This window comes from Uliginosibacterium sangjuense (assembly GCF_059132465.1).
In genome coordinates this window covers 566,032-621,971 of sequence record NZ_CP101132.1, presented here as the reverse complement: position 1 = coordinate 621,971, position 55,940 = coordinate 566,032, and the positions used below count along the sequence as shown (strand labels likewise).

Sequence of the window (55,940 nt, the reverse complement as noted above, 5' to 3'; positions counted from 1 at the left end):
ACGACAGGCCGGATTGATCGCCCGCACACGCTCGGCCATGGCCGTCACCTTGGCCAGGCCGTAAGCGTCGCCCAGGGCATGAATCTGCCGGTTGGTGTTGGACTCCGCCACCATGTCCAGGTCGATCAGGCTCAGTGCGCCGACGCCGGAGCGCGCCAGCGCCTCGACCGCCCAGGAGCCGACCCCGCCGATGCCGATCACGCACACCCGCGAAGCGGCGAAGCGCATGGCGGCCGCCTCGCCGTAAAGCCGGCCCACGCCGCCAAAGCGCCGCGCCAGATCCGCCTCGTCCTGTCTGCCTGTCTGTTCCACCACCGCCGTCATTCCTCGCTCTCCCTCAGGACCCGGATTTTCGCAGACGGGCGAAGGCGTGGCGGAATTTCTCCAGCTTGGGCGCCACGACATAGGCGCAGTAAGGCTGCTGTGGGTGGCGCGCGTAGTAGTCCTGGTGATAGTCCTCGGCCGGGTAGAAATGCGAGGCCGCCACGCATTCGGTGACGACGGGCGCGGCGAAGGCGCCACTGGCGCGTAGCTCGGCCAGCACGGCCTCGGCGGTCGCGCGCTGCGTCTCGTCGCCGTAAAAGATGGCCGAGCGGTACTGGCTGCCCACGTCATTGCCCTGGCGATTGAGCTGGGTCGGGTCGTGGATCACGAAGAACACCTCCAGCAGCTCGCGGTAGCTCACCACATCCGCATCGAACACGATGCGCACCGCCTCGGCATGGCCTGTGTCGCCATCGCATACGGTCTCGTAGTCCGGATCTGCGAGATGACCGCCGATGTAGCCGGAGCGCACCTCCAGCACGCCACGCAGGTCCAGATACACCGCCTCCAGACACCAGAAACAGCCACCCGCCAGGATTGCTTCTTCACGCCTCATTGCCCACCCCCTTGCCGCTGGATGCATTGATCCACAAATCCGAACAAATATGACGAATTACGTAGTGGCATACCCGGATTGCATTTCCCTTCCAGGCGGCCAAAATGAGTCATACCACTCTTGACCGTTTGTCAGACAATTTCGTTGTGGCTGGAATCTTGCGGCACACTGCGTGCCGAAGCCCGATACGGTCGGAAACGCAAGATGCATCGTCAGAGATGGCTTTGACGCTGTCGCCGCCGGATGGTTCGTACCCGTTTTCCGTCGCCTGGTTGTACTGCATGGTGGTCGGACAGTTTGACGGAAGCTGTCTGACCAAGTGTCTCCTTTATCCTCCCTTGAGGCCGTCGATGCCACGCATCGACGGCTCTTTTTTTGCTGGTTTCCACAGTGCTGGGCGGCGATTCACATTCTTTTGCCTTTCCGGCGTTCCGCTCAAACAGGCTGGACACCCGGCCGGCCGTCCTCCACCGCGAACGCAGCCTGCAAGCTGACGGCGGAATCCGGCCGCCCCACCTCCTCCACGCCATACAGGCGCGTCTCCCAGCGCCGCGGCCCCAACTCGCACAGCACATAACCCCGCTTGTCGCTGGCGGCGAAGCGCGCATGCGGGTTGCGCGCCCGCATTTGGGTGATGCGGGCCGGGCTGGTGCCGTTCTGCGAGCTGATGCTGGTGCCAGTGAACTCGGCCGCGAGGACTGGCGTGTCCGGGCGTTCCGGCTGGGCATGCACGTCGGCCACCCAGTGCATGTGGATGTCACCGCCCAGGATCACCGGATTACGCGGGGCATGCCGTTGCAGGTCGGCCAGCAGGCGCGCACGGGCCGCCGGGTAGCCGTCCCAGGCGTCGCTGCCGACGGCAGGCACGCCTTCCGGCGCGAAGTCGCGCGGCGTGAAGGCAGTCTGCTGGGCGATCACGCACCAGTGCGCATTGCTCGCCCGGTCCTGCGCGAAGCCCTCTGCCAGCCAGGCCTCCTGGGCCGGCCCGAGCAGGCTGCGCGCCGAATCAGACAGCGCCGTGCACTGGTCGCTGCGCAACACACGCGAGCCACCGCGCCCTTCCTTCTGACAGGCCTGCGGGTCGCGGTACTGGCGGTCGTCCAGCAGATGGAAACTGGCCAGGCGCCCATAGCGCACGCGGTCGTGGATGCGCAGACCGCCAGGTGTCTGAGCGCCCGCCACCAGGGAACTGGCGCGCAGCGGCATGGCTTCGTAGTAGGCCTGGTAGGCGGCAGCACGACGCGCCGGAAAGTCTGACGAGAGGTTCTCGTCCTGCAGGCCGGCGTAGTCGTTGGCGACTTCGTGATCGTCCCAGGTCAGCAGCCAGGGGCAGTGCGCATGCATGGCCTGCAGCAAGGGATCGCTGCGGTAGAGGGCATAGCGCGCACGGTACTGCTCAAGGGTCTGGCACAGGGGCTGATCATGGGTGCGCACGCCTTTCCTGCCACCAGCGTACTCGTAGATGTAGTCGCCGACGAACACGACCAGATCAGGATCTTGCTCGCGCAGGTGGCGCCAGGCGGCATAGTGCCCATGTTCCCAGCGCTGGCAGGAGGCGAGCCCCAAGCGCAGCCGATCGGGCAGGCTGTCAGCCGCCGGCAGAGTGCGCGTGCGGCCAACCGGGCTGGTCGCCGCAGCGACCATGAAGCGATACCAGAAGGGGCGATCCGGCGACAGGCCCGTGACTTCCACATGCGCCGTATGCGCCAGCTGCGGCACAACCATCGTCTCGCCGCGCCGCACGATGCGGCGAAAGCCTTCGTCCGCCGCCAGCTCCCAGCGCAGCGTGACCTCCCCCACCCCGGCCAGAGCATGGCCATCCTCACCTAGCAGGCGGGTCCACAGCACCATGCCATCGGGTGTTGGCGAGCCGCTGGCCACTCCCATGCCGAAGGGGTTGCCGGGCAGGCGCGGATTGGCCCAGGCCCAGCGCGGCAGGCGGCCCGCCAATGCGGTGCCAAGCGCAAGACGCATCCAGTCGCGGCGTTGCATGCAGCCTCCTCTCGGTTCAGAAAGCGATGGCGATGGAAATGTGCGGGCGTACCGTGCGGTCGTCCAGCGCGTAGCCCAGGTCGAAGGCGATCGGGCCGGCCGGCGTGCGGAAGCGCACCCCCACGCCCACCGACTTCTTCAGCTTGAACTTGTCGAGATCGTTGCCGGCATTGCCGGCGTCGGCGAACACCGCCGAGGCCCAGTTGTCCGCAAACCAGTGATTGTGCTCGACCGACATCACCGCGAGGTAGCGCCCGCCCACCACGGCCGCGCCACTTTGCGCGCCGAGGCTCAGGTAATCGTAGCCGCGCACGGTCTGCGCGCCGCCGGTACGGAACAGGAACTCCTGGGGCACCTCGGTCGGGTTCTTGGTCTGGGTGTAGCCGCCCTCGGCGCGGGTGATCAGCACGTCACGCTGGGCCAGGGGCCAGTAATAGGTGAGGCGGCCATAGCTGCGCACAAAGTTGGCGTCCGACAGCAGGAGTTGCAGGCCGCCGCCGAACTGCACGTTGAGCACGTAACCGCGGCGCGGACTGATGAGGTTATTGACGTGCCGCCGTGTCCACGACCAGTTGAGCGCCAGCGCGGAGGCACGCGTCGGGTCGCCCTCGTCGGGTTTGTTGCGCTCGGCCTGCGCGGACAGGCCGATGCGCGTCTCGATGTCACCGCGCGGCTTGGTGCGCGCCACGCCAAACAGCACGCGACTGCTGTCGAGGCGTTCGATGTAGCTGTGCTCCACCAGACCGCCCACGCTGTATTGGAGCATGCCTTCCTCGGGCGGCAGGAAGACGTCGGCCGAGGCGGCCTGGCGCTTCTGCTCCAGGCTGAGCCCGCTGTTGAGCTGCAAGGCGCTGCCCCACCAGTTGGCATTGCGGTAGTCGATCTGCCCGCGGAACCCGGTGTTGGTGCTGTAACCCGTGCCCAGGGTCACGCCACGCGGCTTGGCCTCGACCACCAGCACGCGCACGGTGGCGTGCTCAGCATTGGCCGGGTCGGGGTCGATGCTGACGTCGGCGCCGGAGAAGTAAGGCGTGCCCTGCAGGGCCGACTGCAACTGCAACAGGCCTTCCTGGCTATAGGGATCGCCCTCCCGCAAGGTGTTGTAGCGTTCGACCAGGCTGGCCGGATAGTCGGACACGCCGCGAATCTCCAGCTTGCCCAGGCGGAAGGCCGGGCCACTGTCGATCACCACCTGCAGATGCACCTCGGCGGCGGCGGCGTCGACCTCGGCGCGCGAGTCGACCAGGCGTGCCAGCGGGAAGTCGCGCGCGCTCACCCGCCGCAAGGCCTCCTCCTTGGCTTCGGTCCAGTCGGCCTGGCGGAAGGGCTGCCCCTCGGGCAAGTCCCAGGCGCGTTGCCAGCGCGCCATGCGCTGGGCGAAACGAGGGTCTTCGTTGACCGCGCCGGTGAAGCTGAGCTGCACGCTCTTGATCACGGCGCGCGGCCCCGGCGTCACCACCACCTGCACCGGCTCACTGGCGGGGTCGATCTCGACCTGCGGACTGAAATAGCCCTCAACCGCCAGCAGCGCGGGAATGGCCTGGCGCAGGCGGCGCAGCAGACCCAGCCGCGCCACGTCGTCGTCCATCCCCTCGTGGCCAGCCATGTCGGTCGGCAGATGCTGTTGCAACAAGGGCAGTATCTCGGCCGGCGCCTCAAGCCGGAACGGTGCCTGCGCCTGCGCGGGCGCCCCCAGGCTGAAACACAGGACCAGCAGGAAGCGCAACGACGAACGCGGCATCGAGGCGGATCAGCCCTGCCATTCCTCGTGGTAGCGCACCACCCGCTCGACCTCGTTCTTCGAGCCCAGCACCACCGGGATGCGCTGGTGCAGCGAACGCGGCTGCACATCCATCACGCGCTGGCGCCCGGTGGAGGCTGCGCCGCCAGCCTGCTCGACGATGAAGGCCATCGGATTGGCCTCGTAGAGCAGGCGCAAATGGCCGCCGCGCACGCGGTTCTTGGAGTCCAGCGGATACATGAAGATGCCACCGCGCGACAGGATGCGATGCACGTCCGCCACCATGGAGGCCACCCAGCGCATATTGAAATCCTGCTCGCGCGGCCCCTCGGTCCCGGCCTGCAACTCCTCCACATAGCGCTTGATCGGCGGTTCCCAGAAGCGCGCACGCGAAGCATTGATGGCGAACTCCTTGGTGTCGGCGGGAATCCGGATGTCCGGATGGGTCAGGATCCAGGCGCCGAACTCGCGGTCCAGCGTGAAACCATGGCTGCCGCTGCCCACCGTCAGCACCAGCATGGTGGAGGGGCCGTAGATCGCGTAACCCGCCGCCACCTGCGCGGTGCCCGGTTGCAGGAAGGCCGCCACGTTCGGGTTGGGCTCGCCATCCGGACAGGCCAGCACCGAGAAGATGGTGCCGACCGAGACATTGACGTCAATGTTGGAAGAACCGTCCAGCGGGTCGAACACCAACAGGTACTCGCCCATCGGATAGCGGTTCGGGATGGGGAAGACCTCCTCCATCTCCTCCGAGGCCATGGCGGCCAGGTGCCCGCCCCATTCATTGGCCTGCAGCAGCAGTTCGTTGGAGATCACGTCCAGCTTCTTCTGCGCCTCGCCCTGCACGTTGTCGCTGCCGGCCATGCCCAGCACGCCGGCCACCGCGCCCTTGCCGACGTGCACGCTGATCGTCTTGACCGCGCGCGCGACCACCTCGATGAGCAAGCGCAGATTGGCCGGAATCTGCTGGTGCTGGCGTTGTTGTTCGATGAGGAACTGCGTGAGGGTGATGCGGCTCATGGGGAATCCTGTCTGTCATGTTGCTTTGAGGAAGATTATCCCCCGGATTGCAGTGCAGCAAAATCGCCCCGACCAAGGTACGGACAAACCCGTAAGCGGTTCGAGGGGTTAAGATCGCCCCCTCGGTGGGAACCTACGCGACGCCCCCAGGTCTTGAAGAGGCACGCGTTCATCCCGGCGCCCCGCCCGCGGGCCGCACAACCCAAGCAAGCAGCACAACCCATGCAGATAGTCATCGTCGGAGCCGGACTGCTCGGTGTCACCACCGCGTGGTACCTGCGCCAGGCCGGCCACCAAGTGCGCGTCATCGAGCGCCGCGAGGCCCCCGCCCTTGAAGCCAGTTTCGCCAATGGCGGCCAGATTTCCATCTCCCACCCCGAGCCCTGGGCCAACCCCGGCGCGCCTGCCCAGGTGCTGCGCTGGCTCGGGCGCAAAGACGCCCCCCTGCTGTTCCGCCTGCCGGCCGAAGCCGAACGCTGGCGCTGGGGCCTGTCCTTCCTGCGCGAATGCCTGCCCGGACGGAGCCGTCGCAACACCCTGGCGATCGCCCGCCTGGCCGCCTACAGCGCAGAGTCGCTGCGCGCCCTGCGGCACGAGACGGGCCTGCGCTACGACCAGCAGTCGCGTGGCGTGATCCATCTCTATTTCAGCCCGCGCGAACTCAAGCACGGGCGCGCCCAGCACCGCATCCTCAACCGTCTGGGCATCCCCGCCAGCCTGCTCAGCGCAGCCCAATGCGTGGACGCCGAGCCCGCCCTGACCTCACTCGCCGACCGCCTGGTGGGCGGCATGCAGGGGCATGACGATGAGAGCGGCGACGCCCATCGCTTCACCACCGAACTGGCCCGCCTGGCGGCCGAGGCGGGCGTGGAATTCATCTTCAACAGCGAGGTCGAGTCCTTCGAGACCCACGCGGGCCGCATCTCGGCCGTGCATCTGCTCGACAACCATGGCCGGCGCGGCGCATTGGGCGGCGATATCTTCGTGCTGACCGCCGGCGTGTGGTCGCGCGGCCTGGTGCAAGAACTGGGCGAGCGCCTGCCGATCTACCCGGTCAAGGGCTACTCGATCACCGCGCCGGTCCTCGACCCGCGGCGTGCGCCGACCGCCAGCATCACCGACGAGTCGCATCGCATCGTCTGCTCACGCCTGGGCGACCGCCTGCGCGTGGCGGGCACCGCCGAGCTCAATGGTTATGACCAGAGTCTCGACCCGGAGCGCTGCGATGCGCTGGTGCGCTGGCTGGCCGACGCCTTCCCCGGAGCCTGCGACCTGCACCAGGCCGAGCCCTGGGCCGGTCTGCGCCCCGCCACCCCCAGCAACGTGCCGTTGATCGGCCGCAGCCGCCTGCACAACCTGTACTACAACACCGGCCACGGCACCCTGGGCTGGACGCTCTCCTGCGGCTCGGCCCGCGCACTGGCCGACATCATCGACCGCCGCCCGCCGACGCCCCAGTTCCCCTTCCTGCGCGGCGGTCGTGCATGAGCTTCAGCGCGGAGTTCGGCGAATACGTCGCGGAACTCCTCGCCCCGCTGGGCACGGTGCGCCTCAAGCGCATGTTCGGCGGCGGCGGCGTGTATGTGGATGAAGTGTTCGTGGCGGTCATCGCCGACGACATCCTGTACCTCAAGGCCGACGAGCAGAACCGCCCCGAATTCATTACCGCCGGCAGCGAAGCCTTCGTCTACCAGGCCAAGGGCAAGACCGTCACCCTTGGCTTCTGGCGCGCGCCAGACGAAGCCATGGACTCCCCCGCCCTGATGCAGCCCTGGGCACGCAGCGCACTGGCGGCTGCCTTGCGCGCCAAGGCCCCCAAATCACCCAAACCAGCGGCACGGAAAACGGACCGGCGGAAATGAAAACGGGCTCCTCGCGGAGCCCGTTTCGCTTGCGACCTGACCGTCTTACTTCGGCAGATCGGCCAGGTACAACGCCGGTTCGCCTTCGAAGTCGGAGGTGAACAGCACGCGCTTGTCATCCGGCGTGAAGGAAGGGTGCGGGTGGGTGACCTGGCGATCCTCCTTGTACACCTTCCACGAGCTGCTGTGCTTGGCGATCTTCTTGGTGCTCTTGTCCTTGAGGTCAAAGAGGTACAGGAAGGGGTCGTTCTCGTGCTGGTGCGCCGCCGTGTTCGACACGTCCGGCGGCGTATCGCAACCGTCACCGACCAGCAGCGTGCCGTTGTAGTTGGAGTACAGGTGCGAACAGGCCGGCATGGTCAGCAGCGCCTCGTTCTTCAGCGTGATCGGGTCAGCAGAGCATATCCAGCGCTCGACGCTGCCTTCCTTGTAGGACACGTAGATCATCTTCGAGCCGTCCGGCGTGAAGAACTCGTGTGTGCAGCTCTCACCCTTCTCGTGCTCCTTCACGCAACGCACATTGGTCCCGTCTTCATTGACGAACCACATGCGCGCGTCGACCAGGTCGTGCGGGCCTTCGTGGCAGTAGGCCACGGTGTTGTCGTCGAAGGGGCGATACAGCGGGTGGCCCATCCACTTGGCCTGCTCGTAGATCACCGTGCTGGTGCCGGTCGCGATGTCGATCTTCACCAGGCGGCAGCGCGGCTTCTTGTGGAACTGGACGGCGAACTCTTCCCAGGTCTTGAGCGGCAGCAGATCGCCTTCGACCACTTCGATGCCGACCAGCTTGGTGCAGGCCGAGTTGGCCACCCAGGTACCGTAGCCCTTGTAGCCCTGCGGCACCGTGTAGAGGATCTCTTCTTCCAGCGAGTCGAGCGCCACGCGACGCAGCTCGCGCCCGCCCTTCACGTAGTAGAGGTACTTGTCGTCCGGCGACAGGAAGTTGCCAAAGGTGTTGTCGACCTTGCCCTTGCCGTCAGTGAGCTGACGCGCCTGCTGGGTCTCCAGGTCGAGCAGGTAGGCATTCCAGCTGCCGCCATCGAAGAGGCCTCCGAACAACAGCTTCTTGCCGTCGTTGGTGAAGCACTTCTGGTAGAAATAATTGCGGTGACAGGTGACGTCGGTGGGCGTCAGGCGGGTCACGCGCGCTCCGGTGTCGGAGTCTGTGAAATCTTGAAACTTGAGCTGGATGATGTCGCCCTTGGCCATTGTGTTTCTACCTCACGAGTAAGCACTGGAACTGGCGAAGCCCGCCGGGAGCGTTTTCGCCGAGTCCTGCATGTTAACCTAATGGCACTTGCCGGGCGCTTCCGCGACCCGGTTTTCTGCCTGTCATCAATGACTTCCTGTTGCCGCCGGCCCCCTTGGGCGCCGTCGGCTGCGTTTCTTGTGCCGTCTTGGCGCGGTGTTTTTCCGTTTACGGCAGGCGCCGGACCAACTTGATTCAGGGCAAGGCCGGGGTTTTCCCCAGCGCCTAAGCTTCGGAGCCGGTGATCACCCTTCCGATGCGACCCCCGACGGCCGCCCATCCGCCCCAATGAAGAAGCCACAACTGGTTTGCCCGGCAGGCAGCCTGCCTGCGCTGAAGACGGCCGTGGACCACGGTGCCGACGCGGTGTACATGGGCCTCAAGGACGCCACCAACGCGCGCAATTTCGCCGGCCTCAACTTCGACCTCGCGGCCGCCCGCGAAGGCATCCGCTACGCCCAGGCCAAGGGCCGCCAGGTGCTGATGGCCATCAACACCTATGCCCAGGCCGGTGAAGAAGCCCAGTGGCGGCGCGCCGTGGACAGCGCGGCCGATCTTGGGGTCGACGCGGTCATCATGGCCGACCCCGGCCTGCTCGACTACGCCAGCCGCACCCACCCGCAGATGCGCCGCCACCTGTCGGTACAGGGCTCCTGCACCAACTACGAAGCGGTGAATCTGGCTCGCGAGCTGTGGGGCATCGAACGCGCCGTGCTGCCGCGCGTGCTCACCATCGACCAGGTGCGCCACGTCATCGCGCATACCGAGGTCGAGATCGAGGTGTTCGGTTTCGGCAGCCTGTGCGTCATGGTGGAGGGGCGTTGCCTGCTGTCCAGCTATGCCACCGGCGAGTCGCCCAACACCGCCGGCGTGTGCTCGCCGGCCAAGGCGGTGCGCTGGAGCGAGACACCGCGTGGTACCGAGGCGCGTCTGTCCGGCATCCTGATCGACGAGTACGCGAAGGACGAGCCAGCCGGCTACCCGGTGCTGTGCAAGGGGCGCTTCGGCGTCAATGGCGAGACCTATTACGCGCTGGAGGAGCCAACCAGCCTCAACGTGATCGAGGCCCTGCCGCAGCTACTGGAGATCGGCGTGGCTGCCATCAAGGTCGAGGGCCGCCAGCGCAGCCCCGCCTACGTGGCCGAGGTCACCCGCGCGCTGCGCGCTGCCATCGACGCGGCCTGCGCCGACCCTCTGCGGTTCGCCGCCAAACCGGCCTGGATGCAGGCCCTGGGCAAGGTGTCGGAAGGACAGCACGTCACGCTCGGCGCCTACCTGCGTCCCTGGAAATAAGCATGAAACTCAGCCTCGGCCCCCTGCTCTACTTCTGGCCACGCGAACAAGCGCTGGCCTTCTATGAATCGGTCGCCGCCTGGCCGGTCGATACCGTCTATCTCGGCGAGGTCGTGTGCAGCCGCCGCCAGCAACTGCGCCTGGACGACTGGCTGGGCATCGCGCGCCGCCTCGCCGACACCGGCAAGGAGGTGGTGCTGTCCTGCCAGGCCCTGCTGGAGAGCGAGAGCGAGCTGAAGACGCTGCGCCGGGTGACCGGCAACGGCGAGTTCCTGGTCGAAGCAAACGACCTCGGCGCGGTGCACCTGCTGCGCGGCCAGCGCTGGGTCGCTGGCCCACACCTGAACACCTACAACGCGACGACACTGGGGCTGTACGCCTCGCTGGGCGCGGTGCGCTGGATTCCGCCGGTGGAGATGTCAGGCGAGCGCCTGGGTACGGTGCTGGCCGGTCTGTCCGAGATTTGCCCTCTCCCTCACCCCCTGTCCCGCGAGGCGGGCGAGGACTCCCCCCTCCCCCAGCCCCTCTCCCACAAGGCGGGCGAGGGGAGCATAGAGCGCTGCGATGCAGCGGATGTAAAGATGGAGACGGAGGTCTTCGCCTGGGGCCGCCTGCCGCTGGCCTTCTCCTCGCGCTGCTTCACCGCGCGCCACTTTCGCCTCAAGAAGGACGACTGCCAGTTCCGCTGCATGGAGCACCCGGATGGCATGCGCCTGGACGCCCGCGATGGGCAGGCCTTCCTCAACGTCAATGGCATCCAGACACAGTCGGCCGCCACCCACAACCTGTTGCCGCACCTGGGCGCCCTGCGCGCGCTGAAGGTGCAGGCCCTGCGCATCAGCCCACAAGCCAATTACACGGAAACCGTGCTGCGCAACTTCCGCGCCGCGCTGGACGGCCAGGCCGTCGCGGCCAGCGCGCACGCGGCGCTGGCGCCCAGCGGCACCTGCGATGGTTACTGGCTGGGCCAGCCCGGCATTCTAGAAACCGCAGGAGACGCACATGCACACGCCTGAGTTCAGTTTTCCCGCCCTGTTCGCCCGCCTCGGGCCACGCCTGCCGCAACGCCCCTGGAGCGACGCACTGATGCTGGCGCTGGAGGCGGCGCGGCGCAGCGGCAAGCTGGCCGGCGACCTCGCCTTCCTCGACGGACGCACCGTCGCCATCCATGTCAGCGACCTCGGCGCGACGGCCTGCGTCAGCTACCGCGAGGGGCGCTTCCACCGCGCGCGCGAATCGGCCACCACGCCAGCCGACGTGCGTTTCTCGGCGCGCGCCTGCGACTACCTGCGCATCCTGCGCCGCGAGGAAGACCCGGACACCCTGTTCTTCCAGCGCAAGCTGCGCATCGAAGGCGACACCGAACTGGGGCTCACGCTCAAGAACCTGCTCGACAGCATTGAGGTCCCGGCCTGGCTGATAAGCCATCCGGCCTGAGATTGGCCTGACAACTCACGATCGCCCGGCAGGCCTGTCCGCCCTGCCGGGCGCGGCTCCCAGGCTGCGCACCCGCCGAATTCGTCTAATTCGCCAAATTCGCCGCACCTCAGTCACCCAAGGGCGCGCGCGGCGGGACAGGCGGCGTTGAAGCCGGACGCCCCGCGCCGGATCATTCAGACAAGCGCGCAGGCACGCCCATTGCTCGCGTTCGCCTGACAAACGACTGATCCGGATCGCCCATGCACACCGCCGCCCACCATCGCAAACTCATCGGCCGCCTGCGCCTGGATGCCATGGACTCGCCTCGCCGCTACCGGCGCAATGCGCTCCTGGTTTCCCTCCTGCCCGTGCTGGCGATGCTGGCCTTCGTGGCCATATGCGCAGCTTTGGTGCTGGCTGGCCTGATGATCCTGGAAGATCGCCTGCTAGCCACCGTGGCGGTGGTCACCGGCCTGCTCCTGCCGCTGCTGGGACTGCATCTGCTGCAGATCGAACTGCCGGCGCCCGAAGGTTTTCCCGCGCCCCAGAATGCCGCGCCCAAACTGTGGGAACTGCTCAACAAGCTGCGCCTCAAGCTGAATGCGCCACGCATCGACGAAGTGCTGCTGGTGGAAGACTTCACCGTGCGCCTCGAACACTTTCCGCGCTGGGGCTGGTTCGGCCCCTCGCGCCATGTGCTGGTGCTGGGCCTGCCCTGGCTGATGGCCCTGTCGCCCAAGCAGGCAGCAGCCGGCATTGCGCACGAGTACGCACGCTACGGTTCGCGCGAAGACTGGCGCTACGCCTGGGTGCAGCGCTGCCGCAGCTTGTGGCCGCGCTACATGGAGGCCTTGCCGGGCGCCATGGACTCATTGCGCAATCGCCTGCTCGCCCGCTACGCCAATTACATGCACGCCTACACGCTGCCGCTGGCGGGCGATATGACGATCCGCGCCGATATCGCCGCGGCGCGTTGCGTGGGCCCGGAACGCGCCGCCCAGGCCATCGTGCGCAGCCGGGTCATGAGCAACTGGCTCAATGCCTTCTTCTGGCCCGAGTTCATGCGCCACGCCGACGACCAACCGGCGCCCGAGCGCATGCCCTTCCAGAGCCTCATCACCGCCTTGCGTGCGGCCGACCAGAGCATGGCGCAGCGCCGTTGCTACATGGAGGAAATGCAGCGCAAGCGCCAGGTCGACGAGGTGGACCCGCCGCTCAACGAACGCCTGCGCTGCCTCAGCCAGAAGCCTGAGCTGACCGGCATGCCGGAATGCACCGCCGCCGAACACCTGCTGGGCAAGCATCTGGCGCAAGCGATCCGCAATCTGGACGAAGCCTGGATGGCGCGCGAGCAACCCTATTGGCGCCAACGCCACGAGGCCGTGCAGGGCGCACGCCTGTGGCTGGACAACATGGGCAGCGTGCCGGATGTTGAGATCATGAACCTGGAGGCCCTGACCCAGTACGCGCGCGCCCTGCTGACCGTGGGCCGGCGTGCCGAGGCGATGGCCGCGCTGAGCCGTGCGGCCAATCATCCCCAGGGCACGGTGGAGACGGCCTGGTCGGTCGCCCAGATCGTGAGTGAGCACGACGAGGCCGAAGCCCTGCCCTACCTCGACCTGGTGATCGAGCGCGACGCCATGCATGCGGTGGCGGCGGCAGAGCTGGCGCTGTCGATCGCCGAGCGACATGGCCGGCGTGACCGCGTGGGCCACTACAAGCGCAGCATCGAGGCGCTGGTCGCTGCCTGATCTGGTGATCTGGCACGCCTGTCAGGCCGGTGTGCCAGCTCGCCTTGGGCGGCGGTCCCTCCATGAGGCAATCTTGACCTCGATCAAGCACGCGGCGCGCACCCCCTAGCCTCCCATATCTAGTAGCCATAGCATCCCCCGGCACAACATCTAGTAGGGGGAGACGACGATGGCGGAACTCACCGGGGTCATCAAGCGCGATGGCCGCCTGCTGCCCTTCGACGCGGCCAAGATCGAGGCCGCGATTGCCCGTGCCGGCCAGGCCAGCGGCGAGTTCCAACCCCACGAGGCCGAGCGGCTCACCCGCCTGGTGGTTGACCGCTTGGTCGCCCAGGGCGAGCTGGTGCCCACCATAGAACGCATCCAGGACACGGTGGAAGTCTCGCTGATGGCCGCTGGCTGGTATCGCACTGCACGCGCCTACATCGTCTACCGCGAGCAGCGTGCGCGCCTGCGCCGCGACCACAAGACCGTCGTCGATGTCGAGAACGCCATCAACGAATACCTCGACCGCCGTGACTGGCGGGTCAATGCCAACGCCAACCAGGGCTACTCGCTGGGCGGCCTGATCCTCAACGTCTCCGGCAAGGTGGTGGCCAACTACTGGCTCAACCATGTGTACGCGACCGAGATCGGCGAGGCGCACCGCGCCGGCGATGTGCATATCCACGACCTGGACATGCTGGCCGGCTACTGCGCTGGCTGGTCATTGAGAACCCTGCTGACCGAAGGCTTCAACGGCGTGCCGGGCAAGGTGGAATCGTCGCCGCCCAAGCACCTCAGTGCGGCCGTGGGGCAGATCGTAAACTTCCTCGGCACGCTGCAGAACGAGTGGGCCGGCGCCCAGGCCTTCAGCTCCTTCGATACCTACCTGGCGCCCTTCGTGCGCAAGGACGCCATGTCCTATGCCCAGGTCCGCCAGTGCATCCAGGAGCTGATCTACAACCTCAACGTGCCCAGCCGCTGGGGCACCCAGACCCCCTTCACCAATCTCACCTTCGACTGGGTGTGCCCGGAAGACCTGCGCGAGCAGATCCCCTACATCGGCGGGAAGGAAATGCCCTTCGCCTACGGCGAGCTGCAGGCCGAGATGGACATGATCAACCGCGCCTACATCGATGTGATGACGGCCGGTGATCGCCACGGCCGTGTATTCACCTTCCCCATCCCGACCTACAACATCACGCCGGATTTCGACTGGGACACCGAGAACGCCAACCGCCTGTTCGAGATGACGGCCAAGTACGGCCTGCCCTACTTCCAGAACTTCCTGAACTCGGAGCTCTCGCCGAACATGGTGCGCAGCATGTGCTGCCGCCTGCAGCTCGACCTGCGCGAGCTGCTCAAGCGTGGCAACGGCCTCTTCGGCTCGGCCGAGCAGACCGGCTCGCTGGGCGTGGTGACGCTCAACTGCGCGCGCATCGGCTACCTGTTCAAGGGTGACGAGGCGGGCCTGTTCGCCCGCGTAGACCGCCTGCTGGAACTGGGCCGCGACAGCCTGGAGGTGAAGCGCCAGGTGATCCAGCAACTCATCAATGCCGGCCTGTTCCCTTACACCAAGCGCTACCTCGGCACCCTGCGCAACCACTTCAGCACCCTGGGGGTGAACGGCATCAACGAGATGATCCGCAACTTCACCGAGGGCCGCGAAGACATCACCACGCCCTGGGGCGAAGCCTTCGCGCTCCGCCTGCTGAACCACATCCGCGCCCGCATGAGCGAGTTCCAGGAGGCCACCGGCCACCTCTACAACCTGGAGGCCACGCCGGCCGAGGGCACGACTTATCGCTTCGCCAAGGAAGACCGCAAGCGCTGGCCCGACATCCTGCAGGCCGGCACACGCGAACAGCCCTATTACACCAACTCCTCGCAGTTGCCGGTCGGCTTCACCGACGACCCCTTCGAGGCGCTGCGCCGGCAGGAGCCGCTGCAGACGCGCTACACCGGCGGCACCGTGCTGCACCTCTACATGGCCGAGCAGGTATCCAGCGTGGCGGCCTGCAAGAAACTGGTGCGGCGCGCGCTGGAGAACTTCCGCCTGCCCTACATCACGGTCACGCCGACTTTCTCGATCTGCCCCAAGCACGGCTATCTGAAAGGCGAGCACAAGTTCTGCCCGAAGTGCGACGAGGAACTGATCGCCAAGAAGCTGGCCTGCTGCGACTGACCTATTTGTCATCCCGCCGGCGCGGGATGACCTCGTCTGTTAATTGACCACCGGAGAACGCGCCCATGAATGACTTCGCCCTGCCCATCGTGACCGAGATCGAACTGAAGGACGAGGAACGCACCCTGTGCGAGGTGTGGACGCGCGTGATGGGCTACCACCGCCCGGTCGCGTCCTTCAACGTGGGCAAGCAGGGCGAGCATGCCGAGCGCCTGAGCTTCCAGGAAGATCGCTGCGGACTGTGCTGAGCAGGCTGAGGCAGCGACAGGCTTAGGACGCCACAGGGAACAATGAGCGCCCCCCGACCTGCTACACGCCACCCCAAGGCCGCGTCATTCCTGCGCAGGCAGGAATCCAGCGTCTGTCGATGGCAGCAGTGCGGGAGGGAAATGAAGTCACTGGGTCCCTGCCTGCGCAGGGACGACGAAGCGAAGTACCGGCCCCGAAAATCACCATGACAGACGCACTCTGCATCGGCGGTTTCGTGCCCTGCTCGACCCAGGACTGGCCCGACCAGCTCGCCGCCGTGGTCTTCGTGCGCGGCTGCCCCTGGCGCTGCCGCTACTGCCACAACCCGCATCTGCAGACCCGCGAGTGGGCCGACGACCGCGCCTGGGACGAGGTGCTGCTGCGCCTGTCCGACCGCCAGGGCCTGCTCGACGGGGTGGTCTTCTCGGGCGGCGAGCCGACCGCAGACGCGGCGCTGCCGGCGGCCATGCTCAGCGTGCGCCGGCTGGGCCTGGGCGTCGCCCTGCACACCGCCGGCTGCTACCCGCAGCGCCTGGCGCCGCTGCTGCCGCAGCTCGACTGGATCGGCCTCGACATCAAGGCCGATGCAGCCGACTACGCATCCATCACCGGTGTGGCGGGTAGCGGCGACAAGGCCTGGCAGAGCCTGCGCCTGATCCGCGCCGCCGGCGTGCCCTTCGAGGTGCGCCTCACGGTGCACCCGGACTGGTTGCCGCAAGCCCAAGTCCACGCCTTGCTGGCGCGACTGGCCGACGAGGGCGTCACCCATCCCGTGCTGCAGGCCGCGCGCGGCACGGCCCAACTGGCCTGCGACACACCGCCTGGCTACCTGGAGACGGTACGCGCCGGGGCCCCGCCGGGCAGCCATCCGCGGCTGCGCTGAGCGGGTCGCCGACGCCCCGCCTCACCAGTTGGCGAACACCTCTCCGTCGGAGATGCGCGACATGTCGCGCAAGGTGGTCGCCGTCGGCGGCGCGGCCAACTCGGCCAGCGGCAGGGTCAGCACCACCTCGGTGCTGTCGGCCGCATCGTTGAAGATGGCTTCGATCGTGCCGCCCTGCGCCTCCACCAGGCGCCGTGCCGAATAGGTGCCCAGGCCGGTGCCGCCGCGCTTGCCGGCGGTGACGTACTTGTCGAAGAAGCACGCGCGCACGGCCACCGGCGCCACGCCACGATTGCGGATCGACACGCAGGCATGCTCGCCCTGCATGCCCACCGCGAGGTCGATGGTGGTACCCGGCGGCGCCGCCTCCAGCGCATTGCGCAGCAGGTTGTGGAACAGCGAGTTGCACAGCAGGCGGTCGCCGGCCACGCCCAGCGCCAGGCAGGCATCGCCCGGGGTGCGCAGGTTCAGCGCGCAGCGGCGCCGACGCGCCTCGCCGCGCAGCGCGTCCATCATGCCGTGCATGATGTCGATGAGGTCCAGCGCTTCCGGCTCGAAGCGGAATTCACCGGTCTCGATCTTGTACAGGCTGGACGACAGGCTCAGCATGTCCATGACCTGGTGGGTGCAACTGTCGATGCTGCGCAGGTAGGAGGCCTGCGATTCGGAGAAGCGCCCCTGCTCCAGCAGCAGACCGGTCAGGCCGGCGATGCCGCTGAGCGGCCCCTTGAGGTCGTGGCGCACGATCTTGTCGGCCTCGTCGCGCGCCCGGCTCAGCGCGCGCAGGCGCTGGCACTCGGCCTCGGCCTCGCGCCGGCGGGCGAGTTGCCGCAGCAGGTTGCCCACACGCAGGCTCAGGGCTTGCGACGGCATGGTCTTGCTGAAGACATCCACGGCGCCCAGGTTCAAGCCGGTCATCACGCAGGTGTCATCGTGGCGTTCCGCGAGGAGGATCATCGGCAGCTCGGCCGTCGCCGCATGGGCACGCAGCGCGCGCGCCACCTCGAAGCCGTCGCAACCCGGCATCTCGATGTCGAGCAGCAACAGGGCCGGCGGGTCCTCGCCCTGGCACACCTGCAGGGCATGCTTGGCATCCGCCGCCGCGCGCACGCGATGGTGGCGCGCCAGCAGGCTGCCGAGCGCCATGCGCTGCTCCGGTGAATCGTCGACGATCAGCACGCCGCCGTCGCGCGGTGCAGGCGCCGCCGCGTCGGAATCCGCCTGGCCGGCACCGGCGGCCGGATCGGACGCTTCTTCCGCCGGCGGCTGCCAGCCCAGCGCGCGCGCCAGGCCGTCGATGAAGCGCGAAGCGGTATAGGGCTTGATCAGCACGCTGCTGGCACCGGCCCCGATCACCTCCTTCAGCGCCTCGCGCCCGGCCTCCGCCGTCACCAGCATGAACGGCAGGGCATGCAGGCGTGCCTCGCCACGCATGGCGCGCAGCAGCCCCAGGCCATCCAGCACGGGCATGTCGAGATCGGAAATGACCAGGTCCACCGCATGCAGTTCGAGCAGGCGCAGCGCCTCGGCGCCGTCGCGTGCGGCAAGGATCCGCTTCACGCCACAATTGCGCAGCAACTGCGTGGTGACCTTGCGCATGGCTTCCAGGTCGTCCACCACCAGTACGCACTTGGTTCTCAGTTCTTCGAGGATCATACGGCCTCCTGTTCGGTCTTTGCGCGCGCCTCGGCCTGGTCGTCGGCAAAGCGCGCCGCGATGCACTGGAAGGTGGCGAGGCAGCGGTCGAAGGCGTCCACCACCTCCGGGTCGAAATGCGTGCCGCGCCCCTCGTGGATGAGCTGCACCGCGGCTTCGTGCGGCATCGGCGGCTTGTAGGGGCGACGGCTGATGAGTGCGTCATACACGTCGGCCAGCGCCATCAGGCGGGCCGACAGCGGGATGTCCTGGCCGCTGAGGCCATTCGGATAGCCACTGCCGTCCCACTTCTCGTGATGACTGGCGGCGATCTCCTTGGCGATGCGCAGGAACTCGATCGGCATGCCCAGGTCTTCCTCGGCCTTCTCGATGGCCTGGCGGCCGATGTCGGGATGGCGCTTCATGATCGCGAACTCTTCCGCCGTCAGCTTGCCAGGCTTGAGCAGGATGTGGTCGGGCACGCCGACCTTGCCGATGTCATGCAAGGGCGCGGACTTCTGCAGCAGTTCGATATAGGCCGGGCTGAGCAGCGCCGCGTAGTGCGGCAGGCGGGCCATCTCCTCGGCCAGTGCCTTGACGTAGCACTGGGTGCGCTTGATGTGATTGCCGGTCTCGTTGTCGCGCGCCTCGGCCAGCGAGGCGATGGCCAGGATGGCGGCATCGCGCGTGGCAACCAGCTCGCGCGTACGCTGGGCGACGGTCTCCTCCAGCTCGTCGCCACGCTGGCGCAGCAGGTCGGCCGCCTGCTTGAGGAGCAGGTGGTTGCGGATGCGCGCCTGCAGCAGCGCCGGGTTGAAGGGCTTGGTGATGTAGTCCACCGCGCCGCAGGCCAGCCCGGTCTGCTGGTTGCTCTCCAGTGCGTTGGCTGTGACGAAGATCACCGGCACGGCCGCCGTGCGGGCATCGGCCTTGAGGGCGCGGCACACTGCGTAGCCATCCATGCCGGGCATGGCCACGTCGAGCAGCACCAGGTCGGGCGGGGCATCGCGCCAGGCGATGTCGAGCGCGCGGTGGCCCGAGCTGGCCATCTTCACGCGGTAGTGGTCGGCAAGGACGTGGTACATCACTTCCAGGTTCTCTGCCGTGTCGTCCACGATCAGGATTGTCGGGGGCGGGGTGCTGCTGCCTGTGTCGGGTGTGCTCATGATGGCTTCCTCTTTCTGGCTCGGCGCTGCGGGCGCCCGGGATGGCTATGTCGATGCCATGCAGTGTGGCGATCTGCCGCAGCGCCCACTTTCCCGTCCGCGCCAGTGCTTTGCCCGCGCGCGACAATCTCAGTCGGCGGCCCGCAGGGCCGGCGGCAGCAGGGGCCGGCAGCGTTCGCGCAGAATCTGCAGCGCTTCGTCGAGCCGGAAGCCGCGGATCGCCCGCAGCAGCGCTTCGCCATGGCGGCCGCAGGCGGCCACCAACAGGCCCGCATGTTCCTCGGCGACGCCACGGACAGCCGCCTCGCCGGCGCACAGTCGGGCCTCCAGCGTCCGCATCAGCTCGGCTACGGTGGCGTCGGCCGGCCGGCCTGCGGTCGCGGCCGCCTCCGCCGGCGGCGGTGGCAGCACCCGGTCGAGTGCCGCCAGGAGCGCCGCCAGCCCTTGCGCCAGCCTGCCCAGGGCGGGCGTGAGGGCAGCCTCGTCGTCGTCGCGCAGCGCCTCCTCCACCAAGCGGCTCTGCGCCGCCAGCGCCGGCGCGCCAATGGTGGCGGCCAGACCCTTGAGGGTGTGCGCCAGGCGCTGTGCCCGCTCGGCATCGCCACCGGCCCGTGCCTCGCGGATGGCCCCCACGACTTCGCGCTGCGTGCTGGCGAAGCGGCGCAGGATGTTCTCGTAGGCAGCACGGTCGTCCAGCAGGTAGGACAGGCCTTGGCGGGCATCCAGGCCGGGGATGGCGAGCAGGGCGTCGACACGCGGCGAGCAGGCGGCGGCGATCCCGCCGTACAGCACGGCCGGTTCGACCGGCTTGGCGATGAAGCCGGCCATGCCGGCAGCCAGGCAGGCGCTGCGCTGCGCGGCATCGGCATTGGCGCTCAGGGCGAGGATGGGCGTGACGCCCCAGCCAGGCAGCGCGCGCAAGGCCCGGGTCGCCGCGATGCCATCCATGCGCGGCATCTGCAGGTCCATCAGCACGCAATCGAAGCCGTGCGCCGCGCCGCGCGCCCGCGCCAGCTCCACCGCCTGCTGACCGTCGTCGGTGCTCTCAACGAACACGCCCCGCGCCTGCAACAGCTCGCGGGCAATGGTCTGGTTGAGCGGGTTGTCCTCGACCAGCAGCACGCGCCGGCCGAGCAGGGCGTCCTCGGCCGGCGGTGGCGGCACGTCCGTCTCGTCGAGGTAGGCGACCGCCGCGTCATTTTGCCGGGCGACCCCGAAGCAGGCGGTGAACCAGAAGCGGCTGCCCTTGCCCGGCGTGCTGCTGACGCCGGTCTCCCCCTGCATCTGCTGCGCCAGGCGCTGGCTGATGGCCAGCCCTAGGCCCGTGCCACCGAAGCGGCGCGTGGTCGAGCCGTCGGCCTGCTCGAAGGAGCGGAACAGGCGGCCCTGCTGCTCGGCCGTGAGGCCGATGCCGCTGTCGCTGACCTCGAAATGCAGGCGCAGCGGCTCCGTCGCCTCCCGCCGGACCTGCACATGCACGCCACCGCGCTCGGTGAACTTCACCGCGTTGCTGACGTAGTTGATGAGGATCTGGCCCAACTGCACCGCGTCGCCGCACAACCAGGCCGGCACGTTCTCGGCGACCTCCAGACGCAGGCTCAGGTTCTTCTCCAGGCAGCGCGGCAGGAACATGTCGTGCACGCTGTCGAGTACCTCGCGCAGGCGGAAGTCGCTGGCCTCCAGGCGCAAGGCGCCGGCCTCCAGCTTGGAGAAGTCGAGGATGTTGTTGAGCACGCCCAGCAGGTGGCGGCTGGCACGCAGCAGCTTCTCCAGGTAGGCGCGGCGCGCGGCCTCGTCGGCCTGCCCCAGCGCCAGGTGGGCCATGCCGATGATGGCATTCATGGGAGTGCGGATCTCGTGGCTCATGTTGGCCAGGAACTCGGCCTTGCTGCGCGCAGCCGCCTCGGCCGCGTCGCGCGCGCCCAGCAGCTCCTCACCCTTGGCCACGAGGTCCTGGTTGAGCTGCACCAGTTCGCCCTGGCGCTGTTCAAGCTGCTCACGGTGCTCCTTCAGCACCGCCGCCTGCTGCATGCTCAGTTCAAGCAACTGGTGAGTCTCGACGTTCTGCTCCAGCAGTTCCAGCATCAGGCCCAGCGGCTCAGCCAGCATGTCCAGCAAGGCCCGTGCATCCGCCGTCAGCGGCTGCACGCTGGCCACCTCCAGCACGGCGGAGACTTCGCCACGCTTGAGGATGGGCAGGGCGCGCACATGCGCCAGGGGCAGCTCGCCGGCAAGCGAAGCCAGCAGGCGGGCCTGCCCAGCGTCCACGCTGCGCCCGATGGTCCGGCGCTGCTGCGCGGCGAGGCCGGCGATCCCCTGCCCCCAGGGGGTGTAGTACGTCTGTTGTTCGTCCTGCGCGGCATGGCCACCATAGCTGCCGATGCGCATCAGGCGGTCCTGCCGAGCGTTGCTGAGGTAGAGGGCGGCGTGGTCGGCCTCCAGGGCCTGCACCAGCGCCGGCAGCAGCGCATCGGTGAAGCCGGCGAAATCGTGCTTGCCATGCAGGCCTTCGGTGATGCGCGCCACCTCGTCCTTGTTGCGCTCGCGCGTCTCGCTGAGGGCCAGTGCGCTGCGCAGGGCCTCCAGCGCGCGCGCCGCCTGGCCGACCTCATCCACGCGCGTGGCGCCGGGAACGGCGGAGCGCAGGTCGCCCCGCCCCATGGCCAGCACGCGGTCGCGGATCTGCGCCAGCGGACGCAGGACGGAGCGCGACAGCACCAGCATCATCAGGCACAGCAAGGCCACCAGGGCGCCGGCGAGCACCGCGCCGCGCACCACCAGGCCGCGCTGCATGCCCTGCAGCTCGGCGAAGGCCTGGCGCGCGAGGTCGTAGTTGAACTGGATATGCCGGGTGACTGCCGGCAGGACACCCATCACGGTGGCGGACTGCGCGTCCAGCATCTGCCGTGCCTCGGCGCGCCGCCCTTGCCGGGCCAGCGCGAGGCCGCCGTCCACCACCTGGCCGGCGGCCGTCAGGCTGGCGCGCAGCTCGCTGAGCATCAGGCCGTCCTGCGGGTTGACGATGTAGTTGCTCTGATAGGTCAGCAGGAGTTCGTCGATCCGCCGCCGGTGGTCAACGATGCGCGCATCCTCCGGTTCGCCGCCGGTCTCGACACGGCTGCGCACCTCGCCCAGCAAGGCGACATACTCACTATGCACACGATTGAGCAGCGCGTAGCTGGGCAGGATGTTCTCGGACAACTCGTTCTGGCGCTCGGCCAGCCGGTCGACCTGCGCCACCGCCAGCGCGCCGATGCCAGCGAGCACCAGCACGCACACTGCTGCCAGCGCCACCAGCTTGCGCCACAGGATGGGGTGATGCGGCTGTTCGCCATGCAATTCGAATCCGGTCATGCCACGCTCCTACAGAATGATGGACGCCGCGGCATGAGCTTGAAGAATGGTCGGCGCCGGACGATACTGAACCCGGGCCCGCGCAGCTTGGCGGCCTCAGGCATTCTCCTCGGCCATGCGCGGCAGGCTTTCCCCGCCGCGTCAGTCACTGTGCAGCACGCGCCAAGTGGTGAGTCATGCATACCTTCATGTCATCCTCCCTGCCCCTGCTGGAGCGCCTGGCCCAGAGCTGCGGGCAGTCGCTGGACATGCCGCCGGCGCGCGGCAGGACACGCCTGCCCAGCGAGCTGTTCGACGAGGTCTGCGGACGCCTCGCCACGCAGGCCGCCGACCCTGCGTTCGGCCTGCGCGCGGCCACCCTGTGGCACCCCTCGGATTTCGGCGTGCTGGGCTACGCTTGGTTCGCCTCCGCCACGCTGCGCTCTGCCCTGCAGCGCCTGGTGCGCTACCGCCGCATCATCGGCGAGCGTGGCGAGCTGAGCCTGCGCGACACCCCGGAGGGGCTGTGGGTATGCTATGAGCATCGTCGCGCGGAGGCCGTGCTGGACCAGATCGGCACCGACATCCTGCTGTCCATCCTGCTCGCCCTGTGCCGCCACAACTACGGCCCCGAGCTGACCCCGCTGGCGGCGCAACTGCGGCGCGCGGAACCCTCGCCGCGCGCCCCCTACGATGCCTTGCTGGGCTGCCCGATCCACTTTGGCGCGGATGCCAACGCCCTGCTGTTCGCACATGCCGCGGTCGACCGCGAGCTGGACACGGCCAACCAGGAAGTGGTCAATGCGCTGGACCACATCCTGGCCCAGCAACAGGCAGCGCTGGATGAGGTGGACACGGTGGCGCGCTGCAAGGCGATCCTGCTGCGCACGCTGGCCGGCGGCCTCCCCAGCACGCACGACATCGCGCGCCAGTTGTGCGTCAGCGAGCGCACGCTGCAGCGCCGCCTGGCCGAGCGCGGCAGCAGCTTCCTCGCGCTGATCGACGAGACGCGGCGCGACCTGGCCATGGGCTACCTGGAAGACACCCGCAATTCGGTGACGGAAGTGGCGTTCCTGGTCGGCTTCTCGACCCCCAGCGCCTTCACGCGCGCCTTCGTGCGCTGGACCGGGCAGTCGCCAACGCACTGGCGTCACGTGCTCCAGCCAGGCGGGCGCCAGGCCGCCTGATCGCACAGCGGGGGTGGGCCAGGCTGCGTGCTATGCTGCCCCAAGCCCTCGCCAGCCCGACCTGCCATGCGTCTTGACGCGACCTGCCTCGTCCTGCTTGCCCTCCTGTCGCCCTGCGCTGCGCGCGCGGCCGCCGAGCCGATCCGCTTTTCCGTGAGCCCGGCCTGGGGCATGCCCATGGCCCTGTTCGACGGCGACCGCCTGATCGGGGGCGTGATGCACGACTTCTCGCAGGCGCTGGGCCGCCAACTGGGTCGCCCGGTGGTCCACGTAGTGCTGCCACGCAAGCGCCTGGACGCCGCCACCCTGGCGGGCGAGATCGACCTGCGCTGCAACACCAACCCGAAGTGGACCGAGATTCCGCAGCACATGAGCTGGAGCCCGCCGATCCAGGCGCTGCAGCAGCTCGACGTGGTGTTCGGCGGGGTGACGGCGCCGGCCCCTGCGACGCTGGATGCACTGCCGCATGGCGCGGTGGTCGGCAGCGTGGCTGGCTATTCCTACCCGGGGCTGGAGCACCTGCTGGACAGCGGTCGCCTGCGCCGCGACGACAGCGCGGACCAGGAGAAGGTGCTGCTCAAGGTCAGCGCGGGACGCAACCCCTACGGCGTGTCCAACCAGATGGCGCTGAACTGGTACCTGCGCAACACGCCACGCCACAACATCGCGGACTGGCGCCTGGTGGTGGAGCGGACGGACTTCCACTGCGCGGTGCCGCACAAGGGGGCGCTGCCGGCGGCTAGGCTGCTGGACGCCATCGAGCAGTTGCGCAAGACCGGGCGGCTGGAGCAGATCCTGCGTCAGTACCGCTGAGCGCGCACTAGCGGCTCAGGCCTTGAGCCACTGTGCCAGCTCGACCGCGCTGCGCACCTTGAGCTTGGCGAAGATGTTGGAGCGGTGCAGCTCCACCGTGCGCATGCTGATGCCCAGCTCGTCGGCGATGACCTTGTTGAGCTTGCCGGCGAGGATCAGGTCCATGACCTCGCGCTCGCGCGGCGTGATCTGGTCGAGCAGACGCTGGCGCCCGGCATCCTGCGCGCTGGCCGCGACCTGTTGCTGCGCGTGGTCCAACCCCTCGATCACGCGGTCGACGAGGCGGTTGTTGTTGAAGGGCTTCTCGAAGAAATCGAAGGCGCCAGCCTTGACCGCCTCGACCGCCATCGGCACGTCGCCGTGGCCGGTGAGGAAGATCACCGGCAGGCTGTGGGTCTGGCCCTGCTGACGCAAGCGCTCGAACACCTCCAGCCCGGAGATGCCCCCCATGCGCACGTCCAGCACCACGCACCCGGCCGTACCGGGCGCCGGCAGCTCGGCCAGGAACTGTTCGCCACTGGCATATTCGCGCGTCGCCAGACCACGGCTGGCGAGCAGCCAGACCAGGGCTTCGCGCACGGCCTGCTCGTCCTCGACGACGTGTACGGTGCGGCTCATCTCACTCATGCCTGCAGTGTAAACCGGAAGGTGGCGCCACCGCCTGGCGTGTGCTCGAACCACAGGTGGCCGCGATGCAGCTCGACCGCCGTGCGGCAGATCGACAGGCCGATGCCCATGCCCTCGGTCTTGGTGGTGTAGAAGGCGGTAAACAGTTTCTCGGCGGCTGCGGCCTCGATGCCGCTGCCATGGTCGACCACGCCGACCTCGACCCCCGCCTCGTGCGGGCGCGCCTCGATGCGCAGCACGCGCCGTTCGGCCGGCTGCTGGGCCATGGCCTCGATGGCGTTGCGGGTCAGGTTCAGCAGCACTTGTTCGAGCATCGTGGGGTCACCCGGGATGCGCGGCAGGCCCGGCGCGATGTTGGTCTCGACGTGGACGCGCAGCTTGCGCGCCTGCAGTTGCACCAGGGGCATCACCGCCGCCACCAGTTCGCCGACGTCGCACATGGCCTTGGCCGCGTCGCGCCGCCGCACGAAGTCGTGCACCGAACGGATGATGTGCCCGGCACGGTCGGCCTGCTCCTGCACACGCTCCAGCGCGGTACGCAGCATGGCCTGCTCGGGCCCCACCAGGTTGAGGCAGCCGGTGGCGTAGCTGGTGATCGCCGACAAGGGCTGGTTCAGCTCGTGCGACAAGGCGGTGGCCACCTCGCCCATGGTGACCAGGCGGGCGGTGGACTGCAGCTTCTCCTGCTGCTGGCGGTTGAGGTCTTCGGCGCGCTTGAGGCCGGTGATGTCGAGGATGGAGCTCATCCAGCCGGTCTGCTTGCCATGCGCATCGAGCAGCGGGGCTTCATGGATCAGCACATGCAGGCGCGTGCCGTCGCGACGGATGAAGTCGGTCTCGTAGCCGTCCGGCGTGATGGTGCCGGCCAGCATCTGCTCGTGTCGCTCGCGCAGTTGCGCCTCCTTGCTCTGATCGTAGAAGGGCATGGGCCAGCCGCGCCCCAGCAATTCCTCGGCGGAATAGCCGACCATGTCACAGAAGGCCGGGTTCACGTAGGTCACCCGGCCCAGCGTGTCACGTACCCGCAGGCCGGTGACCAGCGAGTTCTCCATCGCCTTGCGGTAGGCCAGTTGCTCCGACAGCGCGCGTTCGGCAGCGGCGCGCTGGCGCATGTCGCGCCATAGCAGGGCCAGGCTCAGCAGCAGCATGAGCCCCAGCAGGATCGCCGCGCCGCTGACCAGGCGTGGCACCGCGCTGGGCCCGCCGCGATTGGAGTCCATCATCAGGATCAGGGTCTCGCCCGGCAGTTCGATCGGCGTCTGATGATGCAACTGGGCCCGCTGCAGACCGCTCAGCCCCTGCACCGCGAGCGGTTCGCTGAAGGCATTGGCCAGCGCGACCTGGCTGTCGCGCGCCAGCCACCAGGGCACCAGTTCCTTGAGCAGGCCTTCCATGCGGTAGCTCAGCACCAGAGCGCCCCCGCTGCCACCCATGACCGGCACGGCAAAATGCAGGTAGCCACGCCACTCCCCATCGCTGCCCCGCCGATAGACCGCCTGGCGCGTGCGCATGGCCTCGCGGTGCAGGTCCAGGATGGCGCCATCCACGACCGGGTCATGGTGGCCGTCCAGGTCGACGATGCGGCCGCGCGCCTCGATGTAGGCCAGGGTGGCGATCTCGCGATTGGCGCTGAGCAGGGTGCGCGTCTTGACGCGTAGGGCCTCGGTCGACAACTGATCGTGCTCGATGGCCTGGGCCAGGCCTTGCAGGGTCTCGCCGTGGCGGCGCAACTGGAACTCGATGCTCTGCTTGACCCACAGGGTATCGGCCACCAGTTGCTCGCGGCGCTCCGCCAGATCGCTGCGGAAGCTGAGCCACAGCACGCCGGCGAGAATGCTCATGAGCAGCAGCAGCACGCCCAGCAGCAGGCCCCACGCGAAACGCGCGGTGCTGTCGGCGGGGCTGCGGGGCGGGCGGGAAGCGGCGGATTCGGCCATGGGCGCAGCCTAGCATCCATGCGAGACAGCCTCACTTCGGAAATCCACAGTGGCGAAATGCGCCGCGCACTTCCACCATGCATAGGCACATTGGCCGCTCCAGGCGCCAATGAAGACCCACAGGAGGCGACATGAAAACCCTGAGCACGATCACCCTTGCAGCCAGCCTGCTGCTGTTCGGCGCCGAGACGCTGGCACAGGCCCCCATCGTCATCAAGTTCAGCCACGTGGTGGCCGCCGACACGCCCAAGGGGCGCGGCGCCGAGTACTTCAAGAAGAAGGCGGAGGAACTGACCAAGGGCCGCGTGAAGGTGGAGGTCTACCCGAACTCGCAGTTGTACAAGGACAAGGAGGAGCTGGAGGCGCTGCAGCTCGGCTCGGTGCAGATGCTGGCCCCCTCGCTGGCCAAGTTCGGCCCGCTGGGCGTGAAGGAGTTCGAGGTCTTCGACATCCCCTTCATCTTCCCCAACAAGACCGTGCTGCAGCGCGTCGAGGACGGCCCGGTCGGCAAGCAGTTGTTCCAGAAGCTGGAATCCAAGGGCATCGTGGGCCTGGCCTACTGGGACAACGGCTTCAAGATCATGAGCGCGAACAAGCCACTGATGGCGCCCACCGACATGAAGGGCCTCAAGGTGCGCATCCAGAGCTCCAAGGTGCTCGATGCGCAGATGCGCGCGCTCGGCGCAATCCCGCAGGTGATGGCCTTCTCCGAGGTGTACCAGGCGCTGCAGACCGGGGTGGTGGATGGCACCGAGAACCCGCCGTCCAACATGTACACGCAGAAGATGCATGAAGTGCAGAAGTACGCCACGGTCACCAACCACGGCTACCTGGGCTATGCGGTGATCGTGAACAAGAAGTTCTGGGACGGCCTGCCGGCCGACATCCGTGGCCAGCTCGACCAGGCCATGAAGGAGTCCACGCGCTACGCCAACGCGGTCGCCCAGCAGGACAACGACGACGCGCTGGCCGGCATCGAGAAGTCCGGCAAGACCAAGGTGACGCGCCTGACGGATGCCCAGCGCAAGGCCTGGATGACGGCCCTGGCCCCGGTGACCAAGGAAGCCGAGGCGCGCGTCGGCCCCGAGATCATCAAGGCTATCCAGAAGGAAGCCGAAGCCCTCGGCGTCAAGTAAGTCCACAACAAGAACACGCTCAGGCCCGCGCAACGCGGGCCTGAGTCCATCGGAGGGGCAATCATGCTCATGCGAATCCTCGACCGCCTGGAAGAGATCATCATCTCCGTGCTGATGGGCGGTGCGACCCTGGTGATCTTCGCCGCGGTCGCCCACCGTTATGCCTCGGGCATTCCCGCGCTACAGGACTGGGCACTGCAGCTCAACATGGCCTGGGCGCAGGAGCTGTGCATCTACATGTTCGTGTGGATGGCCAAGTTCGGCGCGGCCTACGGCGTGCGCACCGGTATCCACGTCGGCGTCGACGTGCTGATCAACCGCATGCAGGACAAGAACCGCGGCCGCTTCGTGCTGTTCGGCCTGCTCGCCGGTGCGCTGTTCACCGGCATCGTCGGCAGCCTGGGGGCGAGCTTCGTGTGGCACATCGGGCACACCGACCAGGTGTCGGCCGACATGGAAATCCCGATGTGGTGGGTGTACCTCGCCATCCCGCTGGGCTCCTACCTGATGTGCTTCCGCTTCCTACAGGTGGCATGGAACTTCTTCCGCGGTGGCGAACTGCCGCATCACGACCACGCACACGTGGAGGGCGTCGACGAGGAAGACATCCTGGCCCACGTGAAACAGAGCGCCACGGCGCGCATGGGGAACTGACATGAGTGCGCTGATCATCTTCGGCCTGCTGCTGGCCCTCATGCTGACCGGCATGCCCATCTCGATCTCGCTGGGCCTGACCGTGCTGACCTTCCTCTTCACGATGACCGAGGTGCCGATCGCCTCGGTCGCGTTGAAGCTGTTCACCGGCATCGAGAAGTTCGAGATCATGGCGATCCCGTTCTTCATCCTGGCCGGCAACTTCCTCACCCACGGCGGCGTGGCGAAACGCATGATCGCGTTTGCCACCTCGCTGGTCGGGCACTGGCACGGCGGCCTCGGGCTTGCCGGCGTGATGGCCTGCGCGCTGTTCGCCGCGGTGTCCGGCTCCAGCCCGGCCACGGTGGTGGCCATCGGCTCCATCATCCTGCCGGCGATGGTCAAGGCCGGCTTCCCCAAGCGCTTCGGCGCTGGCGTGATCACCACTTCGGGCGCGCTGGGCATCCTGATCCCGCCCAGCATCGTGATGGTGATGTACTCGGTCGCGACCAACGTGTCGGTCGGCGCGCTGTTCATCGCCGGCGTGATCCCCGGCATCTTGCTGGCCTTGGCGCTCGGCGTGACCACCTGGTTCATCGCCTGGCGCAAGGGCTACCCGCGGGTCAAGATCTTCCCCGAACGCACGGGCGGCCAGGCCACCGTGGCCGGTTTCTTTGGCCTCTTCTACGCGCTGATGTTCACCGTCTTCCCGGTGTGGCTGCTGGGCATGGTGATCGGCCCGCTGGTAGACAACACCGGTTTCGGCTACTTCCTCGGCGGCGTGATCTGGCTCGCCCTGGCGCCGTGGACCACGCACAGCAAGTGGGTCACGCGCTTCGTCTACATCGCCCTGATCGTGATCGGCGCCCCGCTGACCTGGACCCTGCTGCTGGTGGGCGATGGCGTGACGATCAACCCGCTGCTCGTGTTCCTGGTCTCCTGCGCCGGCTGGCTGGCCATCATCACGGTGTGCGGTAACTACACCCAGATCTCGCCGACCTTCCGTTTCGAGCTGCAGTGGGAGTCGCTGGCGGTGTGGCGCACCTACTGGAACAGCATCTGGGGTTTGCTGCTGATTCTGGTGGTCATGGGGGGGATCTACAGCGGCATCTTCACGCCCACCGAGGCGGCCGCGATGAGTGCGGTCTACGCCTTCTTCGTCGCGGTGTTCGTGTACAAGGACATGGGCCTCAAGGACGTGGGCAAGGTGCTGCTGTCCTCGGCCAACATGAGCGCGATGCTGCTCTACATCATCACCAACGCGGTGCTGTTCTCCTTCCTGATGACGCACGAGAACATTCCGCAGCAGATGGCGCAGTGGATGTTCGACCAGCAGCTCGCGCCGTGGATGTTCCTGCTCGCCTGCAACATCCTGCTGCTGATCGCCGGCAACTTCATGGAGCCCAGCTCGATCGTGCTGATCATGGCGCCCATCTTGTTCCCAGTGGCCACCCGCCTAGGCATCGACCCGGTCGGCTTCGGCATCATGATGGTGGTGAACATGGAGGTGGGCATGTGCCACCCGCCAGTGGGGCTGAACCTCTATGTCGCCTCCGGCATCACCAAGATGGGGATCACCGAGCTGACCATCGCAGTCATGCCCTGGCTGCTGACCATGCTGGCCTTCCTGGTGGTGGTGACCTACATCCCGATCATCAGCACCTGGCTGCCCAGCCTGATCATGTAATGTTGTTACAGGCAACCCAATGGCATAGACATTGCGTGTGTTGTGTCTGAATCTGAGCAAACGTTCCACCCCCGCACGGGGTGGAACAATGCCCCTCCCCCTCCTTACATTAAAAGCAGCACCATCATGCAGGCCCGCAACACATACACCCGCCCCCTTCTGCTCGCCAGCTTCGTCCTGGCCAGCCTGTTCCACCCCCTCTCCGCCCACGCCCAGACCAATGCCCTGGACCGCATCCGCCAGAGCAAGACCGTCAACATGGGCATCCGCGAGGGCGCCAAGCCCTTCTCCTTCTTCACCGAACCCGGCAAACCCGCGGGCTACACCGTCGAGCTGTGCCACAAGGTTGTCGAGCAGATCCGCAAGGAACTCAAACTGTCTGAACTGAAGGTCAACTATGTCGGCGTCTCCGCCGCCAACCGGATCGAGAAGGTCAAGACCGGCGCGGTGGACTTCGAGTGCGGCATGACCACCAATACCAAGTCACGCCAGACCGATGCCGACTTCAGCCATGCCTTCTTCATGTCTGGCGAGCAGATACTCAGCCGCGCCGACTCCGGCATCTCCGACCTGAACTCGCTCAACGGCAAGACCATCGCGATCACCAAGGGCACCACGGCGGAGAAGCTCTTCACCCAATTGCGCGACAACCAGTTGCAGCAGATGAAGCTGGTGGTGTTCGCCAGCAACCAGGATGCCTTCAAGGCACTGGAGTCACGCCAGGTCTCCGGCTTCGCCCAGCTCGACGTGGTGCTGGAATCGCTGCGCAGCCAGGCCGTCAACCCGGCCGCCTTCGTGATGTCCAGGGAATCGCTGTCGGTCGAGCCTCAGTCGATCATGCTGGCGCGCGACAACCCGGAGCTGAAGGCCTTGATCAACCGCAGCCTGCGTGCCGTCTACGCCAGTCCGGAGATCAACACGCTGTACGACAAGTGGTTCAACACGCCGAACTTCAACATCCCGCTGTCCAAGATGCAGAAGGAAGCGATCGCGCGCCCCAGCAGCGAGCCGGCGGTCGCACTGATGTTGGGCTACGCGCTGTAAGAAACCACCGCCAGGCGGGCGCCTCAGGCACACCCTGGTGCTCGCCTCTGGTGGGGGCACACAGCGCCCCTCGCGGCATGGCTATACTCGGTCTCTCCCTGCCGCGCCCGCCCATGGGCTCCACGCCCGCACCGCCATGCCTTACAGCATCGCCACCGCCGTCCACAGCGAACTGCTGATCAAGAAGAGCCGCTTCATCGCCTGCGTGCAGCCGGTGGCGGACCGGCCGGCGGCGCAGAAGATCGTAGCTACGCTGTGGGCCCAGCACCCAACGGCCTCGCACGTGTGTTGGGCGCTGATGGCAGGCGGACACTCGGCGGCGGTCGACGACGGCGAGCCCAGCGGCACGGCCGGCAGACCGATGCTGGACGTGCTGCGCCACCAGGACCTGGAAGGGGTGCTCGCCACCGTCGTACGCTATTACGGCGGCATTCCGCTCGGCGCCGGCGGCCTGGTGCGCGCCTACACCGACAGTGTGGCGCAAGCCCTGCGCGACGCGCACAAGGTGCCCATCGTGCGTCTATGTACGCTGCGTTGTGAAGCGCCCTACGCGCTGGAGGGCACGATACGCCGCGCGATCGATGGCGCGGGCGCCACCCTGGCCCAAGTTCAGCACGGCGCCCAGGTCAGCTTCGTCATCACCCTGCCGCAGGCCGGCGCGGCAAGCTTCATGACGCAACTGGGCGAGACCGGCCAGGGGCGCATTGTCTGGCTGGATGATCCCGATACCCACGCCTGACCCGCCAAGCAGCCACGCTCACATGTTGGTGTAGCTGGGCCCGCTGCTGCCCTCGGGCGTGGTCCACACGATGTTCTGGCCCGGGTCCTTGATGTCGCAGGTCTTGCAGTGGATGCAGTTCTGCGCGTTGATCTGCAGGCGCGGCGCATCGGCCGGGCCGACGATCTCGTACACGCCAGCCGGGCAGTAGCGCTGCTCCGGCGCAGCGTAGCGCACCAGGTTCAGTGCCACCGGCAGCGCGGCATCCCTGAGCTTCAGGTGGCCGGGCTGATCGTGGCGATGCGAGATATCGCTGACCGCCAGCGAAGCGAGGCGGTCGAAGCTGACCACACCGTCCGGCTTGGGGTAGTCGATGGGCTGCGCGGCAGCGGCCGGCTGCAGACTCTCGTGGTCGGCCTTGCGGTGCTTGAGCGTCCACGGCAGGCGCAGCCCCAGACCGGCGGCCCACATCTCCATGCCGCCCAGGGCCATGCCCAGCAGGTTGCCGCAGCGCGACAGCCAGGGCTTCACATTGCGCACGCGGTCCAGGTCCTGCCACACCCACGAGGCGCGCAGCGCCTGCGGGTAGGCATCGAGCCGGTCCTGCCTGCGACCGGCGGCGAGTGCCCCGGCCACCGCTTCGGCGGCCAGCATGCCGGACTTCATCGCGTTGTGCGTGCCCTTGATGCGCGGCACGTTGACCATGCCAGCAGCGCAGCCGAGCAGCGCGCCGCCCGGGAAGACCAGCTCGGGCAGGGACTGCAGGCCGCCTTCGCTGATCGCCCGCGCGCCGTAACCGAGGCGCTGGCCGCCTTCCAGCAGTGGCCGCACGCGCGGGTGCATCTTGAAACGCTGGAACTCGTCGAAGGGCGACAGATAGGGGTTCGCGTAATCCAGGTGTACCACGAAGCCGATGGCCACGAGGTTCTCGCCGTAGTGATACAGGAAGGAGCCGCCACCGGTGTCACGGCCCAGTGGCCAGCCCAGGGTGTGCTGCACGAGGCCCGGCTGATGCTTGTCGGGCGTCACGCGCCACAACTCCTTGAAGCCAATGCCGTACTTCTGCGGCGAGGCGTCGCGGCGCAAGGCGTAGCGCTGCTCCAGTTGCTGCGTCAGCGAGCCGCGCGTGCCCTCGGCGATCAGCGTGTAGGCCGCGCGGATCTCCATGCCCGGCGCGAACTGCGGGCCTTCGCGGCCATCGGCCTCGCGCCCCATGTCGCCGGTCAGCACGCCGACCACCGCGCCCTGCTCGTCGTACAGCACTTCGGCGGCCGAGAAGCCAGGATAGATCTCGACCCCCAGCGCTTCGGCCTGTTCCCCCAGCCACACGCACAACTCGCCCAGGCTGATGATCCAGGCGCCATGGTTGTTCATCAGCGGTGGCATCAAGGCCTGCGGCAAGCGCCAGCCGCCAGCTTCGCTCAGCCACACGAAGCGGTCTTCCTTGACCGGCGTGCGCAGCGGCGCGCCCAGCGCCTGCCAGTCGGGCAGCAGCTCGTTCAGCGCGATGGGGTCGATGACCGCGCCGGACAGGATGTGGCCGCCGACCTGGGGCGCTTTCTCAAGAACGCACACGCCGATCTCGCAGCCGTTCTGCTGCGCCAGTTGCTTGAGGCGGATCGCGGCGGACAGGCCGGCCGGGCCGGCGCCGACGATCAGTACGTCGTAGTGCATGACATCGCGTTGCATAGTGCTTTCCTGCGAGTTCGTTCAGGGAATGTAGGGCAGCGCGATCTCGTCGCTGCGCCGCGCGCCGGCGGTGAAGCCATGGCATTCGTCGAGGAAGGCACGCAGGCCCGGGGTCTGGTACTTGCGCGCATGCCACACGAAATGGAAGCGGCGGCGCAGGTTCAACTCCGGCGTCTCCAGCGGAACCAGACTGCCGCGGCGGAAGGCCTCGCGCAGCGCCAGGCGTGAGATGCAGCCGATGCCCAGGCCGGACTCCACCGCGCGCTTGATCGCCTCGGTGTGCTCCAGCTCCAGGCGCACATCCGGGCGGAACAGGTTCTGCGCCAGCGCGTGGTCCAGCGCCTGACGCGTGCCGGAGCCAGCCTCGCGCATGATCCAGCCCTCGTCCTGCAAGTCCGCGAGCTTGACGCGGCGCCGCTTGGCCAGGCGATGGTCCGGCGCGCAGAACACCACCAGCTCGTCGTCGATCCACGGCGTCACCATGAGGTCGCGATGCTGCACCTCGCCCTCCACCAAGCCGAGGTCCAGCTCGAAGTTGGCGATCTGCTGCACGATGGTGGCGGTGTTATGCACCTGTAATTGCACCCGGCTCTCCGGGTGACGCTGCAGATGACGCGCCACGATCAGCGTGGCGAGGTAATTGCCGATGGTCAGGGTGGCGCCGATCTTGAGCAGGCCGAAGCCCGCGCGCCCCTCCAGCAGGTTCTCGATCTGTGCTGCCTGGTCCAGCAGCTCGACCACGGCCGGCAACAGCAGGCTGCCGATCTCGTTGAGACGCAGGCTCTTGCCGACACGGTCGAACAGCGCGTGGTCGTAGGCGCGCTCCAGCTCGCCCAGCGCGGTGCTGGTCGCCGATTGCGACATGGCCAGTTCCTCGGCTGCGCGCGACACACTCTGGTGACGCGCCACCGCCGCGAAGACCTCAAGTTGTCTCAGGGTCAGTCTCATTCTTATATCTGTAAAATAGATATATGTAATCAAAACATTCCATTTAACAGATATTCTAGCGCTCCCTAGAATGGCTCGCAATGACACGAAACGAGCGAGGCTTCGCGATGAAGGTGCTGGTAGCAGTCAAGCGGGTGGTGGATCACAACGTGCGGGTGCGCGCTTTGCCGGATGGCTCCGGCGTGGACATCGCCAACGCCAAGACGGGGATGAATCCTTTCGACGAAAACGCCGTCGAGGAAGCGCTGCGTCTCAAGGAGGCCGGCCTCGCCAGCGAAGTGGTGGCTGTGTCGATCGGTCCCGCCGCCACGCAGGATGTGCTGCGCCACGCGCTCGCCATGGGCGTCGACCGGGTGATCCATGTACAGGGCGAGGCCACGCTGGAACAACGCGGCGTGGCCCGCGTGCTGCGCGAGATCGTGCTGCGCGAGGCGCCGCAACTGGTGCTGCTGGGCAAGCAGGCGATCGACGCCGACGCCGGCCAGACCGGGCAGATGCTGGCCGGCCTGCTGGACTGGCCGCAGGGCAGCTTCGTGTCCAGCCTCACGCTCGCCGACGGCCAGGCCCAGATCGTGCGCGAGGTGGACGGCGGCACCGAATCACGCACGCTGCGCCTGCCCGCCGTGCTGACCGCCGACCTGCGCCTCAACGCGCCGCGCTTCGTGCGCCTGCCCAACCTGATGCTGGCGCGCAAGAAACCCATCGAGGGCATCCCGCTCGACAGCCTGGGCCTGGACCTCGCCCCGCGCATGCGCACCGTGAAGGTGGCCGAGCCCCCGCCGCGCAAGGCTGGCGTGCGCGTCGCCAGCGTCGCCGAGCTGGTCGGCAAACTCAAGGATGAAGCAGGAGTGTTGCAATGAACGCAGTCAGCAAGGTTCTCGTCCTGGCCGAACATGACGGCCGCCAACTCAAGACCGCCACGCGCCAGGCCATCAGCGCCGCGCAGCAGATCAGCGCCCATGTCGACCTGTTGTTGCTGGGCCACGATCTGGCCGCCGTATGCGCCGCCGCGCGTCACGTGCAGGGCGTGGGCAGCGTGCTGCTCGCCGATGCGCCGCACCTCGCCCCGGCGAGCGCTGAAGACGTGGCGCCACTGCTGGTGGAACTGGCCACGCGCTACCAGAGTTTCGTCGCCGCGCACGGCAGCCAGGCGCGCGACATCCTGCCGCGCCTCGCGGCGAAGCTCGATGTCGGGATGCTCAGCGACGTGCTGGAGATCCAGCCTGGCCAGCACTACGTGCGCCCCATCTACGCCGGCAATCTGCAGGCCACGGTGCACAACGGCGAGGCGGTGCAGATCCTGACCGTGCGTGGCAGCCGCTTCGCCCCGGCCGGGGATGCCACCACCGAGGCGGCCGTCGAGACGCTGACCGTGCCCGCCGCCGACCCGCGCATCAGCGCAGTGCGTGCCAACCCGGCGCACTCCGACGGCCCTGAACTGACCACCGCGCGCATCGTCGTCTCGGGTGGGCGCAGCTTGGGCAGCCAGGAGAAGTTCGACGCCCTGCTCTCACCGCTGGCCCAGACCCTGGGCGCCGCCCTGGGCGCCACGCGCGCGGCGGTCGATGCCGGCTATGCGCCGAATGAGATCCAGGTCGGCCAGACCGGCGTCATCGTCGCGCCTGACTGCTACATCGCCGTCGGCGTATCGGGCGCGGTGCAGCACACCGCCGGCATGAAGGACAGCAAGGTCGTGGTCGCCATCAACCAGGACCCCGAGGCCGCAATCTTCGAGGTAGCCGACTACGGCCTGGTCGCCGACCTGTTCACCGCCGTACCCGAACTGACTGCCGCGCTTGGCGCATCTGGCGGGCAATAACAAAGAGAACGAACATGAGCAACTTGAGCACCGAGAAGGTACTGAGCGTCCATCACTGGAACGACACGCTGTTCAGCTTCCGCACCACGCGCAACGATGGTCTGCGCTTCGAGAATGGGCAGTTCGTCATGATCGGCCTGCAGGTCAATGAGCGTCCGCTGCTGCGCGCTTACAGCATCGCCAGCGCCAACTACGAGGAACACCTGGAGTTCTTCAGCATCAAGGTCGAGAACGGCCCGCTGACCTCCCGCCTGCAGCACCTGAAGGTCGGCGACGAGTTGCTGGTGAGTCGCAAGCCCACCGGCACGCTGGTGCTCGACGACCTGCGCCCCGGTCGCCACCTGTACCTGTTGTCGACGGGCACCGGCCTGGCCCCCTTCATGAGCACGATCCAGGACCCCGAGACCTACGAGCGCTTCGACAAGATCATCCTGGTACACGGCGTGCGCTGGGTCAGCGAACTGGCCTATGCCGATTTCATCGAGAACGAACTGCCGCAGAACGAGTTCTTCGGCGAGCAGGTGCGCGACAAGCTGATCTACTACCCCACCGTCACGCGTGAGCCCTTCCGCAACCAGGGCCGGCTCACCGATCTCATTGACTCGGGCAAGCTGTTCAGCGACATCGGCCTGCCTGCCCTCGATCCGGCACAGGACCGGGCCATGCTGTGCGGCAGCCCGGCCATGCTGGCCGACACCGCCGCCCTGCTCGACCGCCTGGGCCTGCAGGTCTCGCCGCGCATCGGCGAGCCGGGCGACTATGTGATCGAGCGCGCCTTCGTCGAGAAGTAAGCACACTCTCAAAAAAAGAAGGGCCGGCGAACCGGCCCCAAAGGGAGGATGCTCAAGCTTCGCGCCGGCCCGGGCCGGCACCTCGCACCTTTCAGCGCGAGCCGCAGAAACCGGCGCCGGTGAATGAGGCTCCCGGCGCCAGCCTTGCGTTCCACGACATGGAACGCAGCGAGACCTGGTTGCCGCTCTGCGACCAGGTAGCGTTCCACAGATTGCCGACCTTTCCACTGGTGGGCAGCGTGAAGCTGCCGCTCCAGGCCTCCACCACGCTGCTGCCGGTGTTGGTGACGGTGATCGCGCCACAGAAGCCCGATCCCCAGTCGTTGTTCACCTTGGCGACGATGCTCACGCCACCGCTCCCGCCCGAGGAGGAGCTGGACGATGCGGATCCGCCGGAAGAGGAGCTGGACGAGCTGCTGCTGGACGAAGAACTGGATGACGAACTGCTGCTGCTCGACGAGGACGAGCTGGAAGAACTGCTGCTCGACGATGAACTCGACGACGAGCTGCTGCTGGAAGACGAGCTGCTACTGCTGCTGGACGACCCGCTCGCCGCGCCGCGCATGATCGCGGTCACGATCTCGGGGAACACCCAGGTACGCGCCTTGCGGTCTAGCAAGGCCATCGCGTCGTTGTCACTGGCAGTCACCACGCCGTTGTCCCACCACATCACGGGGATGCCGTACTTGCCGGCCGAGCGCACGAAATACTCGGCATGCCGCACACGCTCGGCCAGGTTGTTCTTGTTGGTCGAGGCCCACTCGCCCATCACCACCGGCGTACCCTTGGCGTGATACTTGGTGTTGAGGCGCTGGAACATGCTGTCGACCGCCGCCGTGTCGGTGAACTGCGCGGTGCCCGGGCGCTCCATGGCGAAGGAATACGGCAGGTAGCCATGGACCGACAAGGCCAGCATCGGATCGCTGGGCTTCACGAAAGCGTCGATCTGGTAGTCGTAGGGACCGGCCACATAGGTCGGCAGCATCACCAGGCGCTTGGCGTTGTTGCCGCCGGTGGCGCGTATCGTGGCCAGCGCCGCCGCGTTGAGGCGGTTGACCACGTCGAAGTACTCCTGCTTGCCCCACCAGTCGTCGCCCACCCGCGGCTCATTCATGGTTTCGAAGATCAGCTTGTCGGCATCATGGTCACGAAAGCGCGTGGCGATCTGCTGCCACAGCTTGACCAGGCGCGCCTTGGCCGCCGCCTCGTTGGCATAGGTCGGCGCCTGCCAGCCATTGGTGTGATGCACGTTGATGATCACCACCATGCCGTTGTCCAGGCCGTACTGCACCACCTCGGCCGCCCGCGCGAGGCGCGTCGCGGCAATCGTGTAATCGCTGGCGGTAAAATCGTCCCAGCTCACCGGCACGCGCAGCGACTTGAAGCCCGCTGCCCGCACGGTGTCGATCATCGCCTTGGTGGTGACGGGGTTGCCCCAGTTGGTCTCGCCGCCCAGGGCGTCGAGCGTGTTGCCGAGGTTCCAGCCCGGCATCATGTTGCGGGTGATCTCGTAGGGGCTGCTGGCCGCCATGGCCGCCATCGCCAGGCAACTGACCGCCCCGGCCAACAGTTTGCGGGTAAATCGTTTCACGCCTGGTTTCACGCCAGTGGTCATGACTGTCTCCTCGGACAGACTGGCCGGATCGCCAAATCTGCCTAATTATCCAAATATGCTGAGTGATTATTTTTGTGCGTTGCAGGAGGGATTTATAGGCTACAAGGCAGCCAGGGTCACGGCGCTCCGTCGGCCATCCGGATACGCCAGTCGGACGGCTCCGACGGAGGGCGGGTTCGATGCTTGAGGTGGTCTATCGGGACGAGTGGCTGGTGGCGATCAACAAGCCGGCCGGCCTGCTGGTCCATCGCAGCATGCTGGACCGCCATGAGACGCGCTTCGCCGTGCAGTTGCTGCGCGACCAGATCGGCCAGACGGTCTATCCGGTGCATCGTCTGGACCGCGGCACCTCGGGCCTGCTGCTGTTCGCGCTGGACAAGGCAGTGCTGGCGGAGGCCGCGCGTGCCTTCGAGACGCAGGCGGTGAGCAAGCGCTACCTCGCCGTGGTACGCGGCTGGCCGCAGGAGGAGGGCGTGATCGGGCACCCGCTCAAGCGCATCACCGACGACTACGAATTCCGCCACGAGCAGGCCGGCGAAGCCGCGCAGGCGGCGCGCACCTACTACCGGCGCCTCGCCACGGCCGAGATTCCGGTCGCTGTGGAGCGCTACCCGAGCACGCGCTACGCGTTGTTGGCGCTGGAACCGGAGACCGGGCGCCGCCACCAGTTGCGCCGCCACCTCAAGCACATCGCGCATCCGATCATCGGCGACGCGACCTATGGCAAGGGCGTGCACAACCGCGCCTTCCAGCAGCTATTCGAATGTCATCGCCTGTTGCTGGCCTGCTGCGGCCTGGCACTGACCCACCCGGTCAGCGGCACGCCGCTGGTGCTGAGTTGCCCGCCGGGCGAAGACTTCCTCGCGCCGTGCCGCGCGCTGGGCTGGCAGGCCGCGCTGGACACCGCGTTCATGGCGTGAACACCACGCGCACGAAGCCTTCTTGCTGCGCCTCGCGCAAGCCGATGGCGAGGCGCGTGAAGCGCAGCCCTTCCTCGTCCACCGTCTCGGCCTGCAGGGTGTAGGGCGCGCTGGCCTCGATGCGCGCCTGCAGGCGCTCGTTGCGGTGCCACAGCAGCAGACTGCCATCCTCCTGCTGCTGCCAGCTACCGCGCGTGATGAGCGCCGTCTCGAAGGTGGCGGCGCGGACATAGGCGAAACGGTCCTCGATCTCGATCCGCCCCTCCGCCTCGCGCAGGAAGCGCAGCTCACGCGTGAGCATCTGCAACTTGGGGCTGGCGTAGGCCGGCGCGAGGTCCAGCATGATCTGCTCGCGCGCATCCGAGAAGGCGGTCGCCAGCACGCGCGGCTTCACCTTGGTCGCCTCGCGCTGCAACTCGCCGTCAACGACCGGCAGCGGATGCCCCCAGGAGTTGATCGCGCGGATCGTGTAGCGCGCTTTCGAGAAGGTCTTGGCCGAATACACCGTCATGCCGGGGTCGCCAGTGGGCTGCTCCGCGCCCAGCGCGATGCTGTAGCTGCCGATGTCGTTATGGCTGTGGTTGCCATTGCCGCCGGCCTTGATCGAGACGCCCAGGCGCTTGCCCGGCACGGGCCGTGCGACCAGCACACCGGCCTCGGCGAAATAGCTGCGCAGCCCCGGCTCGGCCAGGTCCGCCACCGGGCGCGCCGGCGCCACCGGCAGGAACAGGCTGGCCAGCGCGGCCGTCAGCGGCGCGTCGTTGGCACGCTGGCTGGCAGGTACCGGCAAGGCCGCAAAACGCCCTTTGGGCTGCACCGAAAAGGCGTCCTGCAGATAGGCCCGCGTCCAGTCGTCGATGCGTGTGTTCGGCGAAGCGTCGCCGAAGGCCGCCACATTGCCGGGCAGCATCTCGATGCCGAAGCCGTAGCGCGCGATGGCGGGCAGCCTGTCGTCGGCGAACAGGTCCAGGCGATTGCCCGTGGCCTGCATCAGGCGCGCCCGCAGCATCGTGAAGTGCGAGAAGCCGTAGTTCCAGTAGCCCGGCCCTTCCGGCGAATAGCCGTCGGCGGGAAAGCCCTTCAGATAGTTGCGGCTGTAATGCTCGCCGGCGGCCGCGAACACGGCGCGCTCTCGCACGTCGGGCAGCACGGTGAGCGCCGCGCCGACCACGCCCGACAGGCACACCGCGTTCCAGTTGTGCTCGGCGCTGAGCCACCAGTGATCCTTGCCGGTCTGCAACGAGGTCCGCAGCGGGCCGAACACGCGCGCCTCCAGCGCGCCCAGCACGCGCGCGCGCAGCGCCGGCGGCAGCCTGTCGCCCAGCAGGTGGATCGTCTGCGCGAGGTCCAGCGCGGTATCGGCGGCCAGCAGGTCGACTTCGTAGCGTGCGCCGCGCAGATTGTTCAGCCGGCTGTCATGCGCGGCCCAGGTCCAGGTCGGCTGGCGCAGCAGTTCATCCAGGGTGCGCTCCAGTGCCGGCAGGTAGCGCCCCGCGTAGTCGGCGCACTCGGCCAGCACCAGCGGGTAGAGCCAGGCCTTGCGCGCGTTCATCATGCGCTCGCCGCGCGGGCGCTGGCCGCTGCGCGAGTACTCCAGGTAGGCCTCTTCATCCCAGGGCGGGAAGTCCTGCGCCAGCAGCTTGTCGGCCGCCTTGCGCAACTCGCCCAGGCGCGGCGCCTGCGCCGCCCAGGCCGCACGGTCTGAGCAAGACGGGCCGAAACCTGAGGGAACCGCCGGCAACCAAGCCGCCAGGGTGTCGATCCGGGCGTCATCCAGCGCGGCCCAGCCCGCCCAGCCCGGCAGACTGAAGAACAGGGCACACAGGCAGCACGACAGACGCAACAACATGGGCGAATCCTCCGCGACGAAGCCGCCATGCTTGCAGGCCCGGCGCCGCCCGGCAAGCGCCGGCGGCGCTGGGAAGGCCGCGGGCACGCAGCTATCATGCATGCCTTCGTCACCTCCACACGCATCATGGACACCCGGCCCCGCCTAGCTCCGGTCGCCATCAGCCTGCTGGCGCTCCTGCTCCTGACACCGGCGGCGCAAGCCGAGGAAGCCGACCCGCGTTTCTGGTCGCAGGAGGACGGTCAGCTCGACGTCTCCGGCTTTCTCGACCAGGCCTATGGCTTCCTGCCGGTCGTGGTCCCGATCACCGAACCGGCTGTGGGCTTCGGTGCGGTGGGCGCAGTCGCCTTCATCGACAAGCCGGCGCAGGAGGATTCACGCGCTGGCTTCGGCCGCCCCAACATCAGCGTGGTCGGCGCGCTGGGCACCGAGAACGGTACGCGCGGGGGCTTTGCCGGCGACGTGCGGCACTGGATGGACGACCGCCTCAAGACCGTGGCCGCGGTCATGAAGGCCAAGGTCAATCTCGACTTCTACGGCGTCGGCCGCGTACCGGCGCTGCAGGATGCGCCGCTCGCCTACACCATGGACACTGAGCTCGCCCTGGCTCAGGCACGCTACCGCCTCGGGCAATCACCCTGGTGGGTGGGCCTGGGCTATGCGCTGGCCTCCACCACGATCAGCTTCGAGGCCCCCTTCGGCACGCCGGGCCTGCCCAGCTTTGCCCGCGAGTCGCGCGTCGGCGGCCTGCTGCCCCTGCTCAGCTATGACTCGCGCGACTCGCCCTTCACGCCGGGCGCCGGCAGCATGCTGGAGCTGAGCGGCGGAGTGTTCAGCAAGTCGCTCGGCAGCGACACCGACTTCCAGCGCTACAACCTGATGGGGCTGCACTTCATGCCCCTGGCATCAAAGTGGTGGCTCGGCATGCACGGCAGCCTGACCAGTTCGCATGGCGAGGTGCCCTTCTACCTGCAACCCTTCGTCAGCATGCGCGGCGTGCCGGCCATGCGCTACCAGGGCGAGCAGGTCGCCCAGGTCGAGGCCGAGCTGCGCTGGCAGTTCTACCAGCGCTACAGCCTCGTCGCCTTCGCCGGCGGCGGCCAGGCCTGGACCGACTTCGACCATTTCGAATCCAAGCGCGAGGTGCTCGCCGGCGGCTTCGGCTTCCGTTACGAAATCGCCCGCAAGTACGGCCTCCACCTGGGCCTGGACCTCGCCCGCAGCCGCGACGGCAATGCGGTCTACGTGACCGTCGGCAACGCCTGGATGCGGCCCTGATCCCTGCGCGCGGGATGGGCTCCGGTAAAATCGGCCGATGGACTCCGTTTCTCCCAGCACTCCTGCCGCCGCCGCTCCCGTCACCTCTCCGCGCTTCATCGCGATCGTGCCCGCCGCCGGCTCCGGCAGCCGCATGGGCGCCGCCTGCCCCAAGCAGTACCTGCCCCTGGCCGGCCGGCCATTGATGTGGCACGCGCTGGCCACGCTGTGCGCGGTGCCGCGCATCAGCCGCGTGTGCGTGGTGCTGTCACCGCAGGACGAATGGTGGGAGACGCAGGACTGGTCCGCCCTGGGCGACAAGCTGCAGGTGCTGCGCGTGGGCGGCGCGACGCGCGCCGACAGCGTGGCCAACGCGCTGGCCGCACTGGCGAGCGACGTGCAGCCCGAGGACTGGATGCTGGTGCACGACGCCGCACGCGCCTGCCTTGGCATCACCCAGGTCGACGCGCTGATCGACGCGCTGCGCGACGACGCCGTGGGCGGCATCCTGGCCCAACCGGTGGCCGACACGCTCAAGCGTAGCGATGCCGCCAGCCGCGTGGCCGACACCGTGTCGCGCGACGCCATGTGGCAGGCGCAGACCCCGCAGATGTTCCGCCATGGCCTGCTGCTACGCGCCCTGGGCAGCGCGCGCGCCGTCACCGACGAAGCCGGCGCGATCGAAGCCCTGGGCCTCGCGCCTCGCCTGGTGGCGGCGGATGCCACCAACTTCAAGATCACCTATCCGCAGGACATGCAGCTCGCCGAGCTGATCCTGCGCGCACGCGCGGAGCCACGCCCGGCATGAGCGCCCCGCGCATCCGCGATGCCCGCGACGGCGACCTGGCGGACATCGCCGCGCTCGGCATGCAGGTGAGCCTGGCTCACCATGCGCAGTGGCCGCAACTGTTCCGCGGCGCGGACGCCGCACCCGAGCAACGCGCCTACTGGGCACGCTGCCTCCACGGCACGGGCGCGCTCTGCCTGACGGCCGAGATGGGCGAGCCGGGACGATTCGCCGGCATGCTCATCGGGCAGATCGTGGACGAACCCTCCGGCCCGCTGCTCAAGGCACGCCGCCTGTTCCGCGTGTCCACGCTGGCGGTGGAAGACGGCTTTCGCCGGCGCGGCATCGGCCTGGCCCTGATGCGCGAAGGCATGCAGCGGGCCCGCCTGGCCGGGGCGCAGGAAGTCCGCCTCAATGTCTGGGAATTCAACCCTGCCGCGCTGGCGCTCTACGCCAAGCTCGGCCTGGTGCCACGCACACGCACGCTGGCGCTTGAACTTGCAAAAGGAGCCACACCATGAGCCTCGACGCCTTCTCGTTCCGCATCGGCCAGGGCCTGGACGTGCACCGCCTGGTCGAGGGCCGCAAGCTGATCCTCGGCGGCGTCGAGATTCCCTACGACAAGGGCCTGCTGGGCCACTCCGACGCCGATGCGCTGCTGCACGCCATCACCGACGCCATCCTCGGCGCGGCAGGCCTGGGCGACATCGGCCGCCTGTTCCCCGACACCGACGCCGCCCACAAGGACGCCGACAGCCGCGTGCTGCTGCGCGAAGCCATGCGCCGCGTGCGCGAAGCCGGCTGGGCCGTCGTCAACGTCGATGCCACCATCATCGCGCAGGCCCCGAAGATTTCACCGCATGCCGCACAGATGGTCGCCCACATCGCGGCCGACCTCGGCATCGAACCTGCCTGCGTCAACGTGAAGGGCAAGACCAACGAGAAGCTGGGCCACCTCGGCCGCGGCGAAGGCATCGCCACGCAAGCCGTCGCCCTGCTCGCCCGCGCCTGAGCATGAACGACCTGTTCGGCAGCCCGCCCGAACAGCCGCTGCGCCTGTTCTTCGCCCTGTGGCCGCCGGCCGTGCTGGCGCATGCACTGCACACGCAGGCGCGCAGCCTGCAAGGCCGCGTCATGAACCAAGCCGGTCTGCACGTCACCGTCGCCTTCGCCGGAGAACAACTGCGCTCGCGCATCCCCGCCCTGTGCCAGTTGGCCGAACGTCACCCGCTGCCGCGCGTGACGCTCGACATCGACCACCTCGAATACTGGGCCGGCCAGTTCGTCGTCGCCGTCCCACAGACCGTGCCCCCCGCCCTGCACGCAGCCGTGATGCGCCTGCACGCCGAAATGCGCGCGCTGGGCATGCGCGTCGAACCACACGGCTGGCGCCCGCACCTCACCCTGCTACGCAAGGCGCCGTCACAAGACCTGCCCACCCTGACGCCTCGCGCCTGGACGCTGGAGACCTGGCACCTGGCAATGTCCGACGGCTCAGGACACTACGAGTTGCTGCATAGCTGGCCCACCAAGCAACTCGGCTAGCGGGCTGTCACCCTGCCGTTGGCGGCCTCTGAGTGGAATCTGGTGAAGATCGATACCGGCCGGACTCAGTCACCGCGCGCCCTCTCGGCTCCTTTACGGCCAAACTCGCGTGGTGAGTGCCCCCAGACCCGCTTGAATGCCGTACTGAATGCACTTTCGGACTCATAGCCTAAATCGGAAGCAACTCTGGACACGCGCTCTTTCCCAGACCCAAGCCTTTCGCATGCCATAAGCATTCTCCATCGCGTCAGGTACTCCATGGGCGTACAGCCGACGACTCTTCTGAAACGCTCAGCAAAACTGGAGCGAGACTGACAGGCAAGTCTTGCGAGATCCCGCAGCATCCAGCGCTGTCCCGGATTCGCATGTATTGCACGGATGACAGGGCCGAGGTGCCGATCAACAAGCGCGGCAATCCAGCCCGTGCTCGGCTCCGCGGTGTTTTCCAGGTGAAGACGCAGCGCCGAGATCAGCATCATGTGTGCGAGGTGCTGTGCAATCAGCTCACCTCCCGGTTGCTGGTCGCGCAGCTCCAGCATCATGCGATCGATGGCCCAGCGCAATGCGGACTGCTCGGATTCACGGCGGATGTGCACGATTGGGGGAAGCAGATCCATCAGCATCGAGGCGTGCTGCCCGCTTACCGCAAAACGACTGCCGACCAAGAATAGATCGCCACCGCCATTGATCGTTACAACCCCGCCCGCGCGCACGGGCGGAAAAATGCCTGCAGCATCAACGGGGGCAACTCCTGGATCGCTGGCGAGACGGAACGGTCTACCACTGGGCAAGACGAAACACTCGCCTGCAACGAGCCTTACAGCGTCGGCCTGCCCCTCCACGACGAGCCAGCAGGCACCGGAAACGATGGCGTAGCACTTGATCAGCAGATGCTGGCTGGAGAACTGGACAGCCCATTCACCTCCGGCATCAAACCCTGACGAGATGTGGCTGCGCGGCTTGAGCAGCGAGAGGACTTCGGAGAGCGGGTCCATCGTAATTCCGGACGATCAAGAAGATTACTCGGATCCTACGCCGTGGATCATCCGACATCGAGAAGATATCGTGCCTGCCATGCACGCTCGCCCGGCATTTCCTGGCAATGCGGATCACCCGCTACCCCGCCGGCGTCTCACACGAAACCCGGAGTTCCTCATGATTGTCGTCACCGCCCCTACAAGCAAGATTGGTCGCCAAATCCTGCCCGCTCTGTTGGCACATGGCGCGCCCGTGCGAGTGATCGTACGAGATTCGGCAAGCCTTCCAACCGAGCTCATGGGCCGCGTCGAGGTCGTGACGGGCTCGCATGCCGATGCTGCGGTGGTAAAGCGCGCGTTCGACGGCGCCGAAGCCGTGTTCTGGCTCGCCCCGGCGAATCCTCACGCCGACAGCATCCTCGAAGCTTTTGTGGATTTCACACGTCCCGCCGCGAACGCCTTGCTCACCTGCGGAGTGAGGCGCGTGGTGGGCATCAGTGCGCTGGGGCGCCATACGCCCCAAGCCGCCAAAGCTGGCTACGTCACCGGCTCGCTGGCCATGGACGACCTGATTGCGAGCACAGGGGCTCACTTCCGCGCGCTCACCCTGCCTTCATTCATGGACAACATCCTCAGGCAAGCCACGACGATCAAGAATCAGGGCCTGTTCTTCTCCCCAATTGACGGTGATCTGAAGCTACCCAGTTGCGCAACGCGCGACATCGCCGCGGTAGCGGCACGCCAGTTACTCAATACCGAATGGACGGGGCAGGAAGAGGTGGCGGTACTGGGGCCAGAGAACATTTCGTTCAACGACATGGCCGCGGTCATGTCGGAAGTGCTGGGCAAGCCGGTACGTTTTCAGCAGATCTCGCTCGACGCCTATAAGGCGGGTCTTCTCCGTGCGGGCTTTTCCGAAGCGATGGCGCAAGGCATGACGGACATGGCGCGGGCAAAGAGCCTCGGGCTGGACCTCGGCGTAAAGCGGAGCCCCAAGAACACCACGCCGACACGCTTCCGCGCCTGGTGCGAAGCGGCCCTGCTCCCCGCTCTGACCGACTAATCAATCCAATAATAGGACTCGACATCATGCGCATGACAGGCAACACCATTCTCGTCGTCGGCGGCACCAGCGGCATCGGCCGGGCACTAGCCGAGGCATTCCATGCACTCGGCAACCAGGTCGTCATCGTCGGTCGCCGGCAACACCTGCTCGACGAGATCGTCGCAACCCATCCCGGCATGCAGGCCTACCCGCTCGACGTTCAGGATTCGGACGCTGTGCAGGCTTTCGTCGCTCGACTACGCGATGAGGTGCCGTACCTGAACGTCCTAATCAACAACGCCGGTATCTCCAGGCCGGAAGACCTGCTGGCCGACCCACCCGCACTCTCGGTGGCGCGGGCCATCATCGACATCAACATCATGAGCGTGCTGACCGTGACCACGGCGTTTTTGCCGCTGCTGCGACAACAAGAGACGGCCTCAATCATCACGACAACATCCGGCCTCGCCTTCGTGCCTCGCGCCAACTTCCCGGCGTACTGCGCAAGCAAGGCTTTCCTGCATTCCTGGTTGCAATCGCTGCGCGTGCAACTGCGCCCGACCGGCATCGAAGTCCTGGAACTGGCACCACCCTATGTGCAGACCGAGCTGAGCGGCCCACAGCAGTTGCACGACCCACGCGCCATGCCACTGGCAGACTACATCGACGCAGTGATGCATCTGCTTTCGACGCAACAGACACCAGGTGGAGAGATCCTCGTCGAACGGGTGAGTGGCGAACGCTGGGCTGAACGCAACGGCGATTACGCCCAGCGCTTTGCGCACTTCAACGGCTGAGGCTTCAGGCCTTGCCGATGGCGATGAGGGCGAGAATCAGCAGGCAGAAGATGCCAGCATTCAGCTTCGGCTCCCAGTACTCCATGAACAGGAAGGCGATGGCAAGCCAGCCCAAACTCGCGGCCAGAGACAGTGCCAGCACGGGAGTCTCCCGGAGCAGGTACGAGGCCCGCCAAGCCACATAGAGCCCGAGCAGTCCGAATACCACCTGCCCCAAAGCGAACGCGGAGTTCAATCCGTAGTAAAGCGTGGTCTCCGCGCCGGGGAGGCGTTTTCCGCGCAAGTACTGCGACAGCACATCGATGACGAAGTGCAGGACGCCGCTCGCGGCAAGCCATCCGAAGGCGGCGTAGTGGATGTAGGCGGGCATGGTCGGCACCGAATGGTTTCTGTGTGCGTGCAGATGGGGTTCTACTGCGCGACTCGTCCGCTCTGCACCCGTTCGGCCGAGCGCAGGAAGGTCCACGTGAAGAACATCCCAACTGTCGTGTTGTTCCGTGTCTTCACCAACGGGCTGTCCTCGAAGCTCGCGCCGTGCAAGTCATCCAAACGGATGTACGCCACTGCCCTGAAATCGCCTAGCTGGCGCGATAACGCCACCTGGACCGTGCTGCCTGCATACCCCGAAGAGGCGTGGTAGGCCGGCCGAGCAGGCGTCGCGTACTGCTCTTCAACGTCATAGAAATGCTGGTTGTAACGCGCACTCCCGTACCTCGGCCCCGCTTGCATAATCAAGTTCCACTGAGGGTGATTGGCAGGCGTCCAGTTCAGGGTGAGGCGCGGATTGAAGGTCCAGCCCTGGTAACGCGCGCCCCCCTCCAGGCCCACCGCCGCACGCACCGGAAGAACCAGGGCGAGCTTCTGGTTCCCGGCCACGTTGCGCCACAGCTTCACATCCAGCGAAGGGCCAAGCTCCATCATGTAACCCAGGTCCGGCATGCCTTGGCGAGCGCGGTTGCCACTACTGAAAATCGGTGCATAGCCACTGACGCTCAGCGTCACATCGAATGCATCCGTCTTCAGGAAGTTCGCGCGCAGGCCGTCACGGTCTGCATTCAACCAATCCAGCCGATACACGAAGTACGGGATCGGAAATACCCTGTTGGAGGATTCGTCGGAACCGCGGTAATCAGGCAAGGACAGGGCCGCCAGGCCCAGACCAAGCTCCCAGCGGGGAAGCTCCTCGGCACCCGCCGTATTGCTGATGGCCAGCCAGCCCAAGGCAACATGGACCGCTTTTTTATGCATGCGCCACTCCAGGCAGGTGACGCGTCCTGGGCGGCAAGCCCTGCGGTGCACCAGCGGCCGACAGCCACTGGTCCGCCACGAAAGCGGTGCCCGCCACACGCGCCAGGATGGGTTGCCACATCGCCTGCCATTGCACCAGCTCTGCCCCCCTTCCGTTGAACACCTGTTCGAGAAAGGCCCAGGCGAGTTCGGCTGTTGCCTGCTTCACCTTCACATTTAGCCAAGGCCCGCCGGTCAGGGCGCGATCGGTAAACATGCTGTGGGAGCCGCCACGGAACACCGCAAGCATTTTGTCCGGATAGGGGATCGCATTGAAGATATCCAGCCGATCCCCGGCTCCCGAGTGATACCCCGGAATCTCGATCACATCGTCGGTCGCGGTGACATGCATCGTGGGTACCGCAATCCGGCTCAGTATCCCGGCCAGGTCGTGCTCACCATAGAACGGCGGAGCGGAGATCACCACGGCCGCAGAGAAGCGGGAGTCCAGGCAATCAATCGCCCGGCCCTCTCGCACAACCTGTGCCCCCACGGTCAACAGTGTGGTGTTGGCACCGTAAGAGTGGCCCGCCGCAACGAGGCGCTGGCGGTCAACCGCCGCGCCAAGAGAGCCCATTTCGTCTGCGAGCATGCGATCAAGCGCGAAGCGCACATCCGTCGCACGCGCGATGGCCTCCCGCTCCTGGGCTGCGGCCTGCAATCGACCGATCAAGCTGAACGGATTCCCCCGCCAGAGTTCAGCATCACTGCCAACATGCTGAACGTGCAGACAGGCTATGCCACGTGCCGACAAGTGTTTCCCGAGGTAGCTATAGCCTTGTCGCGAACCACCTATGCCATGCGAGAACACCACCAGTGGCGTCGAAGCTTCGGCTACGGCATCCCTTGGCCAGTAGAGGCGTACCGGTACCGGACGCGAACGGACCTGATCGACCCAGTTGAAATCTGTGACGACATACGGCGGCGCCAATGACTGCGCTTTGCTTGTCGCACTCCATGCCGCGAAGGGAGCCATGATGAGCATGGCATTGAGTTTTCGCCGCGTCATGTCCACCTGCTGGGATGACAGGGCTTCCGTCAGTCGGATAGCGTGCTCTTCAAGATGGTGAGGCGCGGCGCCACACAGGCTGCGCGTTGTGAAGTGATGCATCGGTAGATTTTCCCCGTCAGCGGTTCCAGGCCAGGCACCGCTCGTGCGCTAGCCGAAAGAGAACTTGAGCTATCCGCCTGCGTGAAGCGATTGAACAACCTGGATCGACGCTGACGGCGCGGCGGGATAGGCCACGCCAGTCAGCCTTTCCGATTCGCTCCACAGCCTGGCAGAAGCCCCCCTGTCCAGTCCTTGCGAAGGCACGTGGCAAACGACGGGATAGCCACGAAGTCCGCCCATTCCGTCCGGTCCGTAATAGGCACCGCCATAGGCCTGGGGAGCAGTGGCAGCAAAGAGTGTGGGCAACGCGCCCTGCTCTGCTGGCTGAAAAAGGAACCACAGGAAACGCCGGGCCATACCTGCAGCGCTCCACGCGCCGGCGTTGTTGAGTATCAGGTCCGTGCGTGTCACCCCGGGATGGGAAGCGATGCTCTCGATGCCCCACTCAGCGACATCACTGCGACGCTGCAACTCAAGCGCGAACATCAGGCAGGCGAGTTTTGATTGGCCGTAGGCAGCCATTGGTGTGTAGCGCTGTCGCGCCTGCAGGTCCTCGAAGTTGATCACCCCACCTCTGGCGGCGATGCTGGACACCGTCACGACACGAGGCTTGTCGCCCTTGCGCAGGAGCGGAAGGAGACCGGCCGTCAGCGCAAAGTGGCTGAGATAGTTGGTGCCGAACTGAAGTTCGAATCCGTCTGCCGTTTCATGGCGCTTCGGCGGTGCCATGACCGCCGCGTTGTTGACCAACAGATCCAGGCTGCCGTATGAACTCTGGACGCTCTGAACAAATCCCTCGATGGATTCCAGGCTGGCGAGGTCCAGCTTGCCAAACCTCACTTTTGCTTCCGCGACATGCTGGCGGATCTGGCTGACAGCCGCCGCCCCCTTGGATGGATTGCGGCCCGCAATGATGACGTTTGCGCCAACACGGGCGAGCGCCAAAGCGGTTTGGAGTCCCAAGCCACCAGTTCCCGTGACGATCGCCGTACGGCCACGCTGGGGAGGAATGCAGGATGCTGTCCAGATGCTCACGACTTTGTCTCATCAATTGATCACATGTCAGCAAGGCTGCCTGCATCGGTTTGCGGAGCTGTCTCCGCAACGTAAAGAAAGATGAAGCGGGAGATGCGGTTCCTCATAAACACGCCCGCACATGCAGGCCCGCAGCCTGCAAGGCCGTGCCATGAACGAAGCCGGCCTGCACGTCACCGTCGCCTTCGCCGGAGAACAACTGCGCTCGCGCATCCCCGCCCTGTGCCAGTTGGCCGAACGTCACCCGCTGCCGCGCGTGACGCTCGACATCGACCACCTCGAATACTGGGCCGGCCAGTTCATCGTCGCCGTCCCACACCCCGCCCTGCACGCAGCCGTGATGCGCCTGCACGCCGAAATGCGCGCGCTGGGCATGCGCGTCGAACCACACGGCTGGCGCCCGCACCTCACCCTGCTACGCAAGGCCACGCCCCAAACCTTGCCGGCCTTGCAGCCCCACACCTGGACGCCCGAGGCGCTGCACCTGGCGGTGTCGGATGGTTCGGGGCACTACGAACTGCTGCAGCGCTGGGCAACTATTTCCTCGGCTTGAACTGAGTGAAAGCCACGCCTCTGTCGTAGATGCAGCTCGGCGAAGTCCGGGGCTCCTCATGCCTACGCAAATCCGGATTCAGCATTCACCTACATCTGGGCTACTTACTCAAAGTTTGGCCAAAGCGAACGCAGTCATTCTGGATCCTGGTCAGTACTTTCTGTGCGAGTGGATAGACTGCGATCTTGTTATGCTCAGCGAGCCATAGATTTACTCCCTTTTGGGTCTGGCCGCCAAAGGAGAATAGGGATGATTTGTTCTGGGTGTGTAACACCGAGCCAACTCAAGGAAATTGTTGTTTCAAAAGGACTTCTTGGACAGTGCAACTATTGCGGGCAAAGAGACCTTGTGGTTGAGTCTGTCATGCTCTTTGATCACATCATTGAGCTGGTGGACGCCAATGTTGCTTCAGAAGATGACCTGACCCACTTTGAGTTGTGCTTGATATATGAGTGCGGTTCCGACCACATCGCAGTTGCAGATATTGGCATCGTGTTGTCTGAATGGTTTGATCTTGCGGATGAGCCGTACTTTGATGATCTGATAGCTCATATTCCTAAGGAATACCTGGAGGATGAACGTGGCAACGAACGACACTACTTCTCCGACGACGGTGATCTTGAGCAGAACATCTACGAGCGCCAGTGGGAGAAGTTCATCGCCGACATTAGGCACCTCCACCGCTTCTTCAATCCCAACGCCAAGGTATTCCTCGACTCGGTCTTCCACCTGCTGTCATCTGAGAGCGAGGAGCTGAAACCTGAAGTAGTCCGCACGATTAGCAAGGGTCAGGAACTCTACAGGGCTAGGACCGTTCAAACGTTCGCGACTGCCGAGAAAATCGAGAAAACCCCGCACAAAGAGCTTGGCCCCACCCCAAAAGACAAGGCCACCAGTCAGCGGATGACACCAAATGGCATCTCAGCCCTCTATTGTTCTTTGGAGAGGGATACTTGCTTGAGCGAAATCCGCTCCATGACTGGTGACAACGTGGTCAGCGGTGCCATAACCCCCACGAATCACCTAAAACTCCTGGATTTAACCAAGCTAGAGTTGGTCGAGCCCCCGAGGCTTACTTTTCTTGATGTCGGCTACCGAAAATCCCTGCACCTAAGGACTTTCCTCAAGTCCCTAGTAAAAAAGATGTCAAAGCCGAAGGGGCGCAACGACGATCTGAGCTACTTATCCACACAAGTGGTTTTTGAGTATCTACGACTGAAGTTCGGCAATCAGGTCGACGGCTTGGTCTTTCCATCTGTCCAGACGGGCGAAGTCGGTACTAATGTCGTGCTATTCCCTGAGGTAAGCGTGATCAGCGAAAAGTACTACTACCCACCTGAGGAGATCGCAAGGCTTATGACTGAAGGCACTGCTGTCAAGCAACGGGCATTCAATAGGGGCGACAAGCTAGCCTTCGTTGCTAGTTCGCTGCGCTTTCACCGAATTACGGCGATCGAAACCAAATCGGAAGTGCACCAACAGGCTCATGATCTGTTCATGAGCGATATGGTCCGCAAAGGATTTTTAGCCGGGTAGGGCGGGCTCGGTGAGCCCATACATGGACGCCCCCCGTTTGCACGACCAATCTTTTCGATGATGACGACTCACGGAGTCGATTGCAGCCATACATTCGGTCTTTGACGCAGCCCTTGCATGACTGCTGACGCATGATGATATTCCCGGGTCACAGCTCAATCACCCTATCGTGCTCAGGGCACATGGGCTCGGACGAGTTGTCATGACCCCGGTCTGACCTGTGGGTGCCATCATTTCAAGATTGCCCAGGCAATCGAGTGAGCTGCCTCCGTGTTGCGTTGATCGGTACTACGTTGTGCTCGACCGGGCCGACTACGCGCAAGCGCAGTTGGCTTGCGCGTAGTCGGCCCGGAACATTTCTCCTGTTCTGAGCATCGCCCAGATTCGTCGTGCGTTCTTGGCCGCAAGCGCGACTGCAGCAATGTTGTGCCCACGTCGCTTGGCAAGCTTCACGACCCAATCTTCTGCATGCGCCTCGCTCTGCATCAGATGCCGCAGCACCGCACGAGCGCCGTGAATCAGCAGCTTGCGCACATAGCCATTGCCCCGCTTGGTGATCCCCAATAACACTTGCTTGCCACCACTGCTGTGCTCACGCGGCGTCAGCCCCAGGCAGCTCGCGAACTTACGCCCATTCTCAAAACTGTCGCACCGGCCAAAGCTGGCTACCACGGCTGTTGCACTCAACAGCCCGACGCCAGGAATGCTCTCGATCAAGCGACTCGCGGCATTGCCTTTGTGCTGCTGACGGATTCGCAGCTCCAGCGCACGGATGCGCTCTTCGAGCTCATTCAATGCATGCATCAATTGCGCAATCAGCTCTTTGAGTGTCACCAGCTCTACACCTGCGCGAGCTTGCCACTGGGACACATCCTGCTTGAGTCGCTTAAAACCCAAGGGGATGACCTCGCCAAACTCGCTGAGCAAACCACGAACCTGATTGCCCAGTGCCACGCGTTGCTTCATCCATAAATCGCGCACGCGATGGAGCGCCTGCATCTGCTGGCCTTCCACGCCGCGAACGGCCACCGCGGGCACCGATTGCCGCGTTGTCGCCTCTGCAATCGCCGCAGCATCACGTGCATCGGTCTTGTTGCCCTGAACGAAGGGCTTTACATGTTGGGGCGCCATGAGTTTGATCTGGTGACCCAGGCTTGAGAGCGTTCTGGCCCAATGATGCGCACCGCCGCACGCCTCCATTCCAACAAGCACCGGTGGGAGTTGAGCAAAGTACGCAACGACTTCCCCGCGCCTCAGCTTCTTACTGCACACCTTGCGACCATGGCTGTTGATGCCGTGAGCCTGAAACACGCTCTTTGCCACATCCAGCCCAACTACCTTAAGCTCTTCCATGACGTCCCCTTCTGCTCAGTGGTTTCTCGACAACTCCACTTTGGCACTTCGATGCCGTCGCAGGTAGGGGGCGTCCATGTCATTACCCTACGCGCTACGCAGTCCCGTCCGCGCCGCTCAGGCGGGCGGAGTCACCTCCGCCCCCTTCACCGCGCTCAGTGCCAGTCGCCCACCCGTACGTCATTCGGGCTGGGCTGGCCTTTGCCGGTTTCGACCAGTGACTTCAGGCTCATCAGGAAGGTGGCCCACTTGGTGCTGCAGTGGTGCATGAACTCGTTCGCTTCCTTCCAGCCGGTGTGCCGGAACAGGACGATTGCATACTCGCCCTCTTGTCGCAGCTCGAAGCCGACCCGGGTGCCGACCCATTCCGGCGGCCCGTCGGTGACCAGCCAGTCCACGCTGCGGTTGGCTTCGAGCGCCAGCACCTTCATGTCGAAGCCACCCATGTCGACGCCGTCCTTGATGAAGCGGAAGCGCAGCATGCCGCCCTGCGTGCTGTCGCCCTGGGTGTCCTGGGTCCACCAGTCGGCCAGGCCCTCGCGGGTGGTGAGCGCGCGGTAGGCCGCGTCCAGCGGCGCCTTGATTCCGACTCTGTGCACAATAT

The 55,940-nt window shown here is 66.3% G+C and carries 51 protein-coding genes (2 of these 51 only partly in view); 29 read left to right on the top strand and 22 right to left on the bottom strand.

The window, feature by feature from the left end; translation table 11 throughout:
* The 5 genes from NMB43_RS02790 to NMB43_RS02770 form a co-directional block, all read right to left on the bottom strand.
* Window positions 1-315 carry the 5' end (the start) of a tRNA threonylcarbamoyladenosine dehydratase gene (locus NMB43_RS02790; protein ID WP_494350637.1) on the bottom strand. Its footprint begins 486 nt before the window's first position, so 315 of the gene's 801 nt are visible here — the first part of the coding sequence; its start codon is at window positions 313-315; its stop codon lies off the left edge, out of view.
* 22 nt (window positions 316-337) lie between these two features.
* A complete protein-coding gene (gene msrA / locus NMB43_RS02785) occupies window positions 338-880 on the bottom strand; it encodes a peptide-methionine (S)-S-oxide reductase MsrA (protein WP_494350636.1) in 543 nt (180 codons plus the stop codon).
* Between the two features lie 435 nt (window positions 881-1,315).
* On the bottom strand, window positions 1,316-2,872 hold the full coding sequence (locus NMB43_RS02780) for an alkaline phosphatase D family protein (RefSeq protein ID WP_494350635.1): 1,557 nt from the start codon (window positions 2,870-2,872) through the stop codon (window positions 1,316-1,318).
* Window positions 2,873-2,888: 16 nt separating this feature from the next.
* The gene (locus tag NMB43_RS02775; RefSeq protein ID WP_494350634.1) at window positions 2,889-4,613 is read right to left on the bottom strand and encodes an autotransporter assembly complex protein TamA; all 1,725 of its coding nucleotides are present in this window, start codon (window positions 4,611-4,613) and stop codon (window positions 2,889-2,891) included.
* A 9-nt stretch (window positions 4,614-4,622) separates the two neighbouring features.
* Entirely contained in the window at window positions 4,623-5,633 is a 1,011-nt protein-coding gene (locus tag NMB43_RS02770) for a class 1 fructose-bisphosphatase (protein WP_494350633.1), read from the bottom strand.
* A 222-nt stretch (window positions 5,634-5,855) separates the two neighbouring features.
* Between NMB43_RS02770 and NMB43_RS02765 the strand changes: the two genes are divergently transcribed.
* Both NMB43_RS02765 and NMB43_RS02760 read left to right on the top strand, forming a co-directional pair.
* Window positions 5,856-7,121 carry a D-amino acid dehydrogenase gene (locus tag NMB43_RS02765; protein WP_494350632.1) on the top strand — a complete coding sequence of 422 codons (1,266 nt, stop codon included), beginning with the start codon at window positions 5,856-5,858 and terminating at the stop codon, window positions 7,119-7,121.
* Window positions 7,118-7,495, top strand: a complete 378-nt coding sequence (locus NMB43_RS02760) for a TfoX/Sxy family protein (protein ID WP_494350631.1) — start codon at window positions 7,118-7,120, stop codon at window positions 7,493-7,495. Before NMB43_RS02765 ends, NMB43_RS02760 begins: the two co-directional genes overlap by 4 nt.
* A gap of 45 nt (window positions 7,496-7,540) precedes the next feature.
* Here the strand turns inward: NMB43_RS02760 and NMB43_RS02755 are convergent, their stop codons facing one another.
* Entirely contained in the window at window positions 7,541-8,704 is a 1,164-nt protein-coding gene (locus tag NMB43_RS02755) for an oligogalacturonate lyase family protein (RefSeq protein WP_494350630.1), read from the bottom strand.
* Window positions 8,705-9,032: 328 nt separating this feature from the next.
* On the opposite strand from NMB43_RS02755, the gene ubiU reads away from it, so the two are divergent.
* The 7 genes from ubiU (at window position 9,033) to NMB43_RS02720 (ending at window position 16,506) form a co-directional block, all read left to right on the top strand.
* Window positions 9,033-10,037 carry a ubiquinone anaerobic biosynthesis protein UbiU gene (gene ubiU / locus NMB43_RS02750; RefSeq protein WP_494350629.1) on the top strand — a complete coding sequence of 335 codons (1,005 nt, stop codon included), beginning with the start codon at window positions 9,033-9,035 and terminating at the stop codon, window positions 10,035-10,037.
* A gap of 2 nt (window positions 10,038-10,039) precedes the next feature.
* Entirely contained in the window at window positions 10,040-11,053 is a 1,014-nt protein-coding gene (locus NMB43_RS02745; protein WP_494350628.1) for a U32 family peptidase, read from the top strand.
* On the top strand, window positions 11,040-11,474 hold the full coding sequence (gene ubiT, locus NMB43_RS02740; protein ID WP_494350627.1) for a ubiquinone anaerobic biosynthesis accessory factor UbiT: 435 nt from the start codon (window positions 11,040-11,042) through the stop codon (window positions 11,472-11,474). Before NMB43_RS02745 ends, ubiT begins: the two co-directional genes overlap by 14 nt.
* Before the next feature lie 242 nt (window positions 11,475-11,716).
* Window positions 11,717-13,207 (top strand): M48 family metalloprotease, encoded by a 1,491-nt coding sequence (locus tag NMB43_RS02735; RefSeq protein WP_494350626.1) that lies wholly within the window; start codon window positions 11,717-11,719, stop codon window positions 13,205-13,207.
* 169 nt (window positions 13,208-13,376) lie between these two features.
* A complete protein-coding gene (locus NMB43_RS02730; protein ID WP_494350625.1) occupies window positions 13,377-15,374 on the top strand; it encodes a ribonucleoside triphosphate reductase in 1,998 nt (665 codons plus the stop codon).
* Window positions 15,375-15,439: 65 nt separating this feature from the next.
* Window positions 15,440-15,622 (top strand): anaerobic ribonucleoside-triphosphate reductase, encoded by a 183-nt coding sequence (nrdD, locus tag NMB43_RS02725; protein WP_494350624.1) that lies wholly within the window; start codon window positions 15,440-15,442, stop codon window positions 15,620-15,622.
* Between the two features lie 206 nt (window positions 15,623-15,828).
* A complete protein-coding gene (locus NMB43_RS02720; protein ID WP_494350623.1) occupies window positions 15,829-16,506 on the top strand; it encodes an anaerobic ribonucleoside-triphosphate reductase activating protein in 678 nt (225 codons plus the stop codon).
* Between the two features lie 21 nt (window positions 16,507-16,527).
* On the opposite strand, the gene NMB43_RS02715 is transcribed toward NMB43_RS02720, so the two are convergent.
* The 3 genes from NMB43_RS02715 to NMB43_RS02705 form a co-directional block, all read right to left on the bottom strand.
* Complete coding sequence (locus NMB43_RS02715) at window positions 16,528-18,162, bottom strand: ATP-binding response regulator (RefSeq protein WP_494350622.1); 1,635 nt, start codon at window positions 18,160-18,162, stop codon at window positions 16,528-16,530.
* On the bottom strand, window positions 18,159-19,307 hold the full coding sequence (locus NMB43_RS02710) for an HD domain-containing phosphohydrolase (protein ID WP_494350621.1): 1,149 nt from the start codon (window positions 19,305-19,307) through the stop codon (window positions 18,159-18,161). Before NMB43_RS02710 ends, NMB43_RS02715 begins: the two co-directional genes overlap by 4 nt.
* Before the next feature lie 129 nt (window positions 19,308-19,436).
* Window positions 19,437-22,661, bottom strand: coding sequence for an ATP-binding protein (locus NMB43_RS02705; protein WP_494350620.1), 3,225 nt, complete (start codon window positions 22,659-22,661; stop codon window positions 19,437-19,439).
* Between the two features lie 188 nt (window positions 22,662-22,849).
* Here NMB43_RS02705 and NMB43_RS02700 point away from each other — a divergent pair, with 188 nt between their 5' ends.
* Both NMB43_RS02700 and NMB43_RS02695 read left to right on the top strand, forming a co-directional pair.
* On the top strand, window positions 22,850-23,827 hold the full coding sequence (locus tag NMB43_RS02700) for an AraC family transcriptional regulator (protein ID WP_494350619.1): 978 nt from the start codon (window positions 22,850-22,852) through the stop codon (window positions 23,825-23,827).
* 66 nt (window positions 23,828-23,893) lie between these two features.
* Window positions 23,894-24,640 carry a substrate-binding periplasmic protein gene (locus NMB43_RS02695; protein WP_494350618.1) on the top strand — a complete coding sequence of 249 codons (747 nt, stop codon included), beginning with the start codon at window positions 23,894-23,896 and terminating at the stop codon, window positions 24,638-24,640.
* Window positions 24,641-24,655: 15 nt separating this feature from the next.
* Here the strand turns inward: NMB43_RS02695 and NMB43_RS02690 are convergent, their stop codons facing one another.
* A complete protein-coding gene (locus tag NMB43_RS02690; RefSeq protein ID WP_494350617.1) occupies window positions 24,656-25,258 on the bottom strand; it encodes a response regulator transcription factor in 603 nt (200 codons plus the stop codon).
* A gap of 5 nt (window positions 25,259-25,263) precedes the next feature.
* Window positions 25,264-27,204, bottom strand: coding sequence for a sensor histidine kinase (locus NMB43_RS02685; RefSeq protein WP_494350616.1), 1,941 nt, complete (start codon window positions 27,202-27,204; stop codon window positions 25,264-25,266).
* Window positions 27,205-27,335: 131 nt separating this feature from the next.
* Between NMB43_RS02685 and NMB43_RS02680 the strand changes: the two genes are divergently transcribed.
* The 5 genes from NMB43_RS02680 to NMB43_RS02660 all read left to right on the top strand — a co-directional run bounded on the left by NMB43_RS02680 (window position 27,336) and on the right by NMB43_RS02660 (window position 32,443).
* A complete protein-coding gene (locus NMB43_RS02680; protein WP_494350615.1) occupies window positions 27,336-28,340 on the top strand; it encodes a TRAP transporter substrate-binding protein in 1,005 nt (334 codons plus the stop codon).
* 63 nt (window positions 28,341-28,403) lie between these two features.
* A complete protein-coding gene (locus NMB43_RS02675; protein WP_494350614.1) occupies window positions 28,404-28,994 on the top strand; it encodes a TRAP transporter small permease in 591 nt (196 codons plus the stop codon).
* Window position 28,995: 1 nt separating this feature from the next.
* Entirely contained in the window at window positions 28,996-30,660 is a 1,665-nt protein-coding gene (locus NMB43_RS02670; protein WP_494350613.1) for a TRAP transporter large permease, read from the top strand.
* Window positions 30,661-30,786: 126 nt separating this feature from the next.
* Window positions 30,787-31,704, top strand: a complete 918-nt coding sequence (locus NMB43_RS02665; protein ID WP_494350612.1) for an amino acid ABC transporter substrate-binding protein — start codon at window positions 30,787-30,789, stop codon at window positions 31,702-31,704.
* A 136-nt stretch (window positions 31,705-31,840) separates the two neighbouring features.
* Window positions 31,841-32,443: an IMPACT family protein gene (locus NMB43_RS02660; protein ID WP_494350611.1), complete on the top strand. Its 603-nt coding sequence runs from the start codon at window positions 31,841-31,843 to the stop codon at window positions 32,441-32,443.
* 18 nt (window positions 32,444-32,461) lie between these two features.
* On the opposite strand, the gene NMB43_RS02655 is transcribed toward NMB43_RS02660, so the two are convergent.
* Window positions 32,462-34,111: an electron transfer flavoprotein-ubiquinone oxidoreductase gene (locus NMB43_RS02655; protein WP_494350610.1), complete on the bottom strand. Its 1,650-nt coding sequence runs from the start codon at window positions 34,109-34,111 to the stop codon at window positions 32,462-32,464.
* 21 nt (window positions 34,112-34,132) lie between these two features.
* Complete coding sequence (locus NMB43_RS02650; protein ID WP_494350609.1) at window positions 34,133-35,059, bottom strand: LysR family transcriptional regulator; 927 nt, start codon at window positions 35,057-35,059, stop codon at window positions 34,133-34,135.
* A 107-nt stretch (window positions 35,060-35,166) separates the two neighbouring features.
* Here NMB43_RS02650 and NMB43_RS02645 point away from each other — a divergent pair, with 107 nt between their 5' ends.
* Genes NMB43_RS02645 through NMB43_RS02635 form a run of 3 tightly spaced genes read left to right on the top strand, consistent with a single transcriptional unit; the run spans window position 35,167 to window position 37,669 of the window.
* A complete protein-coding gene (locus tag NMB43_RS02645) occupies window positions 35,167-35,919 on the top strand; it encodes an electron transfer flavoprotein subunit beta/FixA family protein (RefSeq protein ID WP_494352102.1) in 753 nt (250 codons plus the stop codon).
* The gene (locus tag NMB43_RS02640) at window positions 35,916-36,878 is read left to right on the top strand and encodes an electron transfer flavoprotein subunit alpha/FixB family protein (protein ID WP_494350608.1); all 963 of its coding nucleotides are present in this window, start codon (window positions 35,916-35,918) and stop codon (window positions 36,876-36,878) included. The genes NMB43_RS02645 and NMB43_RS02640 overlap by 4 nt, the downstream gene beginning before the upstream one ends.
* A 14-nt stretch (window positions 36,879-36,892) precedes the next feature.
* A complete protein-coding gene (locus NMB43_RS02635; protein ID WP_494350607.1) occupies window positions 36,893-37,669 on the top strand; it encodes a ferredoxin--NADP reductase in 777 nt (258 codons plus the stop codon).
* A gap of 91 nt (window positions 37,670-37,760) precedes the next feature.
* On the opposite strand, the gene NMB43_RS02630 is transcribed toward NMB43_RS02635, so the two are convergent.
* Window positions 37,761-39,260 (bottom strand): cellulase family glycosylhydrolase, encoded by a 1,500-nt coding sequence (locus NMB43_RS02630; RefSeq protein ID WP_494350606.1) that lies wholly within the window; start codon window positions 39,258-39,260, stop codon window positions 37,761-37,763.
* A gap of 203 nt (window positions 39,261-39,463) precedes the next feature.
* Here NMB43_RS02630 and NMB43_RS02625 point away from each other — a divergent pair, with 203 nt between their 5' ends.
* Complete coding sequence (locus NMB43_RS02625) at window positions 39,464-40,204, top strand: pseudouridine synthase (RefSeq protein ID WP_494350605.1); 741 nt, start codon at window positions 39,464-39,466, stop codon at window positions 40,202-40,204.
* On the opposite strand, the gene NMB43_RS02620 is transcribed toward NMB43_RS02625, so the two are convergent.
* Window positions 40,194-42,155, bottom strand: coding sequence for a hypothetical protein (locus NMB43_RS02620; RefSeq protein WP_494350604.1), 1,962 nt, complete (start codon window positions 42,153-42,155; stop codon window positions 40,194-40,196). The two genes, NMB43_RS02625 and NMB43_RS02620, sit on opposite strands and share 11 nt — an antisense overlap.
* Between NMB43_RS02620 and NMB43_RS02615 the strand changes: the two genes are divergently transcribed.
* From NMB43_RS02615 to NMB43_RS02595, 5 genes are read left to right on the top strand one after another with little or no spacing between them, the layout of a single operon-like run.
* Window positions 42,150-43,331, top strand: coding sequence for a hypothetical protein (locus tag NMB43_RS02615; RefSeq protein ID WP_494350603.1), 1,182 nt, complete (start codon window positions 42,150-42,152; stop codon window positions 43,329-43,331). The two genes, NMB43_RS02620 and NMB43_RS02615, sit on opposite strands and share 6 nt — an antisense overlap.
* 37 nt (window positions 43,332-43,368) lie before the next feature.
* Window positions 43,369-44,118, top strand: a complete 750-nt coding sequence (ispD, locus tag NMB43_RS02610) for a 2-C-methyl-D-erythritol 4-phosphate cytidylyltransferase (RefSeq protein WP_494350602.1) — start codon at window positions 43,369-43,371, stop codon at window positions 44,116-44,118.
* Window positions 44,115-44,618 (top strand): GNAT family N-acetyltransferase, encoded by a 504-nt coding sequence (locus tag NMB43_RS02605; protein WP_494350601.1) that lies wholly within the window; start codon window positions 44,115-44,117, stop codon window positions 44,616-44,618. Before ispD ends, NMB43_RS02605 begins: the two co-directional genes overlap by 4 nt.
* Entirely contained in the window at window positions 44,615-45,109 is a 495-nt protein-coding gene (gene ispF, locus NMB43_RS02600) for a 2-C-methyl-D-erythritol 2,4-cyclodiphosphate synthase (RefSeq protein ID WP_494350600.1), read from the top strand. The genes NMB43_RS02605 and ispF overlap by 4 nt, the downstream gene beginning before the upstream one ends.
* Window positions 45,110-45,111: 2 nt before the next feature.
* Window positions 45,112-45,642: a 2'-5' RNA ligase family protein gene (locus NMB43_RS02595; protein WP_494350599.1), complete on the top strand. Its 531-nt coding sequence runs from the start codon at window positions 45,112-45,114 to the stop codon at window positions 45,640-45,642.
* Window positions 45,643-45,707: 65 nt separating this feature from the next.
* Here NMB43_RS02595 and NMB43_RS02590 read toward each other — a convergent pair whose 3' ends face one another.
* A complete protein-coding gene (locus NMB43_RS02590; protein WP_494350598.1) occupies window positions 45,708-46,637 on the bottom strand; it encodes an AraC family transcriptional regulator in 930 nt (309 codons plus the stop codon).
* Between the two features lie 160 nt (window positions 46,638-46,797).
* Between NMB43_RS02590 and NMB43_RS02585 the strand changes: the two genes are divergently transcribed.
* Complete coding sequence (locus tag NMB43_RS02585; RefSeq protein ID WP_494350597.1) at window positions 46,798-47,682, top strand: NmrA family NAD(P)-binding protein; 885 nt, start codon at window positions 46,798-46,800, stop codon at window positions 47,680-47,682.
* A gap of 26 nt (window positions 47,683-47,708) precedes the next feature.
* Entirely contained in the window at window positions 47,709-48,461 is a 753-nt protein-coding gene (locus tag NMB43_RS02580; RefSeq protein ID WP_494350596.1) for an SDR family oxidoreductase, read from the top strand.
* Window positions 48,462-48,465: 4 nt separating this feature from the next.
* Here NMB43_RS02580 and NMB43_RS02575 read toward each other — a convergent pair whose 3' ends face one another.
* The 4 genes from NMB43_RS02575 to NMB43_RS02560 all read right to left on the bottom strand — a co-directional run bounded on the left by NMB43_RS02575 (window position 48,466) and on the right by NMB43_RS02560 (window position 51,894).
* Window positions 48,466-48,831 carry a hypothetical protein gene (locus tag NMB43_RS02575; protein WP_494350595.1) on the bottom strand — a complete coding sequence of 122 codons (366 nt, stop codon included), beginning with the start codon at window positions 48,829-48,831 and terminating at the stop codon, window positions 48,466-48,468.
* A 41-nt stretch (window positions 48,832-48,872) separates the two neighbouring features.
* Window positions 48,873-49,709: a MipA/OmpV family protein gene (locus NMB43_RS02570; protein ID WP_494350594.1), complete on the bottom strand. Its 837-nt coding sequence runs from the start codon at window positions 49,707-49,709 to the stop codon at window positions 48,873-48,875.
* Window positions 49,702-50,859 (bottom strand): alpha/beta hydrolase family protein, encoded by a 1,158-nt coding sequence (locus tag NMB43_RS02565; protein WP_494350593.1) that lies wholly within the window; start codon window positions 50,857-50,859, stop codon window positions 49,702-49,704. The genes NMB43_RS02570 and NMB43_RS02565 overlap by 8 nt, the downstream gene beginning before the upstream one ends.
* Window positions 50,860-50,928: 69 nt before the next feature.
* Entirely contained in the window at window positions 50,929-51,894 is a 966-nt protein-coding gene (locus tag NMB43_RS02560; RefSeq protein ID WP_494350592.1) for an oxidoreductase, read from the bottom strand.
* A 121-nt stretch (window positions 51,895-52,015) separates the two neighbouring features.
* Here NMB43_RS02560 and NMB43_RS02555 point away from each other — a divergent pair, with 121 nt between their 5' ends.
* On the top strand, window positions 52,016-52,447 hold the full coding sequence (locus NMB43_RS02555; protein ID WP_494350591.1) for a 2'-5' RNA ligase family protein: 432 nt from the start codon (window positions 52,016-52,018) through the stop codon (window positions 52,445-52,447).
* Window positions 52,448-52,810: 363 nt separating this feature from the next.
* The gene (locus NMB43_RS02550) at window positions 52,811-53,983 is read left to right on the top strand and encodes an RES family NAD+ phosphorylase (RefSeq protein ID WP_494350590.1); all 1,173 of its coding nucleotides are present in this window, start codon (window positions 52,811-52,813) and stop codon (window positions 53,981-53,983) included.
* A gap of 312 nt (window positions 53,984-54,295) precedes the next feature.
* Here NMB43_RS02550 and NMB43_RS02545 read toward each other — a convergent pair whose 3' ends face one another.
* Together NMB43_RS02545 and NMB43_RS02540 are read right to left on the bottom strand one after the other, a co-directional pair.
* Window positions 54,296-55,336 carry an IS110 family RNA-guided transposase gene (locus NMB43_RS02545; RefSeq protein WP_494348248.1) on the bottom strand — a complete coding sequence of 347 codons (1,041 nt, stop codon included), beginning with the start codon at window positions 55,334-55,336 and terminating at the stop codon, window positions 54,296-54,298.
* Between the two features lie 155 nt (window positions 55,337-55,491).
* Window positions 55,492-55,940, bottom strand: the 3' portion of a protein-coding gene (locus tag NMB43_RS02540) for an SRPBCC family protein (protein WP_494350589.1). It continues 7 nt past the right edge of the window; only the last 449 of its 456 coding nucleotides appear in the window; the start codon falls outside the window, past its right edge; its stop codon occupies window positions 55,492-55,494.

What these genes read in the sequence shown, in the direction of transcription:
- msrA (WP_494350636.1), bottom strand. Translation starts at nt 880, where the DNA reads ATGAGGCGTGAAGAAGCAATCCTGGCGGGTGGCTGTTTCTGGTGTCTG.
- NMB43_RS02780 (WP_494350635.1), bottom strand. Translation starts at nt 2,872, where the DNA reads ATGCAACGCCGCGACTGGATGCGTCTTGCGCTTGGCACCGCATTGGCG.
- NMB43_RS02775 (WP_494350634.1), bottom strand. Translation starts at nt 4,613, where the DNA reads ATGCCGCGTTCGTCGTTGCGCTTCCTGCTGGTCCTGTGTTTCAGCCTG.
- NMB43_RS02770 (WP_494350633.1), bottom strand. Translation starts at nt 5,633, where the DNA reads ATGAGCCGCATCACCCTCACGCAGTTCCTCATCGAACAACAACGCCAG.
- NMB43_RS02765 (WP_494350632.1), top strand. Translation starts at nt 5,856, where the DNA reads ATGCAGATAGTCATCGTCGGAGCCGGACTGCTCGGTGTCACCACCGCG.
- NMB43_RS02760 (WP_494350631.1), top strand. Translation starts at nt 7,118, where the DNA reads ATGAGCTTCAGCGCGGAGTTCGGCGAATACGTCGCGGAACTCCTCGCC.
- NMB43_RS02755 (WP_494350630.1), bottom strand. Translation starts at nt 8,704, where the DNA reads ATGGCCAAGGGCGACATCATCCAGCTCAAGTTTCAAGATTTCACAGAC.
- ubiU (WP_494350629.1), top strand. Translation starts at nt 9,033, where the DNA reads ATGAAGAAGCCACAACTGGTTTGCCCGGCAGGCAGCCTGCCTGCGCTG.
- NMB43_RS02745 (WP_494350628.1), top strand. Translation starts at nt 10,040, where the DNA reads ATGAAACTCAGCCTCGGCCCCCTGCTCTACTTCTGGCCACGCGAACAA.
- ubiT (WP_494350627.1), top strand. Translation starts at nt 11,040, where the DNA reads ATGCACACGCCTGAGTTCAGTTTTCCCGCCCTGTTCGCCCGCCTCGGG.
- NMB43_RS02735 (WP_494350626.1), top strand. Translation starts at nt 11,717, where the DNA reads ATGCACACCGCCGCCCACCATCGCAAACTCATCGGCCGCCTGCGCCTG.
- NMB43_RS02730 (WP_494350625.1), top strand. Translation starts at nt 13,377, where the DNA reads ATGGCGGAACTCACCGGGGTCATCAAGCGCGATGGCCGCCTGCTGCCC.
- nrdD (WP_494350624.1), top strand. Translation starts at nt 15,440, where the DNA reads ATGAATGACTTCGCCCTGCCCATCGTGACCGAGATCGAACTGAAGGAC.
- NMB43_RS02720 (WP_494350623.1), top strand. Translation starts at nt 15,829, where the DNA reads ATGACAGACGCACTCTGCATCGGCGGTTTCGTGCCCTGCTCGACCCAG.
- NMB43_RS02715 (WP_494350622.1), bottom strand. Translation starts at nt 18,162, where the DNA reads ATGATCCTCGAAGAACTGAGAACCAAGTGCGTACTGGTGGTGGACGAC.
- NMB43_RS02710 (WP_494350621.1), bottom strand. Translation starts at nt 19,307, where the DNA reads ATGAGCACACCCGACACAGGCAGCAGCACCCCGCCCCCGACAATCCTG.
- NMB43_RS02705 (WP_494350620.1), bottom strand. Translation starts at nt 22,661, where the DNA reads ATGACCGGATTCGAATTGCATGGCGAACAGCCGCATCACCCCATCCTG.
- NMB43_RS02700 (WP_494350619.1), top strand. Translation starts at nt 22,850, where the DNA reads ATGTCATCCTCCCTGCCCCTGCTGGAGCGCCTGGCCCAGAGCTGCGGG.
- NMB43_RS02695 (WP_494350618.1), top strand. Translation starts at nt 23,894, where the DNA reads ATGCGTCTTGACGCGACCTGCCTCGTCCTGCTTGCCCTCCTGTCGCCC.
- NMB43_RS02690 (WP_494350617.1), bottom strand. Translation starts at nt 25,258, where the DNA reads ATGAGCCGCACCGTACACGTCGTCGAGGACGAGCAGGCCGTGCGCGAA.
- NMB43_RS02685 (WP_494350616.1), bottom strand. Translation starts at nt 27,204, where the DNA reads ATGGCCGAATCCGCCGCTTCCCGCCCGCCCCGCAGCCCCGCCGACAGC.
- NMB43_RS02680 (WP_494350615.1), top strand. Translation starts at nt 27,336, where the DNA reads ATGAAAACCCTGAGCACGATCACCCTTGCAGCCAGCCTGCTGCTGTTC.
- NMB43_RS02675 (WP_494350614.1), top strand. Translation starts at nt 28,404, where the DNA reads ATGCTCATGCGAATCCTCGACCGCCTGGAAGAGATCATCATCTCCGTG.
- NMB43_RS02670 (WP_494350613.1), top strand. Translation starts at nt 28,996, where the DNA reads ATGAGTGCGCTGATCATCTTCGGCCTGCTGCTGGCCCTCATGCTGACC.
- NMB43_RS02665 (WP_494350612.1), top strand. Translation starts at nt 30,787, where the DNA reads ATGCAGGCCCGCAACACATACACCCGCCCCCTTCTGCTCGCCAGCTTC.
- NMB43_RS02660 (WP_494350611.1), top strand. Translation starts at nt 31,841, where the DNA reads ATGCCTTACAGCATCGCCACCGCCGTCCACAGCGAACTGCTGATCAAG.
- NMB43_RS02655 (WP_494350610.1), bottom strand. Translation starts at nt 34,111, where the DNA reads ATGCAACGCGATGTCATGCACTACGACGTACTGATCGTCGGCGCCGGC.
- NMB43_RS02650 (WP_494350609.1), bottom strand. Translation starts at nt 35,059, where the DNA reads ATGAGACTGACCCTGAGACAACTTGAGGTCTTCGCGGCGGTGGCGCGT.
- NMB43_RS02645 (WP_494352102.1), top strand. Translation starts at nt 35,167, where the DNA reads ATGAAGGTGCTGGTAGCAGTCAAGCGGGTGGTGGATCACAACGTGCGG.
- NMB43_RS02640 (WP_494350608.1), top strand. Translation starts at nt 35,916, where the DNA reads ATGAACGCAGTCAGCAAGGTTCTCGTCCTGGCCGAACATGACGGCCGC.
- NMB43_RS02635 (WP_494350607.1), top strand. Translation starts at nt 36,893, where the DNA reads ATGAGCAACTTGAGCACCGAGAAGGTACTGAGCGTCCATCACTGGAAC.
- NMB43_RS02625 (WP_494350605.1), top strand. Translation starts at nt 39,464, where the DNA reads ATGCTTGAGGTGGTCTATCGGGACGAGTGGCTGGTGGCGATCAACAAG.
- NMB43_RS02615 (WP_494350603.1), top strand. Translation starts at nt 42,150, where the DNA reads ATGCATGCCTTCGTCACCTCCACACGCATCATGGACACCCGGCCCCGC.
- NMB43_RS02620 (WP_494350604.1), bottom strand. Translation starts at nt 42,155, where the DNA reads ATGCATGATAGCTGCGTGCCCGCGGCCTTCCCAGCGCCGCCGGCGCTT.
- ispD (WP_494350602.1), top strand. Translation starts at nt 43,369, where the DNA reads ATGGACTCCGTTTCTCCCAGCACTCCTGCCGCCGCCGCTCCCGTCACC.
- NMB43_RS02605 (WP_494350601.1), top strand. Translation starts at nt 44,115, where the DNA reads ATGAGCGCCCCGCGCATCCGCGATGCCCGCGACGGCGACCTGGCGGAC.
- ispF (WP_494350600.1), top strand. Translation starts at nt 44,615, where the DNA reads ATGAGCCTCGACGCCTTCTCGTTCCGCATCGGCCAGGGCCTGGACGTG.
- NMB43_RS02595 (WP_494350599.1), top strand. Translation starts at nt 45,112, where the DNA reads ATGAACGACCTGTTCGGCAGCCCGCCCGAACAGCCGCTGCGCCTGTTC.
- NMB43_RS02590 (WP_494350598.1), bottom strand. Translation starts at nt 46,637, where the DNA reads ATGGACCCGCTCTCCGAAGTCCTCTCGCTGCTCAAGCCGCGCAGCCAC.
- NMB43_RS02585 (WP_494350597.1), top strand. Translation starts at nt 46,798, where the DNA reads ATGATTGTCGTCACCGCCCCTACAAGCAAGATTGGTCGCCAAATCCTG.
- NMB43_RS02580 (WP_494350596.1), top strand. Translation starts at nt 47,709, where the DNA reads ATGCGCATGACAGGCAACACCATTCTCGTCGTCGGCGGCACCAGCGGC.
- NMB43_RS02575 (WP_494350595.1), bottom strand. Translation starts at nt 48,831, where the DNA reads ATGCCCGCCTACATCCACTACGCCGCCTTCGGATGGCTTGCCGCGAGC.
- NMB43_RS02570 (WP_494350594.1), bottom strand. Translation starts at nt 49,709, where the DNA reads ATGCATAAAAAAGCGGTCCATGTTGCCTTGGGCTGGCTGGCCATCAGC.
- NMB43_RS02565 (WP_494350593.1), bottom strand. Translation starts at nt 50,859, where the DNA reads ATGCATCACTTCACAACGCGCAGCCTGTGTGGCGCCGCGCCTCACCAT.
- NMB43_RS02555 (WP_494350591.1), top strand. Translation starts at nt 52,016, where the DNA reads ATGCAGGCCCGCAGCCTGCAAGGCCGTGCCATGAACGAAGCCGGCCTG.
- NMB43_RS02550 (WP_494350590.1), top strand. Translation starts at nt 52,811, where the DNA reads ATGCTCTTTGATCACATCATTGAGCTGGTGGACGCCAATGTTGCTTCA.
- NMB43_RS02545 (WP_494348248.1), bottom strand. Translation starts at nt 55,336, where the DNA reads ATGGAAGAGCTTAAGGTAGTTGGGCTGGATGTGGCAAAGAGCGTGTTT.